Annotated in this window: 42 protein-coding genes and 3 tRNA genes (2 of these 45 cut by a window edge); 31 read left to right on the forward strand and 14 right to left on the reverse strand. The window is 68.0% G+C overall.

The features are described from left to right. The 4 genes in view from gcvT to gcvPB are tightly spaced (at most 50 nt apart) and all read left to right on the forward strand, a layout consistent with a single transcriptional unit that may run on beyond the window. On the forward strand, nt 1-983 hold the 3' portion of the coding sequence (gene gcvT / locus JN22_RS23485; RefSeq protein ID WP_085556196.1) for a glycine cleavage system aminomethyltransferase GcvT. It extends 130 nt beyond the left edge of the window; 983 of the gene's 1,113 nt are visible here — the last part of the coding sequence; the start codon falls outside the window, past its left edge; the stop codon is at nt 981-983. 50 nt (nt 984-1,033) lie between these two features. Next, nucleotides 1,034-1,411: a glycine cleavage system protein GcvH gene (gcvH, locus tag JN22_RS23490; RefSeq protein WP_211099700.1), complete on the forward strand. Its 378-nt coding sequence runs from the start codon at nt 1,034-1,036 to the stop codon at nt 1,409-1,411. Nucleotide 1,412: 1 nt separating this feature from the next. Beyond that, entirely contained in the window at nt 1,413-2,756 is a 1,344-nt protein-coding gene (gene gcvPA / locus JN22_RS23495; RefSeq protein WP_085556198.1) for an aminomethyl-transferring glycine dehydrogenase subunit GcvPA, read from the forward strand. After that, nucleotides 2,753-4,330 (forward strand): aminomethyl-transferring glycine dehydrogenase subunit GcvPB, encoded by a 1,578-nt coding sequence (gene gcvPB, locus JN22_RS23500; RefSeq protein ID WP_085556199.1) that lies wholly within the window; start codon nt 2,753-2,755, stop codon nt 4,328-4,330. The genes gcvPA and gcvPB overlap by 4 nt, the downstream gene beginning before the upstream one ends. Before the next feature lie 74 nt (nt 4,331-4,404). Here the strand turns inward: gcvPB and JN22_RS23505 are convergent, their stop codons facing one another. Then, nucleotides 4,405-5,559: an alpha/beta hydrolase gene (locus JN22_RS23505; protein ID WP_085556200.1), complete on the reverse strand. Its 1,155-nt coding sequence runs from the start codon at nt 5,557-5,559 to the stop codon at nt 4,405-4,407. 181 nt (nt 5,560-5,740) lie between these two features. On the opposite strand from JN22_RS23505, the gene JN22_RS23510 reads away from it, so the two are divergent. Continuing rightward, entirely contained in the window at nt 5,741-6,214 is a 474-nt protein-coding gene (locus JN22_RS23510; protein WP_085556201.1) for a hypothetical protein, read from the forward strand. Between the two features lie 37 nt (nt 6,215-6,251). On the opposite strand, the gene JN22_RS23515 is transcribed toward JN22_RS23510, so the two are convergent. Then, a complete protein-coding gene (locus tag JN22_RS23515) occupies nt 6,252-6,455 on the reverse strand; it encodes a hypothetical protein (protein ID WP_085556202.1) in 204 nt (67 codons plus the stop codon). Nucleotides 6,456-6,631: 176 nt separating this feature from the next. Here JN22_RS23515 and JN22_RS23520 point away from each other — a divergent pair, with 176 nt between their 5' ends. Further along, a complete protein-coding gene (locus JN22_RS23520) occupies nt 6,632-6,874 on the forward strand; it encodes a hypothetical protein (protein ID WP_085556203.1) in 243 nt (80 codons plus the stop codon). Between the two features lie 334 nt (nt 6,875-7,208). Here the strand turns inward: JN22_RS23520 and JN22_RS23525 are convergent, their stop codons facing one another. The 8 genes from JN22_RS23525 to JN22_RS23560 all read right to left on the reverse strand — a co-directional run bounded on the left by JN22_RS23525 (nt 7,209) and on the right by JN22_RS23560 (nt 24,262). Beyond that, nucleotides 7,209-13,580, reverse strand: a complete 6,372-nt coding sequence (locus JN22_RS23525; RefSeq protein WP_085556204.1) for a DUF3320 domain-containing protein — start codon at nt 13,578-13,580, stop codon at nt 7,209-7,211. Between the two features lie 111 nt (nt 13,581-13,691). Continuing rightward, nucleotides 13,692-14,768 (reverse strand): restriction endonuclease, encoded by a 1,077-nt coding sequence (locus tag JN22_RS23530; RefSeq protein WP_211099682.1) that lies wholly within the window; start codon nt 14,766-14,768, stop codon nt 13,692-13,694. Between the two features lie 15 nt (nt 14,769-14,783). Next, a complete protein-coding gene (locus tag JN22_RS23535; protein WP_085556205.1) occupies nt 14,784-16,205 on the reverse strand; it encodes a restriction endonuclease subunit S in 1,422 nt (473 codons plus the stop codon). Further along, nucleotides 16,202-17,653 carry a class I SAM-dependent DNA methyltransferase gene (locus tag JN22_RS23540; protein ID WP_085556206.1) on the reverse strand — a complete coding sequence of 484 codons (1,452 nt, stop codon included), beginning with the start codon at nt 17,651-17,653 and terminating at the stop codon, nt 16,202-16,204. The genes JN22_RS23535 and JN22_RS23540 overlap by 4 nt, the downstream gene beginning before the upstream one ends. Next, nucleotides 17,650-18,228, reverse strand: coding sequence for a hypothetical protein (locus JN22_RS23545; protein WP_143268391.1), 579 nt, complete (start codon nt 18,226-18,228; stop codon nt 17,650-17,652). The genes JN22_RS23540 and JN22_RS23545 overlap by 4 nt, the downstream gene beginning before the upstream one ends. 233 nt (nt 18,229-18,461) lie before the next feature. After that, nucleotides 18,462-21,989 carry a type I restriction-modification system endonuclease gene (gene hsdR, locus JN22_RS23550; RefSeq protein WP_085556207.1) on the reverse strand — a complete coding sequence of 1,176 codons (3,528 nt, stop codon included), beginning with the start codon at nt 21,987-21,989 and terminating at the stop codon, nt 18,462-18,464. A gap of 263 nt (nt 21,990-22,252) precedes the next feature. Continuing rightward, a complete protein-coding gene (glnA, locus tag JN22_RS23555) occupies nt 22,253-23,662 on the reverse strand; it encodes a type I glutamate--ammonia ligase (protein ID WP_085556208.1) in 1,410 nt (469 codons plus the stop codon). Between the two features lie 261 nt (nt 23,663-23,923). Continuing rightward, entirely contained in the window at nt 23,924-24,262 is a 339-nt protein-coding gene (locus JN22_RS23560) for a P-II family nitrogen regulator (protein ID WP_085556209.1), read from the reverse strand. Nucleotides 24,263-24,591: 329 nt separating this feature from the next. On the opposite strand from JN22_RS23560, the gene JN22_RS23565 reads away from it, so the two are divergent. The 20 genes from JN22_RS23565 (at nt 24,592) to JN22_RS23660 (ending at nt 44,315) form a co-directional block, all read left to right on the forward strand. Beyond that, nucleotides 24,592-24,667: transfer RNA gene (locus JN22_RS23565), tRNA-His, on the forward strand. A gap of 175 nt (nt 24,668-24,842) precedes the next feature. Continuing rightward, on the forward strand, nt 24,843-26,300 hold the full coding sequence (locus tag JN22_RS23570; protein WP_085556210.1) for an NAD(P)H-hydrate dehydratase: 1,458 nt from the start codon (nt 24,843-24,845) through the stop codon (nt 26,298-26,300). Between the two features lie 253 nt (nt 26,301-26,553). After that, nucleotides 26,554-28,095, forward strand: coding sequence for a malonyl-CoA decarboxylase (locus JN22_RS23575; RefSeq protein WP_085556211.1), 1,542 nt, complete (start codon nt 26,554-26,556; stop codon nt 28,093-28,095). A 161-nt stretch (nt 28,096-28,256) separates the two neighbouring features. Further along, nucleotides 28,257-28,341 (forward strand) — tRNA-Leu (locus tag JN22_RS23580). Nucleotides 28,342-28,433: 92 nt separating this feature from the next. Next, complete coding sequence (tig, locus tag JN22_RS23585) at nt 28,434-29,768, forward strand: trigger factor (RefSeq protein WP_085556212.1); 1,335 nt, start codon at nt 28,434-28,436, stop codon at nt 29,766-29,768. 115 nt (nt 29,769-29,883) lie between these two features. Beyond that, nucleotides 29,884-30,513, forward strand: coding sequence for an ATP-dependent Clp endopeptidase proteolytic subunit ClpP (gene clpP, locus JN22_RS23590; RefSeq protein WP_085556213.1), 630 nt, complete (start codon nt 29,884-29,886; stop codon nt 30,511-30,513). A gap of 208 nt (nt 30,514-30,721) precedes the next feature. Next, nucleotides 30,722-31,984, forward strand: coding sequence for an ATP-dependent Clp protease ATP-binding subunit ClpX (clpX, locus tag JN22_RS23595; RefSeq protein ID WP_085556214.1), 1,263 nt, complete (start codon nt 30,722-30,724; stop codon nt 31,982-31,984). Between the two features lie 322 nt (nt 31,985-32,306). Next, a complete protein-coding gene (locus JN22_RS23600) occupies nt 32,307-34,301 on the forward strand; it encodes a methyl-accepting chemotaxis protein (protein ID WP_085556215.1) in 1,995 nt (664 codons plus the stop codon). Between the two features lie 220 nt (nt 34,302-34,521). Beyond that, on the forward strand, nt 34,522-36,948 hold the full coding sequence (gene lon / locus JN22_RS23605) for an endopeptidase La (protein ID WP_085556216.1): 2,427 nt from the start codon (nt 34,522-34,524) through the stop codon (nt 36,946-36,948). A gap of 161 nt (nt 36,949-37,109) precedes the next feature. Further along, the gene (locus JN22_RS23610) at nt 37,110-37,382 is read left to right on the forward strand and encodes an HU family DNA-binding protein (protein WP_085556217.1); all 273 of its coding nucleotides are present in this window, start codon (nt 37,110-37,112) and stop codon (nt 37,380-37,382) included. Nucleotides 37,383-37,481: 99 nt separating this feature from the next. Then, nucleotides 37,482-37,556 (forward strand) — tRNA-Val (locus JN22_RS23615). Nucleotides 37,557-37,798: 242 nt separating this feature from the next. After that, entirely contained in the window at nt 37,799-38,095 is a 297-nt protein-coding gene (locus tag JN22_RS23620; RefSeq protein ID WP_085556218.1) for a RebB family R body protein, read from the forward strand. A 299-nt stretch (nt 38,096-38,394) separates the two neighbouring features. Further along, nucleotides 38,395-39,051 carry a TerC family protein gene (locus JN22_RS23625; RefSeq protein ID WP_085556219.1) on the forward strand — a complete coding sequence of 219 codons (657 nt, stop codon included), beginning with the start codon at nt 38,395-38,397 and terminating at the stop codon, nt 39,049-39,051. Nucleotides 39,052-39,151: 100 nt separating this feature from the next. Next, nucleotides 39,152-39,892: an outer membrane lipoprotein gene (locus tag JN22_RS23630; RefSeq protein ID WP_223677858.1), complete on the forward strand. Its 741-nt coding sequence runs from the start codon at nt 39,152-39,154 to the stop codon at nt 39,890-39,892. A 99-nt stretch (nt 39,893-39,991) separates the two neighbouring features. Continuing rightward, entirely contained in the window at nt 39,992-40,480 is a 489-nt protein-coding gene (locus tag JN22_RS23635; RefSeq protein WP_085556221.1) for a PaaI family thioesterase, read from the forward strand. 180 nt (nt 40,481-40,660) lie between these two features. Next, nucleotides 40,661-41,125, forward strand: coding sequence for a 50S ribosomal protein L13 (gene rplM, locus JN22_RS23640; protein ID WP_085556222.1), 465 nt, complete (start codon nt 40,661-40,663; stop codon nt 41,123-41,125). A 5-nt stretch (nt 41,126-41,130) separates the two neighbouring features. Next, the gene (rpsI, locus tag JN22_RS23645) at nt 41,131-41,619 is read left to right on the forward strand and encodes a 30S ribosomal protein S9 (RefSeq protein WP_085556223.1); all 489 of its coding nucleotides are present in this window, start codon (nt 41,131-41,133) and stop codon (nt 41,617-41,619) included. A 107-nt stretch (nt 41,620-41,726) separates the two neighbouring features. Further along, entirely contained in the window at nt 41,727-42,791 is a 1,065-nt protein-coding gene (argC, locus tag JN22_RS23650; protein WP_085556224.1) for an N-acetyl-gamma-glutamyl-phosphate reductase, read from the forward strand. Nucleotides 42,792-42,997: 206 nt separating this feature from the next. Beyond that, entirely contained in the window at nt 42,998-43,516 is a 519-nt protein-coding gene (locus JN22_RS23655; RefSeq protein ID WP_085556225.1) for a gamma carbonic anhydrase family protein, read from the forward strand. A 187-nt stretch (nt 43,517-43,703) separates the two neighbouring features. After that, nucleotides 43,704-44,315: an OmpA family protein gene (locus JN22_RS23660; protein ID WP_085556226.1), complete on the forward strand. Its 612-nt coding sequence runs from the start codon at nt 43,704-43,706 to the stop codon at nt 44,313-44,315. A 125-nt stretch (nt 44,316-44,440) separates the two neighbouring features. Here JN22_RS23660 and JN22_RS23665 read toward each other — a convergent pair whose 3' ends face one another. Beyond that, a complete protein-coding gene (locus JN22_RS23665) occupies nt 44,441-45,115 on the reverse strand; it encodes a pyridoxamine 5'-phosphate oxidase family protein (RefSeq protein ID WP_085556227.1) in 675 nt (224 codons plus the stop codon). 110 nt (nt 45,116-45,225) lie between these two features. Here JN22_RS23665 and pdxR point away from each other — a divergent pair, with 110 nt between their 5' ends. Continuing rightward, nucleotides 45,226-46,785: a MocR-like pyridoxine biosynthesis transcription factor PdxR gene (pdxR, locus tag JN22_RS23670; RefSeq protein WP_085556228.1), complete on the forward strand. Its 1,560-nt coding sequence runs from the start codon at nt 45,226-45,228 to the stop codon at nt 46,783-46,785. Here the strand turns inward: pdxR and JN22_RS23675 are convergent. After that, complete coding sequence (locus JN22_RS23675; protein WP_085556229.1) at nt 46,700-47,659, reverse strand: glycosyltransferase; 960 nt, start codon at nt 47,657-47,659, stop codon at nt 46,700-46,702. The two genes, pdxR and JN22_RS23675, sit on opposite strands and share 86 nt — an antisense overlap. 176 nt (nt 47,660-47,835) lie before the next feature. Here JN22_RS23675 and JN22_RS23680 point away from each other — a divergent pair, with 176 nt between their 5' ends. From JN22_RS23680 to glgB, 3 genes are all read left to right on the forward strand, one after another. After that, entirely contained in the window at nt 47,836-48,129 is a 294-nt protein-coding gene (locus JN22_RS23680) for a hypothetical protein (RefSeq protein WP_085556230.1), read from the forward strand. Between the two features lie 140 nt (nt 48,130-48,269). Further along, nucleotides 48,270-51,587: a maltose alpha-D-glucosyltransferase gene (treS, locus tag JN22_RS23685; protein WP_085556231.1), complete on the forward strand. Its 3,318-nt coding sequence runs from the start codon at nt 48,270-48,272 to the stop codon at nt 51,585-51,587. 222 nt (nt 51,588-51,809) lie between these two features. Further along, nucleotides 51,810-54,035 carry a 1,4-alpha-glucan branching protein GlgB gene (gene glgB / locus JN22_RS23690; protein WP_223677949.1) on the forward strand — a complete coding sequence of 742 codons (2,226 nt, stop codon included), beginning with the start codon at nt 51,810-51,812 and terminating at the stop codon, nt 54,033-54,035. A gap of 13 nt (nt 54,036-54,048) precedes the next feature. On the opposite strand, the gene JN22_RS23695 is transcribed toward glgB, so the two are convergent. Further along, nucleotides 54,049-56,430 (reverse strand): tetratricopeptide repeat protein, encoded by a 2,382-nt coding sequence (locus JN22_RS23695; RefSeq protein ID WP_085556233.1) that lies wholly within the window; start codon nt 56,428-56,430, stop codon nt 54,049-54,051. A 5-nt stretch (nt 56,431-56,435) separates the two neighbouring features. Further along, the gene (locus JN22_RS23700) at nt 56,436-57,383 is read right to left on the reverse strand and encodes a hypothetical protein (RefSeq protein WP_143268392.1); all 948 of its coding nucleotides are present in this window, start codon (nt 57,381-57,383) and stop codon (nt 56,436-56,438) included. A gap of 195 nt (nt 57,384-57,578) precedes the next feature. Between JN22_RS23700 and glgX the strand changes: the two genes are divergently transcribed. Then, nucleotides 57,579-57,671: the 5' end (the start) of a glycogen debranching protein GlgX gene (gene glgX / locus JN22_RS23705; RefSeq protein ID WP_085556235.1), read on the forward strand. Its footprint extends 2,046 nt past the window's final position; 93 of the gene's 2,139 nt are visible here — the first part of the coding sequence; its start codon is at nt 57,579-57,581; its stop codon lies off the right edge, out of view.

Genomic DNA, 57,671 nt, shown 5'->3' on the forward strand with positions numbered 1-57,671 from the left:
ACCAGCACACCCGCGAGAAGGCCGGGCTGTTCGACGTCTCCCACATGGGGCAGGTGCGGCTGACCGGCGATGACCCCGCCGCTGCGCTGGAAACGCTGGTTCCCGGCGACATCAAGGGGTTGGCGCGCGGCCGCATGCGCTACACGCTGTTCCTCAACGAACAGGGCGGCATTCTCGACGACCTGATGGTGACGAACGCCGGCGACCACCTGTTCCTGGTGGTCAACGCCGCCTGCAAGGAGCAGGACGTCGCCCATCTCCGTGACAAGCTCGCCGGCAAGGCCGAGGTGGAACTGCTCGACGATCTGGCGCTGCTCGCCCTGCAAGGGCCGGTCGCCGCCGCAGTGATGGCCCGCTTCGTGCCCGAGGCCGCCACCATGAAATTCATGAGCTACCTGCCCGCCACCTTCAAGGGTGTGCCGGTGGTGCTGACCCGCTCCGGCTACACCGGCGAGGACGGCTACGAGATTTCCTGCGCCAACGCGGATGCCGAGGCCATCGCCCGCGCCCTGCTGGCCGAGCCGGAGGTCGAGGCGATCGGGCTCGGCGCCCGCGACTCGCTGCGGCTGGAGGCGGGGCTGTGCCTCTACGGGCACGACATCGACACGACGACGACCCCGGTCGAGGGCGCCCTGGAATGGACCCTGCCGAAGCGCCGCCGCGCCGAGGGCGGATTCCCCGGCTTCGACATCATCTCCCGGCAACTGGCCGAGGGGGCGCCGCGCCGCCGCGTCGGCGTCCAGCCCGACGGCCGCCAGCCGGCCCGCGAGCACACCGAGATCCAGGATGCCGGCGGCAACCGGATCGGCGAGATCACCAGCGGCGGCTTCGGCCCGACCGCCGGGGCGCCGGTCGCCATGGGCTATGTCGACAGCGCCCACGCGGCGGTCGGCACGCCGCTGACCCTGCTGGTGCGCGGCAAGCCGGTGCCGGCCCGCGTCGCCGCGACTCCCTTCGTGCCGCAGCGTTATTACCGGGGCTGACGCTCCGGACGCCTCTTCCAAGAAACTCCATCATCATCGAACAGGGGACGATCATGACCGTCAAATACACCAAGGACCATGAGTGGGTGCGCGTCGAGGGCGAGGTCGGCACCGTCGGCGTGTCCGACTTCGCGCAGCACCAGCTCGGCGACGTGGTGTTCGTCGAGCTGCCCGACATCGGCCGGACGCTGGAGAAGGGCAAGGAAGCCGCCGTCGTCGAATCGGTCAAGGCCGCCAGCGACGTCTTCGCGCCCGTCTCCGGCGAGGTGATCGAGGTCAACCATGACCTGGAGAACGAGCCCGCCCGCGTCAACACCGGCGCCCAGACCGAGGGCTGGTTCTTCAAGCTGCGCCTGTCCGACCCGTCCGAGCTGGACGGGCTGATGGACGAGGCGGCCTACAAGGCCTTCGTCGAGGAATCGAACTGAGATGCGCTACCTGCCCCTGACCGAGGCCGACCGGCAGTCCATGCTGGCGGCCACCCGCGCGGCGTCGGTGGATGACCTCTTCCGCGACGTTCCCGAGGCGGCCCGCCTGTCCGGCCCGATCGGGGGCCTGCCCGATCACATGGGCGAGCTTGAGGTCGAGCGGCTGCTGGGCGCCATGGCGGCGAAGAGCCTTCCCGCCGGTGCCGTGCCCAGCTTCCTCGGCGCCGGCGCCTACCGCCACCACATCCCGGCGACGGTGGATCATCTGGTCCAGCGCGGCGAGTTCCTGACCGCCTACACCCCCTACCAGCCGGAGGTGAGCCAGGGCACGCTCCAGGTCCTGTTCGAATTCCAGACCCAGGTCGCCCTGCTGACCGGCATGGACGTCGCCAACGCCTCGATGTACGACGGCGCGACCTCCTGCGCGGAGGCCGTGATGATGGCCAACCGCGTCACCCGCCGGAAGAAGGCCATCCTGTCGGGCGGCCTGCACCCGCATTACCGCGACACGACGACGACCGACGCCCGCTTCATCGGTTTCGACGCCGTGGCGCTGCCGGCCGACCCGGAGGGCGTGGAGGAACTGGCGGCGCAAATCGACGACCAGACCTCCTGCGTCGTCGTGCAGAATCCCAGCGTCTTCGGGCAGGTGCGCGATTATTCCGACCTCGCCAAGGCGTGCCAGGCTCGGGGGGCGCTGCTGATCGTCGTGGTGACGGAGGCGCTGTCGCTCGGCCTGCTGCCGCCGCCGGGCGAGATGGGCGCCGACATCGTCGCGGCGGAAGGCCAGTCCTTCGGCGGCGCCCTGAACTTCGGCGGTCCCTATGTCGGGCTGTTCGCGGTGAAGGACAAGTATGTCCGCCAGATGCCGGGCCGCCTGTGCGGCGAGACGGTGGACGCCGACGGGCGGCGCGGCTTCGTGCTGACGCTCTCGACCCGCGAGCAGCACATCCGCCGCGAGAAGGCGACCTCCAACATCTGCACCAACGCCGGCCTGTGCGCGCTGGCCTTCTCGATCCATGTCAGCTTGCTCGGCGAGGAAGGGCTGACGCAGCTCGCCCGCCTCAACCACGCCAAGGCGGTGCAACTCGCCGGCAAGCTGGCGGCGGCGCCCGGCGTGTCGGTGATCAACGACGGCTTCTTCAACGAGTTCACCGTCCGGCTGCCCAAGCCGGCGGCTGAGGTGGTCGAGGCGCTGGCCGAACGCCGCATCCTCGGCGGCGTTCCGGTGTCGCGCCTCTATCCCGGCGAGCTGGACGATCTGTTGCTGGTCGCCGCCACCGAGACCAACACCGAGTCCGACATGGACGAATTCGTCACGGCTCTCGCCGAGGTTCTGTCATGAGCATGAATTCCCAGGGCCGTCCCTCGGCCATCCCGGCGGCCATCCCGGCGGGCGGCACGGACAGCGTGACCGGCACCGTCACCGGCAACCGCGGCCTCCAGATCGAGGAACCGCTGATCTTCGAACAGGACAGCGCCGGCCGCTGCGGCGTCGACCTGCCCGACGCGCCCAAGGTGGCGTCGCGCCTCGGTGGAATCGCGCCGCGCGCCCGCATCGGCCTGCCCGGTCTGGCCGAGCCGCAGGTCGTTCGCCACTACACCCGCTTGTCGCAGAAGAACTACGCCATCGACAGCGGCCTGTATCCGCTGGGTTCCTGCACGATGAAGCACAACCCGCGCCTGAACGAGAAGATGGCGCGGCTGCCGGGCTTCGCCGACGTCCACCCGCTCCAGCCGGTCAGCACCGTGCAGGGCGCCCTGGAGCTGATGGACCAGCTCGCCCACTGGCTGAAGACGCTGACCGGCATGGCCGCCGTGACGCTGGCCCCGGCGGCCGGCGCCCATGGCGAGATGTGCGGCATCATGGCGATCCGCGCCGCCCATGACGCCAGGGGGGACAAGGCCCGCACCAAGATCCTGGTGCCGGAGAGCGCCCACGGCACCAACCCGGCGACCGCCGCCGCCTGCGGCTACGCCGTGGAGTCGATCCCGGCGACGGCCGACGGCCGCGTCGACCTCGACGCGCTGAAGGCCAAGCTCGGCCCCGACGTGGCCGGGCTGATGCTGACCAACCCGAACACCTGCGGCCTGTTCGAACGCGACATCATCGCGATCGCCGAGGCGGTGCATGGGGCGGGCGCCTATTTCTACTGCGACGGCGCCAACTTCAACGCCATCGTCGGGCGGGTGCGTCCGGCCGACCTCGGCATCGACGTCATGCACATCAACCTGCACAAGACCTTCTCGACGCCGCACGGCGGCGGCGGTCCGGGCTCGGGGCCGGTGGTGTTCTCGCAGGCGCTGGCGCCCCACGTGCCGGTTCCCTACGTGACGCACGGGCCCAATGGCTTCGCTCTGGTCGAGGAGGCCGGCGACGGCCCGGCCTTCGGCCGGATGAAGGCGTTCCACGGCCAGATGGGCATGTTCACCCGCGCGCTCTCCTACATGCTGAGCCACGGAGCCGACGGGCTGCGGCAGGCGTCGGGCGACGCGGTGCTCAACGCCAACTACGTGATGGCGCGGCTGGAGGACGTGATGACGGCCTCCTTCGAGGGGCCGTGCATGCACGAGTGCCTGTTCGACGACCGTTTCCTGAAGGGGACGGGCGTCACCACGCTCGACATCGCCAAGGCGCTGATCGACGAGGGCTTCCACCCGATGACCATGTATTTCCCGCTGGTCGTCCACGGTGCCCTGCTGATCGAGCCGACCGAGACGGAGAGCAAGGCCGGGCTCGACCAGTTCATCGACGCCCTGCGGGCGCTGGCCGAGCGCGCCAAGTCCGGCGACGTCGCCTATTTCCAGGGGGCGCCGCGCCTGACCCCGCGCCGCCGCCTGGACGAGACCGCCGCCGCCCGCAAGCCGGTGCTGCGCTGGACTCCGCCGGCTGCGGCGGAGGCGCTGGCGGCGGACTGACGCCGCTCGCTACCATGAAAAAGGCCCGCCTCCCTTCGGAGGCGGGCCTTTTCTTTGGGGGGTGATGCGGTCGCTCAATTCACCTTGCGCAGCACCGTCTCCAGCCGGCCCTTGCCGGCCTTGTCGAGCCAGGTCGCGGCGATGCGGCCGTCGGGGCGCAGGCGGTAGCGCAGGATGTTGCGGCCCTTCTCGTCGAAGATCAGCTCGCCATCCTCGATGCGGCCCTTGCGGCGGACGCGCTCGAAGGGCTGGTCGGGCTCCATGCCGGCGCCCAGCACGTAGTCGGCGTGGACGGCGTCGCCCTCGGCCCTCTCGACGGCCAGCGCCACTTCGCGGCCGTTGATGTAGCTGCCGTACCACATGCCGAGATAGGGCCGCAGCGGCGCCGTGGCGTCGATGCCGCTGGCCGACCCCGACGCCGAGGTCGCGGTCGCCGCCTGCAACAGTTCGGCGCTCGGGTTGCGGCCCCAGGAATCGTCGCAGGGCGGGTCGTTGGGGGAGGGGGGCGCCTCGGCGAAGCGGACGATGCAGCCGGCGAAGCGGCGGACGAACAGGCCGGTGCCGGCGGCGCCATGGCCGGTCAGCAGCGCCGGCTGGTCGATCACCAGGTTGGGAAGCCCGCGCTGGGCGAGCGCGCTGCGCGCCGGCTCGCCGCGCCCGCCCGGATCGAAATCGTCGCCGTGGAAGAAGAACAGCATCACCCGCGACTGGCGCACGTTGCGCAGGATCGGCCAGAGCTGCGTCGCGTTCTCCCGGTAGCTGTCGTAGGCCTCGCTGAAGTTCCCGAAGGCCGCCGGGGCGGTGCCGACCACCGCGTCGATCCGCTCGCTCTGTCCGGCCGCCATCAGCGAGATGAAGGCGCCGAAGGACTGGCCGGTCAGCGTGACCCGGCGGTAGCCCTTGCTCTTCAGGCCGTCGGCGTAGCCGGCCAGCGCGCGCGAGCTGTTGGACAGCGTGTCGCTGACCCGCATGCGGTCGAGCCGGTAGACGTCCCAGCCGGCGTCGCGGAAGGCCTTCATGTAGAGCGGGGTCGGCGATTCCGAATCCTCGGATTCCACCGAGCGGCCGTGGCTCCACACCACGGCGCCGCGCGCCTTCCCGGCCCCCAGCAGCGACGCCTCGCCGTAGGCGGGTTTCAGGACGATCTGCGCGGACACCGGCTGGGCGGCTCCCATCAATCCGACCGTCGCGATCAGTCCAAGGATGGCGTGTCGAAGCGTCCGCATCATTCGTTCCGGCCCCTGTGCTGCGTGCCGGGCCAGAATCCGGCCGGGAGGGTTAACGCCACCTTTCCAGGCCCTTGGTCCCGGTTTTTGTCACAGGGGAGTTTATGCAACTAAGAATGACTCGCATCTATCAGCAAAACGCGATAGGATGCGCCCAACAGCCCAAGCGGAGGAGCGTCGCGGCATGTGCGGAACGGTGGAAGAGGGGCGCCCGTCGCCCTGGACGGTGTCGGACCTGACGGCGGCCGAACGGGCGCTGCTGACCGGCGTGCGTCAATGGTTTCGCGCCGGCACCGCGGGGGCGATGGCCTCCATGCGCATCGGGCTGAACGTGGCCGGGGTGCCGAACACGGCGCTGCTGCCGCTGTTCGCGCTGCTCGGCACCTTTGCGGTCGCCAACGCCCGCAAGCCGGAGATCCGCTGCCCGGCCTGCTCGCGCATCAGCGTCGACGAGGCGGCCCTGCTCGACGCGCTGGCGGCGATCCAGGGCGGTGAGGCCGAGGTGGCCGCCCAGCTTTTCGACCGCTGGCTGCCGCTGGTGGCGCTGTGCATGGCGACCGACGCGATGCGCGAGCTGGCCGGCATTCTCGACACCGCCCGCATCTATCTGCCGCGCCGCCGCCCGGCCCGCCTGATGATGGCGATGGCCGCCGAATGACGTGGAACCGGGCGGGTCGCCCGGTTCGCCGAAACCCTCATCCGGCTGCCTCCAGCGCGGCCTTCGCGAGTTCCAGAAGCTTCGCCTCGACCGCTTCGGCGTCATAGCCGGGATGGTCGGCGAGGCTGTCGCGCAGCCGCATGGCGACGAGTTCGCCGGTGTGGTGCTTGTCGTAGAGCCGGACGTCGCCCAGGGCCTTGGCGATGCGCTTCAACCGCTCCCGATCGGGTTCCTGATCCATCACCTTCTCCGGATTGTCCTGTTCGGAACGGGAACAGGCGTGCCCGCCGATCCTCTCCCGCGGCCGGTCGGGCCAAGCGCGGTAAGGCGGGAGGATGGGGGAACGAACCGGGTTTCCGTGCGTCCTGCTTCCGAGAGCGCGGATGTGCCGCGACCGCCGGGCAGGGAGATGAGCGCATGGATCCGGGACATGATCAACGCCGGGAGCTTCTGGCCCGCGTCCGCCTCGTCGTCGAGCATTACGAACGCAACAGCTCGGCCGGCGTCGCGATCATGCGCGGCGTGCGCTACGACCTCGCGGTGCGGGCGACCGACCTGAACGGCGACGGCTGCCTGTTTCCGGCCTGCGGCTGCGTCAAGGCGGATTGCGCCGGTCGCGCCTCCTGCACGCCGCCCGACACCGGGGCGTGGATCAAGTGACCCCCCGACGCTTCTGAAAACGGAAAAGCCGCCCCGGATCGCTCCTGGGGCGGCTTTCCTTTGGGGGCCCCCCGTTTGCCGGACAGTTCGGCGGCTGGAATAAGCTTGGTTCAACGGTCGTCTTCGGGCGCTGGTAAACCGCCTGCAAGCACGGCCATCACAAACGGCTTTCCGGCCGGATGCAGGAGGTCATTCTCGATTTCGCCCAGCGAAGCGGTCTGACGGTGACGATGCACCACAGGGCAGCGCTGGCACGGGTGTTCGCCCGTACGAAGGAAACGCCGCAGCAACGCGGATTGGGGTGCGCCCCGACCAGACTTCCTGCCGACGACGGCTATTCACCTCCCTCGGACGAGGCCATGGTCCAAGCGCGGCGGAGACGATCGCGGCTGGCCGCGCGCAGCTTCTGGAGACCGGCGTCGCGAGCCATGGTGGTGATGGCATCCTCACCCGAGATGCCCGCTTCCTTCACGACCTTCGCCAGGGCCACCAACTCCGGCAAGGCGATCTCATCGACGGGCCGGGGCTCGTCCCCGGCCGGGCGACGGAAGGACGGCCAACGGGTCTGATCCGTGCCGGCGGGCCAGAAGAAGGCCCCGACCTCCTCCTGCGCCATCGGGAAGCGGGCGCGGGCCAGGGTGACGACGCGGTCGCGGATCTTGGAGCCGGTGCGAAGCCAGCCATGGGCGCGGGCGAGCCGGCGGGCGAGCACGTCGTCGCGGACCGGCCCTTCCACGGCGATGACGTGGGCGATCATCTCCTGGAGCAGCGCGGCGTACTCCCGGTCGAAGAAGGCGTCCGGGTTGACCGTGCTCACGACCGACAGCGGATCGGCCTCGCGGAAGCGGTCGTCCGCGTTGGGTTGCGGTGCGGCGCTGGCGTTGCGGGCATAGGCCATGGATGGCTGCATCAGGTCGGACCCCTGGAACAGGTCGTCGGCGGGACGATGCCCAGTTCCATCGGGGAACTCGTCGTGTTGCCCGACATCATCCAAGGGCGGCGCAACGTCCTCCACGTTCTCCGTGGCGTCGACAGTCATCGTGTCGTCAGCCGCGGCTGCCGCGGCCAGAGCGGCCTCCTCGAGCCGCCGGACCTCTTCCACGCGCCGCGCGCGGCTCGCCTCCAGCAGGGCCGACAGCCGGGCATCGACCTTGTCCAGGGCGCCGTCGTGATCGTGCCACCAGTCGGTGGACCAGATGCGAACGATCTCCCACCCCAGGCCGCGCAGGACGAGTTCACGCAGCTTGTCGCGGTCGCGGGCGGTGGCGGACCGGTGGTAGGTCGCCCCGTCGCATTCGATCCCCGCGAGGAAGCGTCCGGGGGCGTCCGGGTCGACCACGCCCAGATCGATCCGGAAGGACGAGACGCCGATCTGAGGCTGGACCTGCCACCCACGCGCGACGAGCGCACGGGCCACGGCGTGCTCGAAGGGGCTCTCGTGTTCCCCCACGCTGCCGCGGACGGCCTCCGCCAACGCCCGCGGGCCGCGCTCGGCGAACTCGAGGAAGTGCTTGAGATCCCTGACACCGAGCGCCGCCGTGCGCGACAGGTCGAACTGCTCCGGCCGCAGGCTGGAGAAGACGCGCAGTTCATGCCGGGCGCGGGTGACGGCGACGTTCAGGCGCCGCTCGCCGCCGTCCCGGTTCATCGGGCCGAAGTTCATCGAGACCGCGCCGGTCAGGTCGGGGCCATAGGTGATGGAGAAGTACATGACGTCGCGCTCGTCGCCCTGGACGCTCTCCAGGTTCTTGACGAACACCGGCTCGACCGCGTCCTCGGCGAAGTGCGGTTCGATCTCCGGCGCCTTCCGGCGCTCCTCGTCCAGCAGGTCCTCGATCAGCCGCTGCTGTTCGCTGTTGAAGGTCACCACGCCGACGGTCAGGCCGGCGGCCCGGAAGGCGGGGTCCTTCAGTCGCTCAACCAGATGGGCGACAAGCGCCCGCGCTTCCGGCTTGTTGATGCGGGCGCCGCCCTTCTCGTAGGTGCCGTCGGTGACGAGATGCAGGCTGACGGCTCGATCGTCGGTGACCGGCGACGGGAAGGTGACCAGCCCGCCCTCGTAGTAGCGGTGGTTGGAAAAGGCGATCAGGCTCTCGTGGCGGCTGCGGTAGTGCCAGTTCAGGCTGCGGGCCGGAAGGTTGGCGCCCAGGCACTCGTCGAGGATGCTTTCCAGATCACCGTCGACATCGCCGTCATCATCCTCATCAGCCTCCGCGCGGTCGAAGAAGGCGGTGGGCGGGAGCTGCTTCGGATCCCCGACCATGACGACCTGCCGGCCCCGCGCGATGGCGCCGATCGCGTCCCACACCGGGATCTGCGAGGCTTCGTCGAACACCACGACGTCGAACGGCGCGGTCTCGGTGGACAGGAACTGGGCGATCGACAGCGGGCTCATCAGCAGGCAGGGAGCCAGCTTCGTCACCGCCGTCGGCAGCCGTGCGATCAGTTCGCGCAGGGGCATGTGGGCGCGCTTCTTCTGCATCTCGCGCCGGAGGATGCCCCATTCCGAGCTCTTGCCGACCGAGTCCTGGTCCGGCAGGCCGGCGCACAGCCCGGCACGGATGTGGGCGCGGGTCAGGTCGGTGAAGCGCTCGTCGAGGGCGCGGAAGTCGGCGATGCGCTTCTCATGCTCGGCGGAGACGAAGGACCGCAGCACCTCGTCGTCGTCGACCACCCCGTCGAGCCACCAGCGGCAGTAGTCGGTCTCGAAGGCGTCCCTCAGGTCCTCGACGGCGACGCGCCCCTGTTCCATTGCCGAGACCAGCGGAGCCAAGCCCCGGACCATCGCGTCGTCCCGCGTCCGTCGCCACGCGCACCAGCTGTGGAGCTTCGGTTCCAGCGGCGGAATGCCTCGGGACGCCGCGGCGACACGACTTGGCGTCTCCCCGACGGCCGCGTCGATCTGCGCTTCGCTGGAACCGGACAGCTCCGCGAAGGTCCGGAGAGCGGCGTCGTACCGATCCAGCGCGTCGAGGAACGCTTGTCCGGCGGTCTCGACGGGGCCGCCTGCGGCCAGCAGGGCGTTGCCGTCGCCGATCAGGCGGTCCAGCGGCCCCTTCACCGAGGCAAGCTCATCCGGCGTCGCGGCAAGCCGCGCGATGGCCGCGGAGAGCGCGGCCTGGAAGGTCAAGGCCGCTTCCACGTCCGGCGCGCGCGTCCGCAGGCCGTTCCAGAGACCGCCGGTGATCGTGCGGAGGTCGTCGAGATCCTCGACCTCCCGCTCCAGCGTACGAAGGTCGTGCAGGCGCTGGAGATCCCCGGCCGCCGCGCCGCCACAGCGCCCCTCGGCGATCGGGCCGAGGCCGCTCTCGCTCCACGGCGACGCCGACAGTGCAGCCGGCAACACCGTCTGGAAGGCGAGCAGGGACTGCACCGCCTCCACGTCGGTGTTCAGGCCCGCCCAGACCGGGCCGGCCTCGGCGATGGCGGGCGCCAGAGCCTCGACGTCGCGCGTGACGGCCCGCAGCGTGGCGAGGCGCTCCAGGTCCGCGGCGACGTCGGGTTCGCGGCTGCCGTCCGACGCCGCCATCAGAGCCTTGACGACCGCCTTCGAGCGCATGCCGCGCAGTGGCCAGATCGACTGCTGGGCCTTGGTCCACTCCGCCTTCAACCCGTCAACGTCGAGCGTCGCGAAGCCGGCACCGTAGGCGACGGACAGTTGCCCGGCGAGCTCCCGGTGCTTCGCCAGCAGGTCGAGTCCCCGGCGCAGCTCCTGGGTGACGCTCTCGGGGAGCGCGGGCGACAGCGCGTCGAGGAGCGCCCGCCGAGCCTCGAGCCGGCGCATCCCCTCCCGCAGGCGGTCGGCGAGGCGCCCGGCGTCGGGCCGCAGGACGAAGCGCCAATCGCGTCCGGCAGCCTGCGGCAGAACGCGGGCAAGCTCCCCGAGGACGGCTCGCGTCTTGCGGTCCAGGGGACGGCCCGGCAGCCCGGTGGCGCGGAGGACGGCGTCCCCGCGATCCGTCAGCGCGTCGCCGCTCTCCGCCAGCTCCCGCGCGGCGGCGATCAGGCCGTGGCGCCAGTGCGAGGAGAACTCCGCACGGGTCACGAGGCGCAACGGGCTGTCGGTGATCGAGCCGACCTCGCGCGCGTGGAGGCCCAGCCGGTCGGCGAGCTCCCGCAAGGCGTCGAGTGTGGCTTCGTCATGGGCGTCGGCGGACGGCCAGGACAGCCCGAGCGGCGGGCGCTGCCGTCCCGTGACGACGCGGCCGATGGCGGCGTGCACGGTCAGGCCGTTGCGGTGCCGGTGATGCAGCCGTGTGACGAAGCCGTTGAGCTGATCGCGCAGCCCCTTCAGCCGCTGGGCCTCCTTGCGCCACATGTCGGCGTCGGTGTCGCCCTTGGCGTCCCAGGCGCGACGAAGCTGGTCCAGAACGTCGAGCTTGCGCGACTTGCTGGAGTGCAGCTCGAGGCAGAACTCGCCGAGCCCGACCTCGCGCAGGCGCCGGTACACGACGTCGAGCGCCGCGATCTTCTCCGACACGAACAGGACCGACTTCCGCTCCGCCAGGAACTGGGCGATCAGGTTGGCGATGGTCTGGCTCTTGCCCGTGCCCGGCGGGCCGACCAGCACGAAGTTCTTGCCGCGCGCCGCCGCCATCACCGCCGACAGCTGCGAGGAGTCGGCGGGCAGGGGGCAGAAGGTGTGCTCCGGCCCGTGGGTCGCGTCCAGGTCGCGCGGGTTCGGGAAGGCCAGATCGCTGGGGAACGGGTCGCGCGGCGTCTCGATCAGGTGACGGACGACCGGGCTCTGTTTCAGCTGCTCCGTCCGGTCGATCAGATCCTTCCACATCAGGTATTTGGCGAAGGAGAAGGTGGCCAGCACCACGTCCTCCGTCACCTCCCATCCGGGGATGTCCTTCACCGCCTGGCGGACGGCCTTCCAGATGCCGGCGATGTCCAGCCCGCTGTCGTCGCGCGGCAGGTCCCCTTCCGCCACCGGGATGGTCAGGCGGAAGTCCTGGCGCAGCATCTGGAGCAGCGTCGGGTTGAAGCGCGGCTCGTCGTCGTGGAGGACAAGGGTGAAGCCCGACCGCACGCTCTTGCGCTGGAGGGTGACGGGGATGAGGATCAGCGGCGCCCGGTGGCGCTTCGCGTCCTTGGCGTCGCGCGTCCCATCGCGCATCCAGGACAGGAAGCCGAGCGCCAGGAACAGGGTGTTCGCCCCGCCCTCCTGCATCGCCGCGCGGGCGGTGCGGTACAGCTCCGTCAGGCGCGCGTCGAGCTCGTCCCCCTTCAGCCCGACCAGCACCTCGTTGCGGCCGAGCGCCTCCAGCGCGTGCTGGCGGTGCAGATCCTCCAGGGTCCGCCCTTCGTGGATCGCCTGGCTGCGCGGGTCGTTGCCGTCCATCAGCGCCGGCCGGGGGAGCAGGCGCAGCGACCGGCCTTCCGCGAGGAGGTCTTCCAGCAGGCCGGGGGCCGGAGCGTCGCAGACAAGCGCGCGCTTGCCGGTGCGGAAGTTCAGCAGGGCGTTGCGCAGCGACAGGTCCAGCAGCTTGCGCTGCCAACGTTCCAGCCGGTCCTTGGGCGAGGCCGGCCCTGTGTCCGCCGCGGCGTCGTCGAGGTCGTCGGGCAGATCGGCCGGCGGCTCGGCGAACAGCGGCTCGGATGCCTCGGTGTCGGCGTCCGCATGGTCCGTCGTGACCATGGCCTCGGTGTTGGCCAGCGGGCGGATGCGTTGCAGACGGGCGCGGCGGACGTCCACGGCCAGTTCGAACGTGTCCTCGACGCTCTCCTCGATCTGTCGGAGGGCGTGGGCGGCGGCGGCGGCGAAGGACGGGCAGGGGCGCTGGGCGGCCAACGTCGTTTCGAACAGCGCCAGTTCCTTCAGCTTCGCCCGCTTGCGCAACGCGGTCACGTCGTCGACCACCGGGGTGGTGAACTCCTCGCGCCGCAGCCAGACGCCGGCGAAGGCGTGCCCCCGCGTGAAGACGATCAACGGGTTCAGCCCACAGTGCTCCAGCGCCGCCACGAACAGAAGCGCCGAGTCCAGGCAGGTGGCGAGTCCGGAGTCGAGAATCTGCGACGGCCCGCGCACCTTCTGCCCGGCGTGCTCGAAGCTCGGCGGCGGCAGGGCGTAGTCGAGGCCCAGCGCGCCGACCGCACCCCAGACAGCCGCCGCCAGTTCCCAGGCCCGCTTCGGCCCGCCCTCGTAGCCGTTCAGCGCGCCGCTCTTGCCGTTCTGACGCAGGATGTCGGCGGCCTTCTTCAGCACGCGCTCGACGGCCGGGTCGTTGGGCTGGACGAAGGCGGCGATCATCTCAGGCATGTTGCCGACGCCGCCCCACTGGTTGCGCGCCAGCAGCTCGAGCGAACGCTCGGTCCGCGCCAACGGCTCCGGGCTTCCGGTCGCCGTGGCGGTGATGGTGACGGTCGCGCTCTCCGCCTCCGTCAGCCGCCCGAGCATGGCGCCGTCCAGCGTGACGTCGAGCTTCGGCACATGGGTGCGCTGGCCGGCGGGGATGGCGTCGATGCGCCATGTCTTCGGCGCCAGGAAGGCGGGTTCCGACGTCAGGGTCAGTTCGACCGCCTCAAGCGGAGCGTCGCCGTCGTTGACCAGCACCAGCTCCCGCAGGACCGGGACCGCGTTCTGATGGAAGGCGAGGTTGAGGCGCGGCGTCAACACGGCCTCGATGCGGACGGGTGGAGGCTCCTCTGCCGGCGCCCGATCCACCACCGCATCCAGCACTTCTTCGTTGTTGCCGCTCATGATAATCGCTGTCCCGGCTTGAAGGATCGTGTTTGATGTTTCTTTGGCGCGAAGCCAAAGCGTATCACACACGCATTCCGGGACGCGACCGATCGTTGGGCCGGCGCCGTTCTACGCAGGCCAGTAGAGACGCTTCAGCGCCAGCAGCGGCTTTGCATCCACGTCCAGGGCGTCATAATGCTCCAAAGCGAGCGCCACGAGGTCATCGAGGTCGAGCAGCGACAAAGGAATGGTGGAGCGTTCGGCTTCGTACCGCGCCTCGCGGGTGAAGCCGCCGGTCGAGACGTAAAGGCCACGATCGCCCAACCGTCTGCCGCCTAGGAAGGAGCGGACCAGCGGTGCGCCGATGGCGCCGCTGCGGTGCTTGACCTCGACGAAGATGCGGGGCTCCTGCAAGCCCAGCCCGTCCGGCGACGCGAAGATGTCGATGCCGCGGTCGGGGCCGATGGCCGACACGCGCGTCTTGTAGCCCATGGCGCGCAGCAGCCCGGCGACGAACAGTTCCATGTCGCGGGCGCTCAGCTTCGCCAGCCGGTCCTTGATGAACTCCAGAGCCTTGGCCTCCAGATCCTCGAACAGCTCCTGTTCGGCGGCGGCTTCCGCAGCGGAATCGACCAGGGTGGTGGAGGGCGCGGGTCCGACGACGAGGTCCCCGCGCACGTTACCACTCCCCTGGATCGTCGCGGCGAGTTCCACGGGCGCACGGTCTCCCGGAGCGGGAAGCAGCGCGTCGAGTTCCGCCGCGGTGTCGGCCGGCACCTGGAACACGGTGGTGACCGAGCCCAGCGAGTTCTTGGCCGCGACGCTCAGCGCGTCGCGCGGCACCGTGCCGATCCAGGCCACCGGGCGGACGTTCGGGTAGTCGGGGTCGAAGACCGGTTCGAAGGCGTAGCCGCCGCCGACCGAGCCGACATGGTAGACGCGGCCTTCCGGGTCGTAGGAGATCACCCGGTCGCCGGCCTGGATCTCCGACCGGAAGCGGTGAAGCTGGCCGGCGTTGTTCCCGACCTCGTAGGCGTTCCAGTCCGGCCACTGCGCCCGCACCAGCGCGACCATCGCCGGCCGGTCCGCGACCACGGCCAGCGAGCCGAGGTCGGACCAGCCGATCGCCACCCGGCCGGCGTTGCGGAAGCGGTCGATCAGCGCGCCGCGCTTTCCGGCGCGGACCATCCAGGTCTTGGGGGGCATGTCAGTCCTTCGGTCTCACGTTCTCGCCCGACGTCCGCGCCGGGGGGCCGCGCCGGCTGCCGCGCGCTCGGTGTGGATGCGCTCCAGCAGGACGGAGGCCGGTTCGTCGTTCGGGTCCTGCGGCACCAGTTCGCCCCGGAACGCCTTGGCGAGGATGGATTGGTCGAGGGATGGCAGTCGCTCCGACGCGGCAAACCAAGCCGCATGGAACACTTCCACTCGCCGTAAAGCCTCCTGGACGCGGGTATAGAGCTCCACCTGTTCAGCCGGTGGAATGACTGGAACCGGAAACGCCTTCAGCTTGGAAAGACTGATCGACGCGAGATTTACACTTTGTGTGCCGTTTCCGGAAAAGTAACTCTGTCCGAAGGTATTTCCAAAGTGTGAGATCAGGAAAGGGTTTAGTTCTGATGAGCGTAGCCGCGCACGGAAAACGTGGTTTTGGTGAATGCACGTTTCAATTTCACCACTCCAAACCCAGCCGCGCCCCAGTTTATCGCGATCTCCTCCCTCATTGAATAGAATGTCGCCCTCAAGAAGGCGAAGTTGCTCAATTTCATTCTGCGATGCCTCGATTTCTTTTACTTCTGAAATATCAAGGTAACCTCTTTGAACGTTGGCAACGCGGAGATAGGGGACGGGCCGAAGCGCAACGCCGTCGGTGCGCTTCTTTCCTTTTGCCAACCCACCCTTGACGTCTGCGATGTCCACAAGCCGTGCCCATCGCCAAGAGGGTGGAAGCTCTAACGGACGGTCTTCGGGATCGACTTCGGTGACGGCGATCCCGATGCGATGAAGCAAGCCATCGGCGGTCTCGCTCTCTGGATGAGCAGTCCGCCAGTCCGCCGTCAGGTTGCCGCGGAAGGCGGCGGCGAGGATGGATTGGCGGTAGCGGTCGATCAGCGCCGGCAGCGAGTCCAGCGCCTCACGCGCCCGGCGCGACCGGGCCGTCAGCGCCTCGATCTTCTCGACGATGCGGCGTTGTTCGGGGAGGGGAGGAACCGGAACTGGGAGTTTCTGTAGCGATTCCTGATTGATTTTGGGAAGCACTGTGCGCCCTTGGCTTTGTGCGGCAGCGTCGGTAAATTCCTTAGTCAGCATCCAGCGCAAAAGAAACCGAGCATTGATCCTTGATTCAATGGGATACATGTCTGCGCTGCACAGGCCATCAAAATCCGCAAATATTGCTTTGGCCAAGTATGGCCGTATTTTTGAGTAGACGATCTGCCCAGTGCGAAAACGATGCTTCGGGCTGGTGACAGCATCATTTCGAACTGTCGATTTCTCGATCAGTTCGCCAGTCCAAGAGCTGACATGATTCGGTGCGACGTGGGGGGCATCTGGTGTAAGTTGCGGATCCACAAGGTCGCTTGCAACGTTTGCAACGTCTCGGAATTCACACCAAGCCCAAGTAGAAGGCAACTCCCGCCCGCTCATTCCGCAGCCTCTGCCACGGCATCGCCGACCGTCTCATCCGTTCCCAACAGGTCGGACAGCGCCTCCATCTCCTCCAGGGCGGTGCGGAGCGCGTCCATGATCTCGGCGGCGATCACATCCGGTTCGGGCAACTCCGTCTCGGCGCTCTCGTCGCGCAGCCACGCGATGTCCAGATTGTCGTTGCGCGCGGCGATCTGCTCGCGGGTGAAGCGGCGGAAGCGGCCCTGCTCGCCCTCGTCCGTGCGCGGGGCCTTGCCCAGCGGGTCGGGGCCGTAGGCGGCCTCGAAGGCGGCGAAGTTCGCGCGGGTCAGGGGGCGGGTCTTGCCGAACTGCGGCATGTTGGAGCGCAGGTCGTGGATCCAGACCTCCCGCGTGTTGCCCCGGTCGGTCTGGCCGCGCGTGAAGAACAGGACGTTGGTCTTGACGCCCTGGCTGTAGAAGATGCCGGTCGGCAGGCGAAGGATGGTGTGCAGGTCGCACTTGTCCATCAGGTCGCGGCGGATGTCACGGCCGGCGTTGTCCTCGAACAGCACATTGTCCGGCAGTACCACCGCCGCCCGCCCGCCGGGACGCAGGCCCCGGTAGATGTGCTGGAGGAAGGCCAACTGCTTGTTGGAGGTGGGGTAGGTGAAGTCGTCGCGGCTGGGCAGGCCGCCGCCCTTCTTCGTCCCGAAGGGCGGGTTGGTCAGGACGACATGCGCCTTCGGCAGCCGCGTCCCCTGCTCCGACAGCGCGTCGCCGAGCTGGAGGTCGCCGGTGACGTCGTGCAGCATCAGGTTCATGAGGCCCAGCCGGTGGGCGTCCGGCACCAGCTCCATCCCGCAGAAGGCGGTGTGGCGCTGGAAGTACTGCTCGGCCTCCGTCAGGTCCCACAGGTCGTTGGTGTGGGCCTTGATCCAGCGGTCGGCGGCGATCACGAAGCCGCCGGTGCCTGCCGCCGGATCCTGGACGTACTCGCCGGCCTTCGGCTGCATCAGCGCGACCATGCTGTCGATCAGCGGCCGCGGCGTGAAGTACTGGCCGGCGCCCGACTTCTTCTCCGTCGCGTTGCGCTCCAGCAGGCCCTCGTACATGTTGCCGAGGCCCTCTTCCCGCGCCGAGTACCAGTCCAGCCCGTCGATCGCCTCGACCAACGCCTTGAGGATGCGCGGCTGGCGCAGGCTGGTCTGCGCGTTCTGGAAAATCGCCTGAACCTGCGACGACCCGTAGGTGCCCAGGTGGATCAGCATCTCCTTGTAGAAGGTGAGCTGCTCCAGCCCCTGGCGCCGGCTGACGTCGGTCCAGCGGTAGCCGTCCGGCAACTGCTCCTCCGCCCCCGTCTCCGCCGCCATCTTCAGGAAGATCAGGTAGGTCAGCTCCGTGACGTACTGGTGATAGGTGATGCCGTCATCCCGCAGGATGTGGCACAGGCCCCAGAGCTTGGAGACGATGTCGGTGGTCGCGGTCATGTCGTAGTCTTTGTCAAAATTGTATCCATAGCCACAACTGCACCAAGAATAGGCTCAATTTGACCGCAGATGTCGAAACCTAAATAGCTCTGAGTTCCAACTATCGGTGCCCCAAATTCCGTTTGAAGAATGTGGAATCCATTTTTATCACAATGAACAAATTGTGTTGCTCCGCCCACGGTTTTTCTCGATTCTCGCGATATTATTTCCTCCAATGCGATAATTGGTGTATTTCCTCCTGGGCTGCTCCCAGCTTCAACCAAGCTATTCCATTTATTCCTGTGGGTCTCGCTTCCATCACCCATGAATATTGGGTTCATGTCACGGCGAACGTAAGCCTTTCCGCCACCGCCTTGAGTATTTGAAATATAATAAGACTCCAGCCTTTCTGAATTTGGACAGCATCCAAATATCGATATTTCACACTTTGGGAATCCGGCTTTATTTTTCATATAATCTTTTGTATATTTTTCAAGAATATGGGAGGCAAGATTCGCAATTTTGCTTAGTGACGGATCAAATTGTCCATGTAGTCCTATGTTGCTGCAAATCCCCGATAAGGCAGCGTGTGTCATAAAACATACATCCACATTTCCGGACATAGCGAATCCGAATTCAAATTGATATTTAGTTATTGTAAAGCATCCATCACTGTCCGTCGTTTTGAACTTGACCGTTAGAGGGATCAGTTTGGAAGCGCAATCGGTATGAACAGTGCTACTCGATGATACTGAAGTTATCCTCGAGTCAGAAACGGCACAAATATACTCTCTATCTGGCGAAATAAATTTCCAAATACAAACGGATGTCATGCTGCATTTCCCCACATCATGTCTAGTATTTCTGTCAATACTTTTCCCAGACGTCCGTCAAACACCCGGTCCAGCCTTGCGAAACCGCCGCCCTGCTGGCGGAACTCGCCCTGGTCGAGAACCTCGCGGTCGACGATGACTTCCTTCTTCATCTGCCGCCCGATCCGCTCCAGCCAGTCGCGCTGCGCCTTCGTCCAGGGCTGGCTGGATAGCACCCGGCGCATCGCCCGGTCCACCCGCTCGTCGTAGGGAACCAGCGGGTCGCCCAGCGCGGCCTGCCGGATGTAGCCGATGACCGAGGCCGCAATGTCGGCGTTCGTCGCGTCGCGGAAGGCGGCGCGCAGCTCGACCTCGCCGAAGCCGTCACGCTCCAGCAGCAGGCGGACCTCGCGAAGCTGGGCGCGGGTCAACTCGCGGGGGCGGTTGGCGACGGCGTTGAGCGCCGGAACCCGGTTGAGGTTTTCCGCCAGATAGCGGCGGAAGCTGGCGAGGTAGTCCTCGGGCCGGGTGATGTTCGGGCCGTAGCCGGTCTCCTCGTGCCGGAACGCGTCGGCCCCGCCGTAGAGCGGCACATGGATGGGGTCGTCGGCGACGCGGGTGTCCAGCAGCTCCATCAGGGCGCGATGATCGAGAAGGGTGCGAGCCGCTTCCTCCGGCGGCGCATCCTTCACGCGGCGTATGAAGCTGTCCGGGTCGGTGCCGGCCAACTCCCGGAAGCGCCGCTCCCCGGCCTCCGACAGGCGGCGGCGCTTGCGGTGCAGCTTGGCGACGATCTGGCCGACCAGCCAGCGCGCCTGCCGGGCACGGCGCTCCGCGACCTCCGGTGCGGTCCCGTGATGCTCCGGGGGCGGCCCCTCGAACGGCGCCTGTTCCTCTTCGGCGAAGCCGGTCGGCGGCAGCGCCGGCGCGGGGGGCGGAAGGGGCGTGCCGGTGGCCTCGGCCAGTTCCTCCATCAGCGCCGCGAAGGTGATGTTCGGGTTGGCGACGACCGGCCGCATCTCCGTCAAATCCTGCATCGCGGCGTAGAGCCCGACCGCGTCGAAGATGCGGAAAGCGGTCTTGTGCCGGCCAGGGCCGAACAGGTCGTCGCACAGGCGGGTGCCGCGCCCGATCATCTGCTCGTAGAGAATGCGGCTGTTGACCCGGCGGATGAAGACGAGGTTGACGATCTCCGGCACGTCGATGCCGGTGGTCAGCAGGTCCACGGTGACCGCGACCTTGGGCAGGGCCTCGTTCTTGAAGCGGCGGATCTGGCGCATCGGGTCGTCCGACCGCCCGGTGATCTTGGCGACCGTGTCGTTCTCCACGGCGCCGTAGCGGGCGGCGAAGGCGGTGCGCAAGGCGCCGACCACCATGTCGGCGTGCAGGTCGGTGGCGCAGAAGACCAGAGTCTTGCCGGGCAGGCCGGGGTCGATGTGGCCGGCGAGCCATTCCGCGATGACCCGGTTGAAGTCGGGTGTCAGGACCCTGCGGTTGAAGTCCTGCACGTCGAACCGGACCTCATCGTCCAGATGGATGAGGTCGAGTTGCCCGGTCCGCGTGTCGAGAACATCCACCCGCTCCCCGGCGTCCCAGTGGATGCCTTCCTGGCTGAGCGCGGTGTGGGCGCGGATGGGGGGCTCATGGTCCACCAGCCAGCCGTCGATCACCGCCTCCTGGTAGGTGTAGCGGACGACCGGCTCGCCGAAGATCTCCACGGTGTGCAGGGCCGGCGTCGCCGTCAGCCCGACCTTCACCGCGTCGAAGCGGTCGAGCACGCGGCGGTACTTGGAGACGTAGTCGTCCTGGCTGCGGAAGCTCAGCTCCTCGTCACCCATCTCGCGGTCGAGCAGGTAGCCGCGATGGCACTCGTCCACGACGATGCAGTCGTACTGGTCGATCGCCGGCGGCTCCTCGCCGTAGAGGACGCGCTTGACCAGAGCCTGGACGGTGGCGATGTGCAGCTTCGTCTCGGGGTCGGGAAGGATGTCGCCCAGTTCCTTCACCGCGAAGATGTCGGCGAAGACCTGATGGTGCTCCATCCGCGTTTCCTTGAACGCGTTGCCGGCCTGCTCGCCCAGCGCCGTCCGGTCGACCAGAAACAGGATGCGGCGGAACCGCTGCGCCTTCAGGAGGCGATAGACCAGCGCGATGCAGGTCTTGGTCTTGCCGGTGCCGGTCGCCATGGCGACCAGGATTTCGCGCCGGCCAGCGGAGATCGCCTCCTCGACGGCGCGGATGGCGTGCCGCTGGTAGTCGCGCAGGGGGAAGTTGAAGGCGAACGGGTCGCGCGACAGCCGGGCGTCGGCGGCGCGCGGGTCGTTGCGCAGCGCCTCGAGGAGGCCGGCGGGGGTGTACCAGCCGTCCAGCGCCTTGGCGAGGTTCTGCGGGTGACGGCCGTCGCGGAACCAGATGCCCGACAGCGCCTCGAACTGGCGCAGGAAGGGACGTCCGTTCGTCGAGAACAGGAAGGGGACGCGCAGGTCGCCCCATGGCCCTTCGGCCGGCGGCTGCTCGTCGCCGCGCGGGACGTAGCCGCGGCTGTAGCGCTCCGCCCGGTTGATGAACTCCGACACGTTGGCGTTGGCGCGCTTGGCCTCGACCATGCCGACGATGGCCAGTCCGGCGAACAGCGCGTAGTCGGCGACGCCGTCGGCGGTGGGCCACTCGGCGATCGCCAGATCGCGCCCCTTCTGCGGGCGGGCGCCGGCCGCGTGGGTGAGCACCTCGCTGTCGGCCTCCCAGCCGGCGTCGCGAAGCTGGGAGTCGATCAGGCGGCGGGTCTCGCGCTCGTCGAGGTCGATGCCCTGGCCAACGGCGTAGGCCACCTCGACGCGGCCCTGGATGGCCGCGGCCGGCTCGCTTGCCGCCTGGGCTTGGGCGACGGTCAGCTCGGCCTCGAGGCGCGCGCGGTCGGCGTCGGCCTCTTGGGCGAGCCGTTCCCAGGACTGGCGCTCGGCTTCGGCGCGGGCGGCGCGCTCCTCGGCGGACAGCCGGCGATCGGCCTCGGCCTGGGCCGCCGCTTGGGCCTCCGCCGCCATGCGCTCGTGCGCCGACTGCCGCTCGGCGAGTTCCAGGCGCAACCGCTCCAGTTCCGCCTTCAAGGCGGCGCCCTCGGCACGCGGGTCCGCCGGCGGCACGAACGGGCTGGGGGTGAAGGTCCGGTCGCCGGTGACGGTGCGGTGGAACCAGACGCCCAGCGTCCGGGCGTTCTTCAGGCAGGACAGCGCCATCCGGTGATCGCCGTCGAGATCGTGCGCGGCGTCGTTCCTGGCCTTGCGGATGAAGTGGAAGAGGTCGCCGACCTCGCGGGTCAACACGCCGCGGTCGCGCAGGCGGCGCAGCAAGTCGGCCTGCTTCTCCTCCGGGGAGGTCCACATCCCGAGCTTGGCCGCCGTCAACTGCGCGAGAAGCTCGGCGAACTGCCCGGTCTTGATGATGGAGGTGTTCGCGTCCTCGGCGAAGAAACGCTCAGCCAGCGCGCCCAGCCGTTCGAGCTGGACGTCGTGCCGTGCCAGGAATCCGAAATTGGATGAACGCGCCACAAGAATTCTCCCGCCGGTAGAATGTTCTACACGCGGCTGCGGTCGCTGTCAGCAGGTCCGATCACGCTAGAGTTGGGGAGGTCACACCCTTGAGGAAAGCGAAGTGATGACCAAATTGCACCCGCAAAACGAGAAACGGGCCGGCGAGCCGACCCGTTTCCACGTTGGACATCCGAGGATGTGGTTGTCGATTTTCCTTGGGTCTTCTTGCTCCGAACTTGGAACGAAAGTCTGGAGACTCCCAAGGAAATCAACAAATTACATCAGACCGAGTAGTACATCTTGTACTCGATCGGGTGCGGCATGGTCTCGAAGGCCATCATCTCTTCCGTGCGGAGGTCGATGTAGCCGTCGATCATGTCGGCCGAGAAGACGTCGCCCTGGCGCAGGAAGGCGTTGTCCTCGCGCAGCGCGTTGAGCGCCTCGCGCAGCGAGCCGCAAACCGTCGGAACCTTGGCCAGCTCTTCCGGCGGCAGGTCGTACAGGTTCTTGTCCATCGCGTCGCCGGGGTGGATCTTGTTCTTGATGCCGTCCAGGCCGGCCATCAGCATCGCCGCGAAGGCGAGGTACGGGTTGGCCGACGGATCCGGGAAGCGGACCTCGACGCGCTTGCCCTTCGGCGAGGCGACGTACGGGATGCGGCAGGAGGCCGAGCGGTTGCGGGCCGAGTAGGCCAGCAGCACCGGGGCCTCATAGCCCGGGACCAGGCGCTTGTAGCTGTTGGTCGACGGGTTGGTGAAGGCGTTCAGCGCCTTGGCGTGCTTGATGATGCCGCCGATGTAGAACAGCGCCAGCTCCGACAGGTCGGCGTACTGGTTGCCGGCGAACAGCGGCTGGCCGTCCTTCCAGATCGACTGGTGGCAGTGCATGCCCGAGCCGTTGTCGCCGAACACCGGCTTCGGCATGAAGGTCGCCGACTTGCCGTAGGCGTGGGCGACGTTGTGCACCACGTACTTGTAGTACTGCATGTTGTCGCCGGTGCGGACCAGCGTGTCGAACTTGATGCCCAGCTCGTGCTGGGCGGCGGCCACCTCGTGGTGGTGCTTCTCGACCGGGACGCCCATCTCGGCCAGCACGCTCAGCATCTCGGCGCGCAGGTCGTTGGCGCTGTCGATCGGCGCGACCGGGAAATAGCCGCCCTTGGTGCCCGGGCGGTGGCCCAGGTTGCCGTCCTCATACTCCTTGCCCGACGAGTAGGAGCCCTCGTCCGAGGCGAACTCGTAGGACACCTTGTTCATGTCGACGGAGTACTTGACGTCGTCGAAGACGAAGAACTCGGCTTCCGGGCCGAAATAGACGGTGTCGCCGATTCCGGCCGAGGCGGTGTAGCGCTCGGCGGCCTTGGCGATGCCGCGCGGGCAGCGCTCGTAGGCCTGGCCGGTGCCCGGATCGAACACGTCGCAGAGGATGTTCAGCGTCGGCTGGGCGGCGAACGGATCCATCACGGCGGTGGTCGGATCGAGCTGAAGGATCATGTCCGACTCTTCGATGCCCTTCCAGCCGGCGATCGACGAGCCGTCGAACATGATGCCGTCCTCGAACACGTCCTCGTCGATCGTCGAGACGTGCTGGGCGGTGTGGTGCAGCTTGCCGCGCGGGTCGGTGAAGCGCAGGTCCACATACTTGACGTCGTGTTCCTTGATCAGGTCGAAGACCTTGCTGATGTCGGACATATCTCTTTTTCCACGCTTGAGAGGTTTGGATCCCGCAGCGTCAAACCAACCTTCGGATCACGAGGGCGGGAGACGGCGCTCGCGGCGGACGTTATGTCACGCCTGACCCGCCCGCACAACGCGCCAGCCGAAAAACGCGCACGTCCGGCCTAGGGCCATCGGCCGTTCGGCAGGGGGTGCGGCGTAGGTCGTCCGGGCGGGCTGGTAAGTCAGGCGCATGTTGGCAACGGCTTGGGTGACGGGGGCGGGTGGGGACGCCGGTCAGATCGCGTCCGGACCCTTTTCGCCGGTCCGGATGCGGACCACTTCTTCCACGGGCGTGACGAAGATCTTGCCGTCGCCGATGCGGCCGGTGTGGGCGGCCTGCTGGATCGCCTCGATCGCCCGTTCGACCAGGGAGTCCTCCATCACCACCTCGATCTTCACCTTGGGCAGGAAGTCGACGACGTACTCCGCGCCCCGGTACAGCTCGGTGTGGCCCTTCTGGCGGCCGAAGCCCTTGGCTTCGGTGACGGTGATCCCCTTGATCCCGACTTCGTGAAGAGCTTCCTTCACCTCGTCGAGTTTGAACGGCTTGATGATGGCTTCGATCTTCTTCATGGGTCTCTCGTGTACGAGGTGCCAACGCCGGCAGGCACCGTCCACGGCTCTGCCGACACGACGACATTAAGCATGGAGCGTGCCAGAAACGGGTACTCCGATCCGGCAGCATGAAACCACGACGAAAGGCAGCGGGCTGCCGTTGGTTGGGGCATCGCTCTGCCAACGAATGCGGCGAAGTGAACATTATTTGTGCAAAACCTGCAAGAGATCCGCGCAGGCGGCGGCAAACAGGGGGTGAAAGCGGGGGCGTCGCTTTTTTTCGACCCCTCGTGAAAAAGCCCTTGACCGGACGGCTCGGCTGGGGCAAATAAGCGCTCCCAACGGCGGCGGTGGTAGCTCAGTTGGTAGAGCCCTCGGTTGTGGTCCGAGTGGTCGTGGGTTCGAGTCCCATCCATCGCCCCATCCCCCCTTCTGGGGGTTTCCCAGACAACTCGATCTTTTTGACGTCCGCGCGGCTGGTTGGCCGCCCAGCGGGCGTTTATGCTTGCCCGGTTGAAAAATCGCGCTATCCATGGCGTCCGCGTCGGCCATGGCGTTTGCCGGATCGAGAGAGGCCGGATCGAGAAGGGAAGGGGTGATGGACGAACTGCTGTCCGTCGCGGAAATGCATCGTGCCGACGAGATGACCATCGCGGCCGGCGTGCCGGGTGCAGCGTTGATGGAGGCCGCGGGCGCCGCCGTGGTGCGCGCGGTGTGCGAGCGCTGGGCGCCGCACCCGACGGCGGTGCTCTGCGGGCCGGGCAACAACGGCGGCGACGGCTTCGTCGTCGCCCGGCTGCTGCTGGAGGCCGGCTGGCCGGTGCGTCTCGCGTTGCTCGGCACCCGTTCGGCCCTGACCGGCGACGCGGCGGTGGCGGCGGAGCGCTGGCCCGGCCCCATCGAGGCGGCCGACCCCTACATCCTCAAGGGCAACCCCCTGGTCATCGACGCGCTGTTCGGCGCCGGCCTGTCGCGGCCGCTGGAAGGGGTCGCCAAATCCATCGTCGAGGCGATGGCCGGGCGCACCGTCGTCGCCATCGACGTGCCGAGCGGCCTGCATGGCGACAGCGGGCGCGTGCTCGGCGTGGCGCCGCAGGCGGCGCTGACCGTGACCTTCTTCCGCTGCAAGCCGGGCCATGTGCTGCTGCCGGGGCGCGAGCTGTGCGGCGAGGTGGTGGTCGGCGACATCGGCATTCCCGAGCGGGTGCTCGACGGCATCGTGCCGCAGACCGCCGTCAACGGGCCGGAGCTGTGGCGTCACCTCTTTCCCTGGCCGGCGCTGGACGGGCACAAATACGCGCGCGGCCACGCCATGGTGCTGGGCGGCGGGCGGATGACCGGCGCGGCGCGGCTCGCCTCCGTCGCGGCGCTGCGGGCCGGAGCCGGGCTGGTGACCCTCGCCTGCCCGCCGGAGGTCTTCACCGTCTACGCCGCCGGCTCGCCCAGCGTGATCGTCGAGCCGGTGGCCGATGATTCCGAATTTGCCCAATTGTTGAGCGATTCGCGGCGGAACGCGGTGCTGCTCGGTCCGGGGGGCGGCAGGAGCGCCCAGACCCGCGCCCGCGTCCTGGCGGCGCTGGAGGCGCGCAAGGCCTGCGTGCTGGACGCCGACGCGCTGACCAGTTTCGCCGAGGCGCCGGAGGATCTGTTCGACCGTTTGAACAGGCGCTGCGTGCTGACCCCGCACGAGGGCGAGTTCGCACGGCTGTTCGGCGCCTCGGTCGGCATGGACAGCGACAAGCTGTCGCGGACCCGCGCGGCGGCGTCGCGCTCGGGGGCGGTCGTGCTGCTGAAGGGCGCCGACACGGTGATCGCCGCCCCCGACGGCCGGGCGGTCATCAACGTCAACGCGCCGCCCGAACTGGCGACCGCCGGGTCGGGCGACGTGCTGGCCGGCATCGTGCTGGGGCTGATGGCGCAGGGCATGGAGGCGTTCGAGGCGGCCTGCGCGGCGGTCTGGCTGCACGGCGAGGCTGGGCACGCCGTCGGGCCGGGGCTGATCTCGGAGGATCTGTCCGGGGCGCTGCCGGGCGTGTTGCGGGCGCTGAAGGGCTGAGGGCCTGTTTGGCCGACGCAGCCGGGAAAGCGGCTTGCGCTGTTGGCGGCCTCCTCCTCCTTTCGTCATGGCCGGGCATGACGCTCCTGAAAAGGGGAGCCGTGCCGTCTGTCAAACACGGACCCCAAGCCGTCGTCATTGAAATTTCATGGAGGGCCGAAAACCCCGGCGCGCGTCGCGTCGGCGGTACTCACACGGGTGACGCCCGCCGCATCCCCTTGCCGAATCCGGCGGCAAGGGCCAGACTCCAAGCATGAGCGACGCACCGAACACCGCCACTCTGGATCCGGTCCAGCCGCCTGCCGGCCCGCCGGGTCTTCTCGACCGCGCGCTGGACAACCTGCGCACCCGCTGGCGCGAGATCGCCGCCTCGGCGCGCGGCGCCGTCGGCGCCCCGCCGCGCACCCATCTGCCCAAGGAGGACGCCGAGCGTCTGAAGGAACAGATCGAGGCCTGCCTGGAGGCGCGCGGCGGCGAGGTGTCGGCGCGGGCGCGGGCGGCGCAGCTCGGCCGCACCTATCTCGCGCTCGATCCGCAGGGGCGGCGCAATTTCCTCCTGATGCTCGCGCGCGACTTCGACGTCGAGCGGGCTGCCGTGGACGAGGCGATGGCGACCTTCCAGGCCGCCGCCGACCCGGTCGCCCGCGGCCACGCCGAGCGCGCGCTGCGCCGCGCCCTGGAGCCGCCGCGCGTGCGGCTGCTGACCCAGTTCAACGCCCTGCCGGAAGGGGTGAAGTTCCTCGTCGATCTGCGCGCCGAGCTGATGGAGATGGCGCGCGGCGAGCCGCTGCTCCAGGCGCTGGAGGACGACCTCAAGAGTCTGCTGCGCTCCTGGTTCGACGTCGGCTTCTTGGAGATGCGCCGCATCACCTGGGACAGCCCGGCCTCGCTGCTGGAGAAGCTGATCAAGTACGAGGCGGTGCACGAGATCAGCGGCTGGCAGGACCTCAAGGACCGGCTCGATTCGGACCGCCGCTGCTTCGCCTTCTTCCACCCGCGCATGCCGCACGAGCCTCTGATCTTCGTCGAGGTGGCGCTGGTCCAGGGCATGTCGGACAACGTCCAGGCTTTGCTCGACCCCTCGGCGCCGGTCTGCGACCCCAAGAGCGCCGACAGCGCCATCTTCTACTCGATCTCCAACGCGCAGGTCGGGCTGGCCGGCATCAGCTTCGGCAACTTCCTGATCAAGCGGGTGGTCGACGGGCTGACCGGCGAGTTTCCCAACATCAAGTGCTTCGCCACCCTGTCGCCGATCCCCGGCTTCCGCCGCTGGTTCGACCGCACGCTCGACCGCGACGGCGACGCGCTGCTGACCAACGCCGAGGCCGAGCGCATCGCCGAACGGCTGGCCCAGCGCGACTCGGAGGCCGGCGCGATCCTCGATTCGGGCCCCGATTCGGGCGATGAGGCGCCGATTCTCGCCCGCGCGCTGGCCGTTCCCGGCTGGCACGAGGACGAGGAGCTGCAGAAGCAGCTGCGCGGGCCGCTGATGCGGCTGGCCGTGCATTACCTGACGACGGCCCAGACCTCCGAGCGGCGGGTCGAGCGGGCCGACGGCGCGCAGGCCCGCGCGCTCGATCCGGTGGCGCATTTCCACCTGACCAACGGCGCCCGGATGGAGCGGTTGAACTGGCTGGCCGACCGTTCGCGCAAGGGGTTGAAGCAGTCCTGCGGGATGATGATCAACTACCGCTACCGGCTGGGCGAGATCGACGCCAACCACGAGGCCTACAGCGGCGACGGCAAGATCATCACCTCCTCGGCGATCCGCTCGCTGGGCAAGGCGGGCGGGTAGGGCCGTCGGGTGGGGCCATCGGGCCCTCCCTCCCGCGCGATCGCGGCGAATCCCGTCCCATTTTGCCTGTTTGCATCGGGCACGCTGTGCTATAGACCGGACTTCGCCGGCGGTCCGGCGGGTGTGCGGCACCCGCTGCGGCTGCCTTTTGCCATGGAAAAGCGGGCGTGGCGGAATTGGTAGACGCGCTGGATTTAGGTTCCAGTGACTTCGGTCGTATGGGTTCAAGTCCCTTCGCCCGCACCATGGCAACACGCGCACCGCTATGGATAACACGGTTTCGGGCCGCCCCGGACGGGCGCCGCCGGGCCGGAACAACGAGATAGGCTTTCGTTCCGATGAACATCACCGAGACCAGCACCGACGGCCTCAAGCGCGAATTTCAGGTCGTCATCTCCGCCACGGACATCGAAGGGAAGGTGAACGGCAAGCTGGAAGAGCTGCGCCGCACCGTCCAGCTGCCGGGCTTCCGTCCGGGCAAGGTTCCGGTGAGCGTGATCAAGCAGCGCTACCACGGCGGCGTGCTGTCCGAGGTGCTGGAGGACGCCATCTCCGACAGCTCGCGCCAGGCGCTGAGCGAGCGCGGCCTGCGCGTCGCCCTCCAGCCCAAGATCGAGGTGGAGAAGTACGAGGAGAACGGCGACCTCACCTACAAGATGGCCGTCGAGCTGCTGCCCGACGTCGAGCCGGGCGAGTTCGGCGCCATCGAGCTGGAGAAGCCGGTCGCCGAGGTGACCGACGAGTCGGTCGAGGAGGCGCTGGGCAAGCTGGCCGGCGCGCACTCGACCCAGGCCCCGATCACCGAGGACCGCGGCGCCGAGAACGGCGACATCGCGCTCATCGACTTCGCCGGTTCGGTCGACGGCGAGGCCCTGCCGGGCATGGACGGCAAGGACTACCCGCTGGAGCTGGGCGCCGGCCGCTTCGTTCCGGGCTTCGAGGAGCAGCTGATCGGCGCCAAGGCCGGCGAGCACCGCACCATCAACGTCACCTTCCCCGAGGACTACCCGCACGAGCGCCTGAAGGGCGCCGCCACGGTGTTCGAGGTCGACGTCAAGGAACTCCGCAAGAACGTCCCGGCCGAGGTCAACGACGACCTCGCCAAGGAGTTCGGCATGGAGAGCCTGGAGAAGATGCGCGAGGCCGTCCGCGACCGCATCAAGGGCGAGTACGCCAACCTGTCGCGCCTGCGCGTGAAGCGCCAGCTGCTCGACAAGCTGGCCGAGAGCCACTCCTTCGAGGTGCCGGCCGGCATGGTCGACATCGAGTTCGAGGGCATCTGGGCCCGCCTCCAGGAGGAGCTGAAGAACGGCAACGCCGGCGAGGACGCCGACAAGCCCGAGGACGAGCTGAAGTCCGAGTACCGCGCCATCGCCGAGCGCCGCGTCCGCCTGGGCCTGCTGCTGTCCGAGGTGGGCCGCCGCAACAACATCCAGGTCACCCAGGACGAGGTGAACCGCGCCCTGATCAACGAGGCCCGCCGCTTCCCCGGCCAGGAGCGTCAGGTGTTCGAGTTCTTCAAGCAGAACCAGCAGGCGCTGGAAAACCTGCGCGCGCCCATCTTCGAGGACAAGGTCGTCGACCACATCCTGGAGCTGGCCAAGGTCACCGAGAAGACCGTCACCGTCGACGAGCTGACCAAGGACGAGGACGAGGACGCCGCCGAGGCGTAACAAACTCCCAAAAGGAGTGGGGGTGGGCTACCGCCCGCCCCCGGCGGCGCCTATATGTGATTTCGTGCCGGGAACGAACACCGGTCCAGCCAACTGCGGGGGCAGGGAAGAACACATGTACGACTTCGAGCCGAAGATGAATGCTCTGGTCCCGATGGTCATCGAACAGACCAACCGGGGCGAACGCGCGTACGACATCTATTCGCGCCTGCTGAAGGAGCGGATCATCTTCCTGATCGGCGGAGTCAACGACGCCGTCGCCAGCCTGATCTGCTCGCAGCTGCTGTTCCTCGAATCGGAAAACCCGACGAAGGACATTGCGCTCTACATCAATTCTCCGGGCGGCTACGTCTCGGCCGGCCTCGCCATCTACGACACCATGCAGTACATCCGCCCGCAGGTGTCGACGGTGTGTATGGGCCAGGCCGCCTCGATGGGCTCGCTGCTGCTGACCGCCGGCGCGCCGGGCAAGCGCTTCTCGCTGCCGAACAGCCGCATCATGATCCACCAGCCCTCGGGCGGCGCCCAGGGCCAGGCCTCGGACATCGAGATCCAGGCGCAGGAGATCCTGAAGCTGCGCTCGCGCCTGAACGACATCTACGTCAAGCACACCGGCCAGACGCTCGACACCATTGAAGCCGCGATGGAACGCGACAAGTTCATGTCGCCGGAGGAGGCCAAGGCCTTCGGGCTGATCGACGAAGTCGTCGAAAAGCGTCCCGGCGGCGACGCCCGCGCGTCCTGAGGGCCTGAGGGGTAGGCCAACAAAGGGTTGATCGGGCCGTTTCGCTGTTGTTGAATGGTCATGAAGCGGTCCGATCCCGGACTGAATCGAGATGCGACCTTGTCAGGGGCTCCGCCCGTGACAACCTCTGAATGGACCGGCGTCGGGGGGCGCCGCGAACGGGCAAGGCCCTCGAGGGCCTCGTCCCCCGCGAGATGACGGAGTACCGATGAGCAAGTCCAGCAGCGGCGATTCGAAGAATACGCTCTACTGCTCCTTCTGCGGCAAGAGCCAGCACGAGGTCCGCAAGCTGATTGCCGGTCCGACGGTGTTCATCTGCGATGAATGCGTCGAACTGTGCATGGACATCATTCGCGAGGAGAACAAGACGACCCTCGTGAAGTCCCGCGACGGGGTTCCGACTCCGCGCGACATCCATGCGGTGCTCGATGATTACGTGATCGGCCAAGTCTACGCCAAGCGCGTGCTCTCGGTCGCGGTCCACAATCATTACAAGCGGCTGGCGCACGGAACGAAGCACAACGACGTCGAACTCGCCAAGTCGAACATCCTGCTGATCGGCCCGACGGGTTGCGGCAAGACGCTGCTCGCCCAGACGCTGGCGCGGATCATCGACGTGCCCTTCACGATGGCCGACGCCACGACGCTGACCGAGGCCGGTTACGTCGGCGAGGACGTCGAGAACATCATCCTCAAGCTGCTCCAGGCCGCCGACTACAACGTCGAGCGGGCGCAGCGCGGCATCGTCTACATCGACGAGGTCGACAAGATCAGCCGCAAGTCCGACAACCCGTCGATCACCCGCGACGTCTCGGGCGAGGGCGTGCAGCAGGCCCTGCTGAAGATCATGGAGGGCACCGTCGCCTCCGTGCCGCCGCAGGGCGGGCGCAAGCATCCGCAGCAGGAGTTCCTACAGGTCGACACCAGCAACATCCTGTTCATCTGCGGCGGCGCCTTCGCCGGGCTGGACAAGATCATCGCCCAGCGCGGCAAGGGCACCTCGATCGGCTTCGGCGCCGACGTGCGCGCCCCGGACGAGCGGACGACCGGCGACATCCTGCACGAGGTCGAGCCCGAGGATCTGCTGAAGTTCGGCCTGATCCCCGAGTTCATCGGCCGCCTGCCGGTGCTGGCCACCCTGTCCGACCTGGACGAGGCGGCGCTGGTCGAGATCCTGAGCAAGCCGAAGAACGCGCTGGTCAAGCAGTACCAGCGCCTGTTCGAAATGGAGGACGTGCACCTCGAATTCTCCGAGGACGCGCTGAAGGCCATCTCGCACAAGGCGATCCAGCGCAAGACCGGCGCGCGCGGCCTGCGCTCCATCATGGAGGCGATCCTGCTCGACCCGATGTTCGACCTTCCCGGCCTGTCGGGAATCGAGAGCATCCTGGTCAACAAGGAGGTCGTCGAGGGGCGGGCCAAGCCGCTCTACGTCCACGCGGAGCGCCGCAGCGAGGCTCCGGGGGCCTGACGCTGTCCGGTCTTCCGGTTTCGTGTGTTTGGAAAGGGGCGCTTCGGCGCCCCTTTTTATTTCCGACCATTTTTCATTCCAGATGAAAACCCCTACACCTCGATGTGCGCCATTCCTGCGGATTGCTGGTGCGTGATAAGCTTGCCGATAAGAACCGATCGGAAAAATGATCGATGGATTTCGAAGGAAATCCTTCGCTTCATTGTCCGTCGGCACTGGATAACAATACATCGGCGACCAGGACATGAAAATTCGCAATTTTCTCTATGTATGTTTGGCGAGCGTTGGGATTGTTGCGGCGGTTCCTGCCTGCTGGCTGGCGATGCAGGAAACCAGCTCGGCCGGCCGGGCGTCGGACGCGCGGGCCATCGTCGACGTGCTGACCAGCGCGGCCGCGCTGAATGAGACGCTGGCGCTGGAACGCGGCGTCATCAACCTGCCGCTCGCGGCCGGCGTGGCGGCCGATGCAGCGACGCGGGAGTCGCTGACCAAGGCACGCGCCCAGGCGGACGGCGCGCGCGACCGGCTGATGGCCAGCGCCGCCGCCTTCGGCGACGCCAGGACGCTGAACGAACTGTCCGGGCTGTCGGGAAAGCTGGCGGAGGTGCGCCGCACGGTTGATGGATGGCTGCCCCAGGACCGCGCCGGCCGGCCGGCCGACGCGCCCGCCCGCTTCTTCGGGGCGATGGTCGGGGTGACCTCCGTGGTGAGCGCGACGATGAACGGGCTTGAACACCGGCTGACCGGTCTGGATGCGACGGCGGGGGACCGCGCCGACGTCGCCGGGCGGGCGGCGACCCTCCGGGAGATGGCCGGGCAGCAGTCGGTCCTCTTCCTGCGGACGCTGGGCTCCGGCAAGCCCTTCACGCCCGAGGCGGAGCGCGAAGCGCTGCAACTGGAAGGGCGCATCCAGGAACGCTGGGCGACGATCGAGGACGACATCGTTGCCGGCGACATGGGCCCCGGCCTGCGGGCCGCGCTGGAAACCGGGCGCAAGGGCTATGTCGAGGGCTTCGGCGCCTACAAGGCCCGGGTTCTCGACGCCTCGCGCAAGGGCGCGCCCTATGATCTGGACAGCGCCGAGTGGCGGCGCTCCGCCTCGCCGCTGCTCCAGGACCTGCTGGCGATCCGCGACGCCGGCTTTCAGGGCGCCCGCGAACTGGCGGAGGAGCATCAGGCGTCGGCGCTCCGTCATCTGATGCTGGCGCTCGCCGTGCTGGGTCTGGCGGTGGCCGCCCTGGCGGCGGTCGGCGTCGCCATCAACCGCCGGGCCACCCGGCCGATCGTCGAGCTGGCCGGCGTGGTCGGCGCCATCGCCGGTGGGCGGCGCGACCTCGACGTCCCGCATGGTGGACGGCAGGACGAGATCGGTGAAATGGCCGGGGCCATCGGCGTGCTCCAGGATCGAGCCCGCGCCGCCGACCTTGCGGAGGCCCAGCGTGCCGCCGAGCGCGAGCAGCGCGAGGCACGGCGGGGAGAAACCGAACGGGCGACGCGGGAGTTCGTGACCCAGCTCGAATCGGTCGTCCGCCATCTGTCGACGACGGCGGAAAGCGTGCGCGGTAGCTCCGAACGCCTGTCCGACGCCGCGGAAAGCGTGTCGTCGCGCTCCAATGCGGTGGCCTCCGCCTCGGCCGACGCCACCGGCAACATCCAGACCGTGGCCGCCGCCTCCGAGCAGCTCCAGGCGTCGAGCGGCGAGATCGGCCGGCGCATCGACGACGCGGCGCGCATCGCCCAGGACGCGGTGCGCGAGGCCGGCACCACCGCCGGCATCGTGGCGACCCTGGCCGAACGCGCGGCGGGGATCGGGTCGGTGGTGGACATGATCAACTCGATCGCCAGCCAGACCAACCTGCTGGCCTTGAACGCCACCATCGAGGCGGCGCGGGCGGGGGAGGCCGGAAAAGGGTTTGCGGTGGTTGCCAGCGAGGTGAAGAGCCTCGCCGGACAGACAGCGAAGGCGACCGAGGACATCCAGCTCCGCGTCGGCGAGATCCGCGACGTTAGCGGCAGCGCGGTGGAGGCCATCGGCGCGATCAGCCGCACCGTCGCCGCGATCAGCGAGGCCGCCGCCGCCGTGGCCGCCGCGGTGGAGGAGCAGAACGCCGCGACGCGGGAGATCGCCCGCAACATCCAGGCGGCCGCGCAGGGCACCGGCGAGGTGTCCGGCACCATCGGGCAGGTCGCCGCCACCGCCGAATCCACGCGGATCGCGTCGGGCGAGCTGCTGGCGGCGTCGCGCGGGCTCACCGAGGAGGCCGGAACGCTGCGCACGACCGTCGATGGCTACGTCCAACGGCTTTCCGCGGCCTGAAACCCCGACGTTCGGGGGATGAAAGGGGAGGGAAGGGCCGTTTTCCGCCGCGTCGCGGCAAGGAAACGGCCCGCCACCGCCGCCAGCCCCTTGAAGGCCACCAAGGCGTGTGCCACGTTAGTCAGCGTGCCGTTTCCGGTCCCCGCGCTTGATCCCTGAGGCGGGAACCGCGTCAGGCCCATTCCGGGCTGGCGGCGATCCTATCACTGAGGCTCTGCCGATGATCGAACTCTCCCGTGGTGCCCTCTACCCCGTCCTGCCGCTGCGCGACATCGTGGTGTTCCCCCACATGATCGTGCCGCTGTTCGTCGGGCGCGAGAAGTCCGTGCGCGCGCTGGAAGACGTGATGAAGGATGACAAGCAGATCCTGCTCGTCACCCAGAAGAACGCCGCGCAGGACGATCCGACTCCGGCCGACATCTACAGCGTCGGGACCGTCGGCACCGTGTTGCAGCTGCTGAAGCTGCCGGACGGGACCGTCAAGGTGCTGGTTGAGGGCGGCCAGCGCGCCGCCATCACCAAGTTCGCCGACAATGAGGAGTTCTTCCAGGCCCAGGCCGAGCTGGTCGAGGAGAAGACCGGTGAGAACCAGGAGCTCGAGGCTCTGAGCCGCGCCGTCGTGTCGCAGTTCGAGCAGTACATCAAGCTCAACAAGAAGATCCCGCCGGAGGTGCTGGTCTCGATCAACCAGATCGAGGAATCCGGCAAGCTGGCCGACACCGTCGCCTCGCATCTGGCGCTGAAGATTCCGGAGAAGCAGCAGCTGCTGGAATGCGCCACCGTGTCCGAGCGGCTGGAGCGGGTCTACGCCTTCATGGAGGGCGAGATCGGCGTGCTTCAGGTGGAGAAGCGCATCCGCAACCGCGTCAAGCGGCAGATGGAGAAGACCCAGCGCGAGTATTACCTGAACGAGCAGCTCAAGGCGATCCAGAAGGAACTCGGCGAGACCGAGGACGGCCGCGACGAGTCGGCCGAGTTGGAAGAGAAGATCAACAAGACCCGCTTCCCCAAGGAGGCCCGCGAAAAGGCGCTGGCGGAGCTGAAGAAGCTGCGCTCGATGAGCCCGATGTCCGCCGAGGCCACCGTGGTGCGCAACTACCTGGACTGGATGCTGTCCATTCCCTGGAAGAAGCGGACCAAGGTGAAGCGCGACCTGAAGCTGGCGCAGAAGGTGCTCGACGCCGACCATTACGGTCTGGAGAAGGTCAAGGAGCGCATCCTTGAGTATCTCGCCGTCCAGAACCGCATGAACAAGGTGAAGGGGCCGATCCTCTGCCTCGTCGGCCCGCCCGGCGTCGGCAAGACCTCGCTCGGCAAGTCGATCGCCAAGTCCACGGGGCGCAACTTCGTCCGCATGTCGCTGGGCGGCGTGCGCGACGAGGCCGAGGTGCGCGGCCACCGCCGGACCTACATCGGCTCGATGCCCGGCAAGGTCATCCAGGGCATGAAGAAGGCCAAGTCGTCGAACCCGCTGTTCCTTCTCGACGAGATCGACAAGCTGGGCGCCGACTGGCGCGGCGACCCGTCGTCGGCGCTGCTGGAGGTGCTGGATCCGGAACAGAACGGCACCTTCAACGACCATTACCTGGAGGTCGACTACGACCTGTCGGACGTGATGTTCGTCTGCACCGCCAACACCATGCGCATGCCGCAGCCGCTGCTGGACCGCATGGAGATCATCCGCGTCGCCGGCTACACCGAGGACGAGAAGGTCGAGATCTCCAAGCGCCACCTGATCGAGAAGCAGATCGAGGCGAACGGCCTGAAGAAGGGTGAGTTCACGATCTCCGACGACGCGATGCGCGACCTCATCCGCTACTACACGCGGGAGGCCGGCGTCCGCAGCCTGGAGCGCGAGATCGCCAATCTCTGCCGCAAGGCGGTCAAGGAAATCCTGATGAAGGCGTCGGGGGCGGGCAAGGTCGCCGTGACGCGCCGCAACCTCGACAAATACGCCGGCGTCCGCCGCTTCCATTACGGCGAGGCGGAGTTGGAGGATCTGGTCGGCGTGACCACCGGTCTGGCCTGGACCGAGGTCGGCGGCGAGCTGCTGTCGATCGAGGCGGTCGGGCTGCCCGGCAAGGGCCGCGTCACCACCACCGGCAAGCTGGGCGACGTGATGAAGGAATCGGTCCAGGCGGCCGAGAGCTACGTCAAGTCGCGCGCCGTCGCCTTCGGCATCAAGCCGACGCTGTTCGAGAAGAAGGACATCCACGTCCACGTTCCCGAAGGCGCCACGCCGAAGGACGGCCCGTCGGCCGGCGTCGCCATGGCCACCTCCATCGTCTCGGTGCTGACCGGCATTCCGGTGCGCAAGGACGTGGCGATGACCGGCGAGATCACGCTGCGCGGCCGGGTGCTGCCGATCGGCGGCCTGAAGGAGAAGCTGTTGGCGGCCCTGCGCGGCGGCATCAAGCATGTGCTGATCCCGAAGGACAACGAGAAGGATTTGGCGGACATCCCGGACAACGTGAAGCGCGGGCTGGAGATCATCCCGGTCGGCACGGTGGACGAGGTGCTGCGCAACGCTCTGACCCGTCCGGTCGAGCCGATCGAATGGAACGAGGCGGAGGTCGATGCGGCCGCCGCCAAGGCCCAGAGCGAGAAGGCGGCCGGCGACAAGGCGGGCGACAGCCTGCGGCATTGATTCGGCCCACCATTGTTCGGATGGAATGCTAAAGTGTGCATGGCCTCACCCGCTTGTCGCCAATTGACGGGCGGGTGAGGCTGTGATTATGCTTCGCCCCCGAAAAGTCGTGGGGCGGCTTTTTGGAATTGAGTATTTGCTGAATTCGGAAGGGGGATTGCGTGAACAAGAACGATCTCGTGGCGCATGTGGCCGATGCGTCGGGTTTGTCTAAAACTGACGCGACCAAGGCGGTCGATGCGGTGTTCGAGGGCATTGCCGACTCGCTGAAGAAGGGCGACGAGGTCCGCTTGGTCGGTTTCGGCACCTTCGCGGTGGCCGAGCGCGCCGCCAGCGAGGGCCGCAATCCGCGCACGGGCGAGAAGATCGACATTCCGGCGTCCAAGCAGCCGAAGTTCAAGGCCGGCAAGACGCTGAAGGACGCCCTGAACTGATTTGGTGAACCGATCTTGAACTGATCGGCGCCTTCGGGGCATAGTGCGGCCGGCCGGACCCCTGTCCGGCCGGTTTCGTTTCGGGTCGGTTTCCTTTTCGGGCGATTAGCTCAGCGGTAGAGCGCCTCGTTTACACCGAGGTGGCCGGGGGTTCGATCCCCTCATCGCCCACCAATCCTTTCCATGCTGTTGCGCGACAGAACGGCCCTGAGCGGGGCCGTTTCGCATTTCCGTGGCATGCCCGGTGTTGCGCTGCGTGTCTCTTCCTGTTGGAAATGCAACCGGAAAACGATAAAGATGAGGGTGTCGGCCACAGCGCGCGGATCGCGGACCGCTGGGGTTCGCGTCGCGCGCGAGGTCAGGCTCCTGCAATCATGCGGCGGCCCGTCGGCCGCCCCGATCCTTCCGGAGGCTCCATGGCTTTTCCCATCGCCGTCAACAGCCAGATCACCGATTCGGTTACCCAGGCGAACGTCAAGGTGCTGGGCGATTCCCCCGCCATAGCGATGGGCAACCTGCTCGCCGCCGCGTCCGGGCAGGCATTGGCCGACGCCGCCAACAACGCGGCGCAGAGCTTTGCAACCATGGTGGAGTGGCAGCGCACCCTGGCCGCCCAGGCGACGTTCGCCACCGGCATCGGCGTGGCGACCCTCTATTCGCTCGACACGGTTTCTGACGCCGTCGCCACCGCCAGAATTCTCGCTTCCAAATAACGTCGGCGGCTGTTCCGGCGCCCTCAGCCACCCGGACCTTTCTGTTCCTATGGTGGTTGGGGGCATCGGTTTGCGGGGGGCTGGGTCCACCGCTTGGGGGTTGAAGGACGCTTGGCCTTGGCGTAAAGCCACGGCAACCAGGCCGGGCCCCTCTGGCAACCCCCCTCAGGGGTTGCGATGTCGGACTGGATTTCCGATGGAGTGGCCCCGGTTCGTGCGTTTCCTCGCGCGCGTGCGGTGTTCCTGCGACGAAGCGTGCCGTCACTCCTCCCGTGCCCCTACGCGAGGACGCTTCCCGCATGAGCGAGCTTTTCACCGCGGACGCCCTGACGGCGCTTCTGCAAGTCATCATGATCGATCTGGTTCTGGCCGGCGACAACGCCATCGTCATCGGCCTCGCCGCCGCCGGGCTGCCGCGTGACCAGCGCGGCAGGGCCATTCTGGTCGGCATCCTGGCCGCCACGGTTCTGCGCATCGCCTTCGCGGCGGTCACCACCCAGCTTCTTCAGATCATCGGCCTGCTGCTGGCGGGCGGCGTGCTGCTCCTGTGGGTCTGCTGGAAGATGTGGCGCGAGCTGCGCGCCTCCCACGCGAGCGAGGACGAGGCGGTGGAGGCGCTGTCGGACAGCGACCTCGACGGGGATGGCGCCGTCGCCGGCTCGGCGCCGCGCAAGACGCTGCCCCAGGCGATCTGGCAGATCATCGTCGCCGACGTCTCCATGTCGCTCGACAACGTGCTGGCGGTGGCCGGTGCCGCGCGCGAGCACATGACGGTGCTGGTGATCGGCCTGACCTTGTCCATCGCCTTGATGGGCCTCGCCGCCAGCCTTATCGCGCGGGTTCTCCAGAAGCACCGCTGGGTCGCCTATGTCGGCCTGCTGGTCATCCTCTACGTGTCGCTCGACATGATCTATCGTGGCGCGATGGAGGTCTGGCCCCTGGTGAACGGCCACTGACGCGCTTCGCGTCCGGTCTGCGTCCCGGAAAATCCGGGGTGACGCGCGGCACGGGATCGCTTATCAACGGGCTTGGGCTTTCAAGCGGATGGTTGTTCCCGTGTCGCGATTCGCCGTGGTCTGCCTGCTCGCCGCCGTGACCGGCGGCCTTGCCGGCTGTTCTTCCGATTACTCCCCCAACACCTACGCCAGCAACGCCGTCCAGCAGGCCAACAAGGTCGAGCCGGCGATCGTCGTCGGCTTCCGTCAGGTCGCGATCAGCGCCAACGGCACGGTCGGCGCGGTCAGCGGCGGCGCGGCCGGCGGCATCCTCGGCGCGCAGGTCGGGTCCGGCGGCATGAGCGCCGCGCTGGGCACCGTCGGCGGCACCGCCATCGGCACGATCCTCGGCAACACGCTGGAGCACATCAGCGGCGACACCACCGGCTGGGAATACATCGTCCGCAAGCCGAACAACGAGCTGCTGTCCCTCACCCAGCGCGAGCCGAAGCCGCTGCCCATCGGGCAGAAGGTGCTGGTCATCACCGGCAGCCAGGCCCGCATCGTCCCCGACTACTCGACCCCGGCCGAGGCGACGCCGTCCGAACCGGGGAAGGCCGAGGCCAAGCCCGCTCCCGAGCCGGAAGCCCGGACGGACCCCAAGCCGGAAATCCGCGCCGAACCGTTGCCGCCCCCCTCCGCCCAGCCGGAAGGCGGCGCGCCGGAAGCGGCGCCGCTGGTTTCGGGGCCGTCCGCTTCGGGGCCGGTGCGCCTTGCTCCGGCAGCGGAGCCTCCGGCGGCCGTGCCTCCCCCGGTCGCTCCGCTGCCCTTGTCGGGCGACGCGGTGCGGATGGCCGAGTAGCGCGGGCGCGGTTCCGGTCCGTCCTCGCCGGGCTTGCCTGGATCGGCGGTTTCGCACACTGTTCGTGTCGCCAACCGACCGCGCAAGATCCGAGGACCCATGACCGAAGCCGCCACTCCCACCGCTCCCGCCATCGCCAAGGACGAGCTGGACACCCTGATCCGCGAGGGGGTTCCGCTGGTCGGCAGCTTCGGCGTGGCAATCGACAGCCTGGGCGCCGGGACGATCCGGCTGCGGCTGCCCTACAAGGACGATTTCGTGCGGCCGGGCGGCACGGTGACCGGGCCGGCGATGTTCGGGCTGGCCGACGTGGCGCTCTATGGCGCGGTGCTCAGTCTGATCGGGCGGGTCGAACTGGCGGTCACCACCAGCATGACCATCAATTTCCTGCGCCGCCCGCCGCCGGTCGCCATCGTCGCCGAGGCCCGCATCCTCAAGATGGGCAAGCGGCTGGCCTATGGCGAGATCCTGATCTTCTCCGAGGGCGACCCGGAGCCCGTCGCCCACGCCACCGGCACCTATTCGATTCCGCCCCATGATCCGGTGAAGCTTGCGGTATCTGGATACCAGGGATCGGCGTCCGACTGAAAAGTCTTTTAAAATCAATACCGTTCGATAAGAGGTATTGGGATACCGCGAATGCAATTCATTGATTTCGCAGAGAAATTTTTCCATTGACAGCTCGATCCATGAACCGTCATAAACCGTCCGCTTCGGCGCCCCGGATTCGGCGGCCCGCCGATCTGTGGCAGAATTAAGAGTGTGGCGATGAAGACCTTCAATCTGAAGCCGACCGACATCGAGAAGAAGTGGTACGTCGTCGATGCCGACGGCCTCGTTCTCGGACGGCTTGCCAGCATCCTGGCGAACATCCTGCGCGGCAAGAACAAGCCGACCTACACCCCCCACATGGATTGCGGCGATCACATCGTCGTCATCAACGCGGAGAAGGTGAAGCTGACCGGCAACAAGCGCGACGCCGACATCTTCTACTGGCACACCGGCTATCCGGGCGGCATCAAGGGCCGTTCGAAGGGCCAGATCCTGGACGGCAAGTACCCGGAGCGTGTCATCGAGAAGGCCGTGGAGCGCATGGTTCCGCGCGGTCCGCTCGGCCGCAAGCAGATGACCCACCTCAAGGTCTACAAGGGCGCCGCCCACCCGCATGAGGCCCAGCAGCCCGTCGCCATCGACGTCGCCGCCCTGAACCCGAAGAACAAGCGGAGCGCGTAATCCAAATGGCTCAGGTTACCACCACCCTTTCCGGCCTGAAGGATCTGACGGGCGCCGCCACCACCGCGACCGTCACCGAAGAGCTGGCTGCTCCGAAGCTCGATGCCCAGGGCCGCGCCTACGCCACCGGCAAGCGCAAGGACGCCGTCGCCCGCGTGTGGATCAAGCCGGGCTCCGGCAAGGTCACCGTCAACGGCCGCGACCAGAGCGTCTATTTCGCCCGCCCGGTGCTGCGCATGATGATCGCCCAGCCCTTCGGCCTGACCGAGCGCGTCGAGCAGTTCGACGTGGTCGCCACGGTCGCCGGCGGCGGTCTGTCGGGTCAGGCCGGTGCGGTCCGTCACGGCATCTCGAAGGCCCTGACCTACTTCGAGCCGGCCCTGCGCCCGCCGTTGAAGGCCGCCGGCTTCCTGACCCGCGACGCCCGTACGGTCGAGCGTAAGAAGTACGGCCGCGCCAAGGCCCGCCGCAGCTTCCAGTTCTCGAAGCGCTAAGGCCCTACCCGGACCCGCGTCGCTACGGTACAAGCGAGGGGCGTCCCGAAAGGGACGCCCCTTTCTTTTTGTCTCTTCCATGACTTTGAGCGAAGGACACCGGTTTCATGGCCCTGATCAGCACATCCAGCGGCACGAAGATCCGCGTCGGCATCCTGGGCGCGTCCGGTTACACCGGCGCCGAACTGGTGCGCATGCTGCTGCGTCACCCGAACGTCGAGATCGCGGCGCTGACCGCCGAGCGACAGGCAGGAAAGCCGTTGGCCGAGGTGTTCCCGCATCTGGGCGGCTTCGGTCTGCCCGATCTGGTGAAGATCGATCAGGTCAGGTGGGACGGACTGGACTTCGTTTTCTGCGCCCTGCCGCACGGCACCACGCAGGAGGTCATCGCCGGCCTGCCGAGCGGGCTGAAGGTGGTCGACCTGTCCGCCGATTTCCGCCTGACCGACCCGGCCGAATACGCGACCTGGTACGGTCATGAGCACCGCGCCACCGATCTCCAGAAGGAGGTCGCCTACGGTCTGACCGAGTTCAACCGCCAGGGCGTGCGCAAGGCGCGGGTGGTGGCGAATCCGGGCTGCTACCCGACCTGCTCGCTGCTGCCGCTGCTGCCGCTGCTGATGGAGACCCTGATCGAGCCGGGCGGGATCATCATCGACGCCAAGTCCGGCGTGTCGGGCGCCGGCCGCGACGCCAAGCAGGCCAACCTGTTCTGCGAGGTGTCGGAGGGCTTCAACGCCTACGGCGTCGGCCATCACCGCCACATGCCGGAGATCGAGCAGGAGCTGCGGCTGGCCGCCGGCCGGCCGGTGACCGTCTCCTTCACGCCGCATCTGGTGCCGATGAACCGCGGCATGCTGGCGACGATCTATGTCCGCATGGCCGAGGGCGTCACCGCCGACGACCTGCGGGCGACTCTCGCCGCGCGCTACGCCGACGAGCCCTTCGTCGGGGTGACCCCCGCCGGGGTCGTGCCGGCCACCCGCCATGTCCGCGCGTCGAATCACGCGCTGATGGGCGTGGTCGCCGACCGCACCCCGCGCGGCGCCATCATCGTCTCGGTCATCGACAATCTGGTGAAGGGCGCCTCGGGGCAGGCGATCCAGAACATGAACGTCATGCTCGGCCTGGGGGAGACCACCGGCATCGATCAGGCGCCGCTGTTCCCGTGACCTTGTTCCGGAGCGGTCCCGCAAGATCACGACACAAATGAGGGTTGGGACCGGCGTCCGGCGCATGGCAGTGTGACGCCGGACGCCCAGTGTTGCAAAGACGCAGCAATACCGACCCGCTTTGACCGTGCACCACGAATTCGGGTGGTGCCCTTGGGCGCGGGGTGTTTCAATCCCGCGCGTCACGCATGGTTCAGGTAGACGTCATGTCCGGTCTCGTCCGCGCCTTCAACGGCATCCTTCCCACCATCGACCCGACCGCCTTCATCGCGGAAACGGCGGTGGTGATCGGCGATGTCGTCATCGGGCCGGACAGCGGCATCTGGTATGGCTGCACCGTGCGCGGAGACGTGAACGAAATCCGGATCGGTGCCCGCACCAACATCCAGGACGGCACCGTGATCCACGTGGCCTCCGAGGGGCAGGGCACCTACATCGGCGACGACATCACGGTCGGCCACATGGCGCTGCTGCACGCCTGCACGCTTGAGGACGGCTGCTTCATCGGCATGAAGGCCTGCGTCATGGACGGGGCGCATGTCGAGTCGGGGGCGATGGTCGCCGCCGGTGCCCTCGTGACGCCCGGCAAGCGGGTGACACGGGGATTCTTGTGGGCCGGAAGTCCCGCAAGGCCGGTTCGAGAGCTTTCCGAGCGTGATCTCGGCTTTTTTCCGGTGTCCGCCCGCCGCTATGCGGATTTGGCGGAAACCTACCGGAAAAGCTGATATGGAAGAGGAGCATAGGTCCAAGTAACGGGGCAAACAGGCCGTTCGGCAGAGGTTTCGGAACAACGCCGGACACCACATGTTGGACCGCTGGCTGCCGCGCTTGCACGTGGGCGGATGCTTCGATTGAAAGGTTCATCCCCCGCAGGCACTCTGATGGGGAAGGGTTCTGGAAGGGAGTGAAGACATGAAGACTCTTGTTCGCGCTGGTCTGGCGGTCGTGCCGGCCGCTATCGTTGCCATCGGTCTGGCTGGCGCCGCCAACGCCCAGGACGCGAGCCTGGTCGGCATCGGCACCAAGTGGTGCAACCCGGTGATCGGCTGGACCGGTCAGGTTCCGGGCGGTGTCGATGCCCGCACCGCCAATGGCGGTTATGTGATCCACCAGGGCAGCTACCCGTGCCCGCCGGAAGCCGCTGCTCCGGCCGTCGCTCCGGTGGCTCAGGTTCAGAACGAATACCTGGTGTTCTTCGACTGGGACAAGTCGGTCGTCACCCCGGCCGCCGACCGTGTGATCGGCGACGCCGTGGCCGCGATCAGCAAGTCGGGCGGCGCGCGCATCCACGTTGTCGGCCACACCGACAGCTCGGGTTCGCCGGCCTACAACCAGCGCCTGTCGATCCGTCGCGCCGACGCGGTGAAGAAGGCTCTGGTCGCCAAGGGCATCCCGGCCGCCAACGTCACCACCGAAGGCAAGGGCGAGGGCCAGCTGCTGGTCCAGACCGGCCCGAACGTCCGCGAGCCGTCGAACCGTCGCGCGCAGATCCTGCCGCGCGGTGTCAACGCCCCGTCGTCCTAATCGGGCGAACGGGCCGGGGCCGCTCCGGGGGTATCGGGGCGGCTTCGGCTTGCGTGAAGAGAAAAAAGGCCGCGACCGGGTCCTCCGGTCGCGGCCTTTTTTGTTCGGAAATTGTGGCGGGCGCCTCACTCCCCGTCGCGGACCGGCGTGCCGGCGACCAGCGACAACGGCACGAGGCCGGCCCAGACCGGACGATCCATGTCCTCCGGATCGTCACCCGGCGGACCGGAACGGACCTTCGCCGAGGCTTCGGCGATGGGGAAGGCCAGCACCGCGGTGGCCTTCAGTTCCTGCGCGTTGGGCGCGCGGACCTTGGAGGCGCGGCCCGGTTCGATCTTCTCGACCAGCGCGTCGAGCACGGCGCGCTTTTCCGCTTCCTCCTTGACCAGCCGCGGGCGGCCGAACAGCACCACCGAGCGGTAGTTGACGGAGTGGTTGAAGGCCGAGCGGGCCAGGACCCAGGCGTCGATCAGCGAGACGGTGACGCAGGCCTCGTCGCCGGATTGGAGGCGGCGGATCATCCGGCTGGCCGAGGAGCCGTGGATCATCAGCTCGCCGCCGACCCGCCAGGGCACGGTCGGGATGACCACCGGGACGGGCCTGGAGCCCGGAGACGCGCCGCCGTCGATGAAGCCGACATGGCAGACCGGCGCCTCATCGATGATGGCGCGGATGGTGGCGACGTCGTGGGAGCCGCGATCGCCCCGCCGCACCGCGCGGGTGCGCGGGGTCTGGGGCAGGGGCGGGGGCGGATTCTGAGGCTGGGGCTGGGCGGTGTCGGCGGAATGGGCGCTGCTCATGGCCTGGCGGATCCGGCTGGGTTGCGATGCCGGAGCTTTGCGGCGAAAATGGACCGGCTGAAAGGTCCGGTTGGCTCTTTCCGCTGGGTCCAATTTGAAAGGCCGCGCTCATGGGACGCCGCGCCCGTCCGGTTCTCGCCAGCCTGGGGCCGCTGACGCTCGACCGCGCCGGGCCGGAGCCGCTGCACCGCCAGCTTTACCGCGCCCTGCGGCAGGCGGTGGTCGACGGGCGCCTGCGGCCGGGGGAGCGGCTGCCGCCGAGCCGCGCGCTGGCGACCGACCGGGGGCTGTCGCGCAACACGGTGGTGACCGCCTACGACACGCTGCTGGCGGAGGGGTACGTTACCGGCAGGGTTGGGGCCGGCACCTTCGTGGCCACCGCCCTGCCGGACGTTCCGCCGGAGGGAGCGCCGCGCCGTCTCGACACGCGGCGCGGCGTCGGGCTGTCGCGGCGTGGTGCGGCGTTGGCCGAGGCGCCGTCGGTGGCGCGCGATCCGCTCGATCGGCCCTTCTCGCTGGGCACGCCCGATCTGAACGCGTTCCCCTTCGCGCTGTGGGGGCAATTGCTGGGGCGGAGCTGGCGGGTCGGCGGACGCGGCCTGGCGGCCGATCCCGATCCGCTCGGTCACCCGCCGCTGCGCGAGGCGATCGCCGGCTATCTGCGTGCGGTCCGTGCGGTTCGCTGCGACGCCGAACAGGTGGTCATCGTGTCGGGGGCGCAGCAGGGGCTGGCGCTGGTGGCGCAACTGCTGCTCGACCCTGGCGACGTCGCCTGGGTGGAGAATCCCGGCTGGCCGGGGAACCGGGCGGCGCTGTTGGGAGCGGGGGCGCGGCTGGTTCCGGTACCGGTCGACGCGGAAGGCATCGACGTGGCCGAGGGGGTGCGGCGCGGCGCCGGGGCGCGGCTGGCGCTGGTGACGCCGTCGCACCAGTTCCCGCTCGGCGTCACCATGAGCCTGGGGCGCCGGCTGCAACTGCTGGACTGGGCGGCGGCGCACGACGCCTGGATCGTCGAGGACGATTACGACAGCGAGTTCCGCTACGCCGGACCGCCGTTGGCCGCCTTGCAGGGCTTGGACGAGGCCGGGCGGGTGGTCTATGTCGGCAGCTTCAGCAAGGTGATGTTCCCGGCGCTGCGGCTCGGCTATGTCGTGGTGCCGCAGGATCTGGTGGAGTCGGTGCGGGCGGCGCGACGTCATTTCGACGGCGGCACCAGCGTGGTGCCGCAGGCGGCGCTGCACCGTTTCGTGGCCGACGGGCATCTGGCGTCGCATCTGCGGGCGATGCGGGCGCTCTACGCGGGGAAGCGGGCGGCGCTGCTCGACGCGCTCGGCCGGGAATTCGCCGGCCTCGGCAAGCCCGAGGCGGGGGATGCGGGGATGCACGTCCTGCTGCGGCTGCCGGACGGCTGTTCCGACCGCGCGCTGGCGGAGCGGGCGGCGCGCGTCGGGCTGACGGCGCCGCCGCTGTCCGGCTATGGCGTGGACGGTGTGGGAGGCAACGCGCTGGTGCTGGGCTTCGCCGCCCATGGCGTGGAGGCGCTGGAGCGGGCGGCGCGGGAGCTGGCGGGAGTGGCGGAGGGGCTCACAGAGCGGGCGCCCTGGCTGTCGCGTCCGTCACCGCCCCATCCTGCGCCCCATCCTTCGCCCAGGCCGGCTGGCGCAGGCTGAGCTGGTGCTCGCGGTCCTGCATGTCGAGCACGGCGCGGCGCACCGACGGGTCGGCGCGCATCGCGTCCTCGCCGGCCATGTGGACGATGCCGAGCCGGCGGTTGGGCAGGTAGTATTCGACCAGCTCACGCCTGTCCGCGTCGAAGCGCCAGGGGCCGATGTAGTTGCACCATTCCGGCAGCAGCTCGACCGGCAGCCCGTCGAGGTAGACGGCGCCGGCCATGGCGAGCTGGTCGGAGGTGAACAGCCGGCCCTTGACCAGCACCCGCTTCTGCCAGCGCTGGAACGCCTCCCAGTGCGGGGCGTCGGCCTTCAGCGCGTAGGCTCCGGCGTTCAGGGTCGGCCGGGTCGCGAGCGCTCGGCTCTCGGCGGAGGTCAGCCCGGCGCGCAGCGCGTTCTTCAGCAGGATCGAGCGCACCCGCGCGAAGCGGCCGAACAGCCAGTCGAGCCGCAGCTCCGTCTCCGAGAAGCGGCCGAACTGGGCGACGATGGCGAAGCGGTTCAGCGCCGCGCCGCGCCGCAGCATCTCCACCGCCTCCCAATCCTGCACCCAGGCATCGGCGTCGATCCAGATGACCGTGTCGTAGCCGGGGAAATAGGTCGGCAGATGCAGCTTGGCGAGGTTGGCCTTCAGGTGGATGCGGTTGCGCAGCCGGTGCGCCGGGATCTCCACCGGCCAGGGCGGCGTCACCACCGTCAGCCCGTCGGCCTTCATCGCCGCGCGCTGCTCGTCGGTCAGCCCGGCGTCGACGATGCCGATCGGGCAATCCGCCGCCGGCTTCAGCGCGCGCAGCGAGGCGACCAGTTCGAGGATCAGTGGGCAGTAGCGGGAATCGCCGCCGGTGACGATGATGAAGGAACCGAGGGGGGCCATGATCCGCGCTGTCGCCGTCCATTCTTTCGGATAGGCGGGCAGCCTGATGGGGGGGGCGGCGCAAGTCAAGCCGCGCGCGCCCGCGCCGCCGGAAGGTCTGGCCTTTGTCCCAGGCGAAGGATAAGAAAAGCAAGGCTTTGAGGGGCAGGGACAGGTTGGGGGAGCGTCCGCGGGACATGACCTATCGGCTCGACGACGAGGCGGCGCTCTGCTCCATCGAAATCCTGTCCGAGGCGGTGGAGCGCACCTGCGTTCCCGGCGTCCTGGAGCTGCGCATGCTGCGCAACGCGCTGCGCGCGGCGGTGGCGAGCCGGACGACGGAGGCGGTGAAGACCGCCTTCGCCATGTTCGGCCGGGTCGACCCCGACTACCGTCGCCTCATCGCGCACGAGGCCCTTTCCCTGGCCGCCCGCCAGAAGGGGCGCTATGCCCCGCGCGAACGGGTGGTGCGGGGAGCGCGTCTGGGCTAGCGATGGACTCGACCTTCGGGCCGGTTCCTGTCACGATTCTTCCGGCCGGCCGGGTGAAACCTTCACCCGTCTGGCTTGTTTGCCTACGGTGTTCCCGCAACACGTGTCTCCGCAACACGATTCGCGAAAGTGCTGGACCCATGATCGACCGCCAGGACCGGCTTTGGTACAAGGACGCCGTCATCTATCAGCTGCACGTCAAGGCGTTCTTCGACGCCGACAACGACGGCATCGGCGATTTCGCCGGTTTGACCCAGAAGCTCGACTACATCCAGGACCTCGGGGTCACGGCGGTCTGGCTCCTGCCCTTCTACCCCTCGCCGCTGCGCGACGACGGGTACGACATCGCCGACTACACGTCGGTCAACCCGACCTACGGCAACCTCGACGACTTCAAGCGCTTCCTGGACGAGTGCCACGAGCGCGGCCTGCGCGTGATCACCGAGCTGGTCATCAACCACACCTCCGACCAGCATCCGTGGTTCCAGCGCGCCCGCCAGGCGCCTCCCGGTTCGAACCACCGCGACTATTACGTCTGGTCCGACAGCGACCAGAAGTACCAGGGCACCCGCATCATCTTCTGCGACACGGAGAAGTCCAACTGGACCTGGGATCCGGTCGCCAACGCTTATTACTGGCACCGCTTCTACTCGCACCAGCCCGACCTGAACTTCGACAACCCCGAGGTTCTGGCCGAGGTGCTGACGGTGATGCGCTTCTGGCTCGACATGGGGGTCGACGGGCTGCGGCTCGACGCCATCCCCTACCTGAAGGAGCGCGAGGGCACCAACAACGAGAATCTGCCGGAGACCCACGACGTCCTCAAGGCGATCCGCGCCGAGCTGGACAAGCATTACGACGACCGCATGCTGCTGGCCGAGGCCAACCAGTGGCCGGAGGACGTGCTGCCCTATTTCGGCGACCTGGAGAAGGGCGGCGACGAGTGCCACATGTCCTTCCACTTCCCGCTGATGCCGCGCATCTACATGGCGGTGGCGATGGAGGACCGGCACCCGATCGCCGACATCATGCGCCAGACCCCGGACATCCCGGAGGAATGCCAATGGGCCATCTTCCTGCGCAACCATGACGAGCTGACGCTGGAGATGGTGACCGACACCGAGCGGGACTATCTCTGGAACTTCTACGCGTCCGACCGCCGGATGCGCATCAACCTCGGCATCCGGCGCCGGCTGGCCGCGCTGCTGGAGAACGACCGCCGCAAGATCGAGCTGCTGAACAGCCTGCTGCTGTCGATGCCGGGCACGCCGGTGCTCTATTACGGCGACGAGATCGGCATGGGCGACAACATCTATCTCGGCGATCGCGACGGCGTGCGCACGCCGATGCAATGGTCGATCGACCGCAACGGCGGCTTCTCGCGCGCCGACCCGGCGCGGCTCTACCTGCCCGCCGTGCTCGATCCGATCTACGGCTTCATGGCGGTCAACGTCGAGGCGCAGACCCGCAACCCCTCCTCGCTGCTGCACTGGATGAAGCGGCTGGTCGCGGTGCGCAAGCAGCGTCCGGGCTTCGGGCGCGGCAGCTTCAGCCTGCTCTACCCCGGCAACCGCAAGGTGCTCGCCTATCTGCGCTGTTTGGAGACGGAGAACGGCAGCGAGATCGTGCTGTGCGTCGCCAACCTGTCGCGCTCGGCCCAGGCGGTCGAGCTGGACCTGAAGGCGTTCAAGGGCCGCATCCCGGTCGAACTGCTCGGCCGCACCGTCTTCCCGCCGGTCGGCGACCTGCCCTATCTGCTGACGCTGCCAGCCTACGGCTTCTACTGGTTCACGCTGGCCGCCGAAGCCGAGCTGCCGAGCTGGCACGAGACGTTGCCGGAGCCGGTGCCCGACCTGCTGACCGTGGTGATGCGCGAAGGGTGGAAGAGCCTGACCACCGGCAAGGCCGGCGAGGATCTCGCCCGCGACATCCTCCAGGCCTACCTGCCCAAGCAGCGCTGGTTCGCCGCCAAGGACCAGCGCATCGTCGCCTCCCACGTCACGCTGGCCGCCGAGCTGAAGGACACGCTGGGCAGGAGCGGCGACGGCTTCATGCTGCTGAAGGTCCAGGTCGAGCTGGACGGCGGCATCCCGCCGCAGACCTATTTCCTGCCGCTGGCGATGAGCTGGGACGGCGCCGCCGGCAACGCCGGCTGGCCGTTGCTGCCCTTCACGCTGGCCAAGGCGCGGCGGGGCCCGAAGACCGGCGCGCTCTACGACGCGGTGCAGACCGACGGTTTCGTCCTGTCGCTGCTCGACGCGCTCCGCCAGGGCAGGGCGCTTCCCGCCAACGGCAGCGCCGGAACCATCCGCTTCACGCCGACCCGCCAGCTCGAGGCGATCGAACTGGCGGCCGAGCCGGAGGTGCGTCGCCTCGGCGTCGAGCAGAGCAACAACTCGGTGCTGGTCGACAGCCAGATCGTCGTCAAGGTGCTGCGCCGCCTCGTCGCCGGCCAGCATCCGGAGATCGAGATGGGCCGCTTCCTGACCGAGGTGGCCGGCTTCGCCAACACCCCGGCGACGCTGGGCGCCGTCGAGCACATCGCCCCCGACGGCACCCCGACCGCGCTGGCGGTGGTGCAGAGCTTCGTCCGCAACCAGGGCGACGGCTGGGCCAGCACGGTGGAGACGCTGGAGCGCGAGCTGGAGGACATCCGGCTCGGCGTCGCCACCACCACGCCCGACGCGGCGGAGTCCGGCGAGCCCTTCGACATGCATCTGACGATGATGGCCACGCTGGGCCAGCGCACCGCCGAGCTGCACCGCGCGCTGGCGCAGACCACCGGCGACCGGGGCTTCGATCCGGAGCCGGTGACGGCCGAGGACATGCGGGGATGGGCCGACGCCGCCCGCCGGCAGGCCGACGCCGCCTTCGCGGCGCTGCCGGGGGCGCTCGACCGCGTGCCGAACGCGGTGCGCGAGGACGTCGAGCGGCTGCTTGCCCGTCGGGACGAGGTGGGACGGCGCCTGTCGGCGCTGGCCGAACAGCCGGTCCGCAGCCTCAAGACCCGCATCCACGGCGATTATCACCTGGGGCAGGTGGTGCGCGCCCAGAACGACTGGTACATCCTTGATTTCGAGGGCGAGCCGGTGAAGACGCTGGAGGAGCGCCGGGCCAAGCACAGCCCGCTGCGCGACGTGGCCGGCATGATGCGGTCCTTCAACTACGCCGCCTGGGCGGCGCTGTTCCGGCTCGACGGGGGCGCCGAAACCGCAGCCCCGGTGCTCGACGCCGCGCGCGACTGGGAGCGGCGCAGCACCGACTCCTTCCTCACCGGCTACCGCACGGCGATCGAGGGCTGCCCGAGTTGGCCGGCGGAGGATTCGGAGGCGCGCGGCCTGCTGACGCTGTTCCTGCTGGAGAAGGCCTTCTACGAGATCGCCTACGAGGCCGCCCACCGCCCGGGCTGGATCGGCATCCCGGTGAAGGGCGTGCTGGGGCTGCTCGACGCGGAGTGAGGCGGCGGCCGCATGTGACTATGGCGCCAACATGGGCCCTTCTCCCGCAAGGGGAGAGGGGCTCTTGTTGAAGGGCGCGGGTTATCGAACGCGTCCCCCCCTGGCCGATTGGCCGATGCGCCGGGCATGGTGTGACGAAGCCGGCCTCTGTATGTTCACCACGGATCACGAAGACGGTCAGGAGTTCTCCCGATGGCGAGCGATATCAGCACGGACACGCGCATGACCCGCGCCACCGTTTCTCCCGATCCGGCCCTGCTGGCGGCGGCCGACGCCATCGCGCGGGCCGACCATGGCGATCCCTTCGCGGTGCTGGGCATGCAGCAGCCGGCGCCCGGCCGGCCGGTCGAGGTCCGCGCCTTCGTCCCCGGCGCCGACCGCCTGTGGGTGATCGACAGCGCCACCGGCCAGCCGGTGGGCGAGGCGGAGCGCGTTCACAACGACGGCTTCTTCGTCGCGGTGCTGGCCGACCGGACCCAGCGCTTCCGCTACCGGCTGCGCGCCCAATACCCGCTGGCGACCCAGGAGTTCGAGGACGCCTACCGCTTCGGCAACGTGCTGGGCGAGCTGGACGTCCATCTGCTGGCCGAGGGCACCCACCTGCGCGCCTTCGAGCGGCTGGGCGCCCACCCGCGCACGCTCGACGGGGTGGAGGGCGTCGCCTTCGCGGTCTGGGCGCCGAGCGCCAGGAGCGTCAGCGTCGTCGGCGACTTCAACAACTGGGACGGCCGCCGGCTGCTGATGCGCCGCCGCGTCGAGGCCGGGGTGTGGGAGATCTTCGTTCCGCACGCCAGCGCCGGCCAGCGCTACAAGTTCGAGGTGCGCGGGCCGGACGGCAACCTGCTGCCGCAGAAGGCCGACCCCTACGCCTTCCGTGCCGAGATGCGGCCGGCAACGGCGTCGGTCGTGCACGGCCTGCCGGCCTACGAGTGGCGGGATTCCGAGTGGCAGGGCCGCCGCGCCGCCGCCGCCGACCGCGACGCGCCGGTGTCGATCTACGAGGTGCATCTCGGATCCTGGGCGCGGGTGCCGGAGGAGGGGGACCGCTTCCTGACCTACCAGGAGTTGGCGGAGCGGCTGATCCCCTACGTCAAGAACCTCGGCTTCACCCACATCGAGCTGCTGCCGATCACCGAGCACCCCTTCGACGGCTCCTGGGGTTACCAGCCGATCGGTCTGTACGCCCCGACCAGCCGCCACGGCTCGCCGGAGGACTTCAAGGCCTTCGTCGACGCCTGCCATCGGGCGGGGCTGGGCGTGCTGCTCGACTGGGTGCCCGGCCATTTCCCGACCGACCCGCACGGGCTGGGGCTGTTCGACGGCACGCATCTCTACGAGCACGCCGACCCGCGCCAGGGCTTCCATCAGGACTGGAACACCCTGATCTACAATTTCGGCCGGACCGAGGTGCAGAACTTCCTGCTCGGCAACGCGCTGTTCTGGCTCGACCAGTACCGGCTGGACGGGCTGCGGGTCGACGCGGTGGCCTCGATGCTCTACCTCGACTACAGCCGCAAGGAGGGGGAGTGGATCCCCAACCAGTTCGGTGGGCGCGAGAATCTGGAATCCATCGCCTTCCTCAAGCGGATGAACGAGCTGGTCTATGGCCACCACGCCGGCGCCATGACGGTGGCGGAGGAGTCGACCTCCTGGCCGATGGTGTCGAAGCCGACCTATCTGGGCGGTCTTGGATTCGGGTACAAATGGAACATGGGCTGGATGCACGACACCCTGTCCTACATGCAGAACGACCCGATCCACCGGCGCTACCATCACCACAAGATGACCTTCGGGCTGATCTATCAGTTCTCGGAGAATTTCGTCCTGCCGCTCAGCCATGACGAGGTGGTGCACGGCAAGGGCTCGCTGATCAACAAGATGCCCGGCGACACCTGGCAGAAATTCGCCAACCTGCGCGCCTATTACGGCTTCATGTTCGCCCATCCCGGCAAGAAGCTGCTGTTCATGGGCGGCGAGTTCGCCCAGTGGCGGGAGTGGAGCGAGGCGCGCAGCCTCGACTGGCACCTGCTGGAGGAGCCGCAGCATCGCGGCGTCCGCGACCTGATCCGCGACCTGAACGGCCTGTACCGGGAGCTGGAGCCGCTGCACAGGACCGACTGCGACGCGTCCGGCTTCGAGTGGATCGAGTCGAACGACAACGACAACTCGGTCTTCACCTTCCTGCGCAAGGCCGGCGATCCGGGCCATCTGGTGATCGCGGTGAGCAACTTCACGCCGGTCCCGCGCGAGGGCTACCGCGTCGGCGTGCCGCTGCCCGGCCGCTACGTGGAGCGGCTGAACACCGACGCCCCGGAATATGGCGGCAGCGGCGTCGGCAACGGCGGGGCGCTGGAGGCGGAGGAGGTGCCGTGGCACGGCCGCACCCACTCCCTGAACCTGACCATCCCGCCCCTGGCGACGCTGATCCTGGAGCGGCGGGGCGACTGACGCCCCACCGCTTTCAGGCAGCGAGCGGCAGATCGGCCAGCATCGGGATTTCGGCGAGGGCAAGACCGAGCAGGGCGATGTCGATCAGGGCGCGGATCTGCGCCCGGCGCTGCCTATCGCCGTGCAGGCTGTCCCAGCTTTCCAGGAAGCCGTTGCGGTCGGCGTTGCGCGACCAGAAAGGCAACCGCTCGCGCAACTCGTCATGGATGTGGACCAGAGCGGGCAGGGCGGTCTTCGGAGCATCGTCGGCCAGCCAGTAACGCAGATGTTCGGCGGCTTCCTCAGCACCATGGGCTTGCGAGTCGGAGTTCAGCCAGAGCCAGCCGCAAGCAGCGACCGCCTTCTGACCGGGATCGTGGAAATCCTCGAACAGATAGCCCAACGCCTCTTCGTCCTCGTCGCGCAGGGCCAGTTCCAGCCGCAGCCCGAAATCCCCCCCGGCAACCCGCCGCGCCGTGTCGGCGTCGATGGTCCTGGCGATCACATCGGGATAGCGGGCGGCGATCAACCGCACCACGGGGTTGTTCGGCGCCCGCGTGATCGCCTCGCGCAGCATCGTCTTGGCGGTTTCCCGCAGATCAGCGCGCTTCTCCGCCGTTACGAGAAGAAGCTTTGGATCGTTCAGCGCAGGAGACAGCAGGAATTCCGCATGCAGCGCATCGCCCGAGGCGATGAACGCGGACCAGTTGGGATCGGGTTCCGCCATGGAGGATGGCTGCGAAACGAATTGTCTGTGCTTGGGTTGGTCGCTCCGTTGTCTGGGAACGCGCTGGCCGCGTCGTTCCTCGTCCATGTGCCGACGCAGGGTGTCGGCTTGGGATGCGCGCATCCGAAGCAGATCCTCCAGGAGAGGTTGGGCCTCCTCTACCGGGCGTTTTAGATCGAGCAGCAACAGGCCGAGATCGAGTCGACAAACGGGATTGTCTGGAAAGCGCTTGATGGCGTCGCGGTAAAGGGCTTCGGCCTCCTTGGCGCGTCCGTTGTCGGCGAGCAGCTTGGCGAGGGCGTTTAGGGCTACCTCGCTTGTTGGGAAGCGCTTGATGGTGTCGCGGTAGAGGGCTTCGGCCTCCTTGGTGCGTCCGTTGTCGGCGAGCAGCTTGGCGAGGGCGGTCGGGGCTACCTCGTCTGTCGGGAAGCGCTTGATGGTGTCGCGGTAGAGGGCTTCGGCTTCCGCGACTCTCCCTTCATTTTCCATGCTCTCAGCCAGAACGTTGCGGAAGTGAGCATTGTCTGGCATGAACCGGCAGGCGCGCCACAGCACCGCTTCAGCGGCCTTTGTCCGGCCCATCCGCCGCAATGCCTTCGACCACAGCACCCAACTCGGTGCGTCGTTGGCGTCATGTTCCAGCACCTTCATCGCCAACCGCTCGGCCAGTGGTGGTGTCTCTGGACGGTCCTCCATCCCGAGCAGGGCGTTGCCCAGGACATTGAAGGCACGGGATAGGGTGTAGGCCGAGCCGCTGGATTGGGCGTAACGCTCCTGCTTCGCGATAAATTGGTCGATTTTCGCCTTTGCCTTGCCCCAGGGAAGCTTACGGATCTCGTCGATGACCGCAAAGGTGTCGTTCCGTGCCGGTTCCCGTGCCGGTCCGACCTTGGTGGGCGTATGGATGTCCAACTCCTCCCGCAGCCATGCGGCGAAGGGGCGGGTGGCATGGTCGGCGAGGTTGTTTTCCAGCATTGCCGCCCAATCGCTGGACCCGCGGGGGAAAACCTCCGCGAACACGCGCCAGCGGCGCAGGAACCGAGTGTGCGCCTCCTGGGTGTTGGGCAGACGTGCCGCCCAGCGAATTATGCCTTCCGCCTCCTCCACGACCGTGGCGCTGCCATCGGGGGAGGGCAGCAGCCGCAGGCCGAGCAAGCCGATGGTCAGGCGGAAATCAGCCTCCGCCGGCGTTGGCTGGTCAGCCCCGGCGTCACGGCACAGCTGGAGCCATAAAGACAGGAAGCTGCGCGTCTCCCCCTGATTGTGCGCCAGTGCGAGGAGATAGTGGGTGCGGATGTTGCTCGGCCCCTCCTCCGACAGCCCCCGCGTCCAATCCTTGAACTCCATGTGGCGGTCACGCAACAGAGAGCCGGTCATGGGCAGGGACACGGAGGAGGCCAAGCCGAACGCTTCCACCAGGGCGGCGACGTAGCTGTTCCAGCCAACCTCGTCCACTGTCTCCGGTGGTTCGGCCAAGCGGTCGGTCAACCACCCTGCCAATTCACGATCGATCAGCCGGCGATCATCATCGCTTCCCGATTCCGACAGGGCGATCCGGATGGTGTCGAAGACCTCGCCCCGCTGGTATGGGCTGATGCCGTCCCACTGCCGCAGCATCCGGTTCAGCCGGTTGGCGGGGTCGGCGCGCAGCGCCTCGATCCAGGCGGCGCAGGTTGCGTAGGTTGCCATGAGACTCAATCCGCCGCGAAGGCGGCGCAGCCGCTCAAGCAGCGCAGCGGCTCGAGGTGATCCCTGCGGACCGAGGCGAGCGGCGGTGCGATGGGGGTCGTCAGCACCGCCACATCCTGCACGTCGCCAAGCTCGTAGGTGATGCTGCGATGGATGATCTCGCACATCATGGTGCCCTGGCTCCGCAGGTGGACGGCTCGTCCATAATGTATCGGATTTTCCGGACTCGGCAACGGTGACGGAAGAAACCAGCCGTTCGGACGATGGTCGAGCACGGTCGGCGCGGCGAAGCGGTGTTCCTTCGCCACGCGGCCCGGCGCATCGAGCACACGCTTGACCGGATAGCTCATCAAAGCGACCAGACGTGGGTTCTCCGGGGTCGCCGTCAGATGCGCCAATCCCAGCAGGTCGGGCAGGACGGTTGCCCAATCCTCACGCCAGCTGGGGCGCTTGTCCAATTCCTCCTTCAGCGCGGCGAACATCGGGCGGCGCTCGATGAGGCTGGAGAGGTAATTCCTGAAAAACAGATCGAAAGCGCTGGTTCCCGCATCGAAGGACGCCTTCAATGACGCGATTTCCTTGGGCCAACGTTCGGCACGCTTGTCGTTGGGAAGGGCGAGAAGCTTGGACGCGCACCACGTCAAATCCTCGACGCGCACGAGGATTCCAGTTTCGTCGAGCGGTGGAAGCAGGGCGTTGACGTTGGATGCGGTGAAGGAGGCCGGCTCGTCGCGCTTGGAAAAGACGTTCACGGCGTTGGTCAGATAGCTGCCGTGATGCCTGTCCAGATCCTCCGGAGACTCGACGCCGTCGCTTCCCTTTTGGAAGGAGATCAAACGCTCGGTGGATACCCGCTCTTCCCAACGGTAATTTTCGCCCTTGGCAACCGTCTCGTCATCCCCCCGGCGCATCGTGTCCACAACGTTGTCCATGCCGGCGCGCGCGAATCTCATCAACCAACCCCAGCCACCATTTCGCGCACGCAGATGACCACGGAGGAGGGGAAGATTTCAAGAGGCGATCAACCGGTGCGGGCGTTCGTCGGCCGATCGTCGGCGGCCGATCTTTCTTGACGTCTCCGTCCGAGGCTTTCTAATGGGGATCAAGGGATTGCCACCCGTTCCCAGCCGCCGCCCCGGACCCCGCCGATGCCCCCATCCCCCATCCGCTCCACCGTCTGGCCCGGCAAGCCGAACCCGCTGGGGGCCACCTGGGACGGCTTCGGCGTCAACTTCGCGCTC

It is taken from the genome of Azospirillum agricola (assembly GCF_020005195.1).
Classification (GTDB): domain Bacteria; phylum Pseudomonadota; class Alphaproteobacteria; order Azospirillales; family Azospirillaceae; genus Azospirillum; species Azospirillum agricola.

What these genes read in the sequence shown, in the direction of transcription:
- gcvPA (WP_085556198.1), top strand. Translation starts at nt 1,413, where the DNA reads ATGCGCTACCTGCCCCTGACCGAGGCCGACCGGCAGTCCATGCTGGCG.
- gcvPB (WP_085556199.1), top strand. Translation starts at nt 2,753, where the DNA reads ATGAGCATGAATTCCCAGGGCCGTCCCTCGGCCATCCCGGCGGCCATC.
- JN22_RS23505 (WP_085556200.1), bottom strand. Translation starts at nt 5,559, where the DNA reads ATGATGCGGACGCTTCGACACGCCATCCTTGGACTGATCGCGACGGTC.
- JN22_RS23510 (WP_085556201.1), top strand. Translation starts at nt 5,741, where the DNA reads ATGTGCGGAACGGTGGAAGAGGGGCGCCCGTCGCCCTGGACGGTGTCG.
- JN22_RS23515 (WP_085556202.1), bottom strand. Translation starts at nt 6,455, where the DNA reads ATGGATCAGGAACCCGATCGGGAGCGGTTGAAGCGCATCGCCAAGGCC.
- JN22_RS23520 (WP_085556203.1), top strand. Translation starts at nt 6,632, where the DNA reads ATGGATCCGGGACATGATCAACGCCGGGAGCTTCTGGCCCGCGTCCGC.
- JN22_RS23525 (WP_085556204.1), bottom strand. Translation starts at nt 13,580, where the DNA reads ATGAGCGGCAACAACGAAGAAGTGCTGGATGCGGTGGTGGATCGGGCG.
- JN22_RS23530 (WP_211099682.1), bottom strand. Translation starts at nt 14,768, where the DNA reads ATGCCCCCCAAGACCTGGATGGTCCGCGCCGGAAAGCGCGGCGCGCTG.
- JN22_RS23535 (WP_085556205.1), bottom strand. Translation starts at nt 16,205, where the DNA reads ATGAGCGGGCGGGAGTTGCCTTCTACTTGGGCTTGGTGTGAATTCCGA.
- JN22_RS23540 (WP_085556206.1), bottom strand. Translation starts at nt 17,653, where the DNA reads ATGACCGCGACCACCGACATCGTCTCCAAGCTCTGGGGCCTGTGCCAC.
- JN22_RS23545 (WP_143268391.1), bottom strand. Translation starts at nt 18,228, where the DNA reads ATGACACACGCTGCCTTATCGGGGATTTGCAGCAACATAGGACTACAT.
- glnA (WP_085556208.1), bottom strand. Translation starts at nt 23,662, where the DNA reads ATGTCCGACATCAGCAAGGTCTTCGACCTGATCAAGGAACACGACGTC.
- JN22_RS23560 (WP_085556209.1), bottom strand. Translation starts at nt 24,262, where the DNA reads ATGAAGAAGATCGAAGCCATCATCAAGCCGTTCAAACTCGACGAGGTG.
- JN22_RS23570 (WP_085556210.1), top strand. Translation starts at nt 24,843, where the DNA reads ATGGACGAACTGCTGTCCGTCGCGGAAATGCATCGTGCCGACGAGATG.
- JN22_RS23575 (WP_085556211.1), top strand. Translation starts at nt 26,554, where the DNA reads ATGAGCGACGCACCGAACACCGCCACTCTGGATCCGGTCCAGCCGCCT.
- tig (WP_085556212.1), top strand. Translation starts at nt 28,434, where the DNA reads ATGAACATCACCGAGACCAGCACCGACGGCCTCAAGCGCGAATTTCAG.
- clpP (WP_085556213.1), top strand. Translation starts at nt 29,884, where the DNA reads ATGTACGACTTCGAGCCGAAGATGAATGCTCTGGTCCCGATGGTCATC.
- clpX (WP_085556214.1), top strand. Translation starts at nt 30,722, where the DNA reads ATGAGCAAGTCCAGCAGCGGCGATTCGAAGAATACGCTCTACTGCTCC.
- JN22_RS23600 (WP_085556215.1), top strand. Translation starts at nt 32,307, where the DNA reads ATGCAGGAAACCAGCTCGGCCGGCCGGGCGTCGGACGCGCGGGCCATC.
- lon (WP_085556216.1), top strand. Translation starts at nt 34,522, where the DNA reads ATGATCGAACTCTCCCGTGGTGCCCTCTACCCCGTCCTGCCGCTGCGC.
- JN22_RS23620 (WP_085556218.1), top strand. Translation starts at nt 37,799, where the DNA reads ATGGCTTTTCCCATCGCCGTCAACAGCCAGATCACCGATTCGGTTACC.
- JN22_RS23625 (WP_085556219.1), top strand. Translation starts at nt 38,395, where the DNA reads ATGAGCGAGCTTTTCACCGCGGACGCCCTGACGGCGCTTCTGCAAGTC.
- JN22_RS23635 (WP_085556221.1), top strand. Translation starts at nt 39,992, where the DNA reads ATGACCGAAGCCGCCACTCCCACCGCTCCCGCCATCGCCAAGGACGAG.
- rplM (WP_085556222.1), top strand. Translation starts at nt 40,661, where the DNA reads ATGAAGACCTTCAATCTGAAGCCGACCGACATCGAGAAGAAGTGGTAC.
- rpsI (WP_085556223.1), top strand. Translation starts at nt 41,131, where the DNA reads ATGGCTCAGGTTACCACCACCCTTTCCGGCCTGAAGGATCTGACGGGC.
- argC (WP_085556224.1), top strand. Translation starts at nt 41,727, where the DNA reads ATGGCCCTGATCAGCACATCCAGCGGCACGAAGATCCGCGTCGGCATC.
- JN22_RS23655 (WP_085556225.1), top strand. Translation starts at nt 42,998, where the DNA reads ATGTCCGGTCTCGTCCGCGCCTTCAACGGCATCCTTCCCACCATCGAC.
- JN22_RS23660 (WP_085556226.1), top strand. Translation starts at nt 43,704, where the DNA reads ATGAAGACTCTTGTTCGCGCTGGTCTGGCGGTCGTGCCGGCCGCTATC.
- JN22_RS23665 (WP_085556227.1), bottom strand. Translation starts at nt 45,115, where the DNA reads ATGAGCAGCGCCCATTCCGCCGACACCGCCCAGCCCCAGCCTCAGAAT.
- pdxR (WP_085556228.1), top strand. Translation starts at nt 45,226, where the DNA reads ATGGGACGCCGCGCCCGTCCGGTTCTCGCCAGCCTGGGGCCGCTGACG.
- JN22_RS23675 (WP_085556229.1), bottom strand. Translation starts at nt 47,659, where the DNA reads ATGGCCCCCCTCGGTTCCTTCATCATCGTCACCGGCGGCGATTCCCGC.
- JN22_RS23680 (WP_085556230.1), top strand. Translation starts at nt 47,836, where the DNA reads ATGACCTATCGGCTCGACGACGAGGCGGCGCTCTGCTCCATCGAAATC.
- treS (WP_085556231.1), top strand. Translation starts at nt 48,270, where the DNA reads ATGATCGACCGCCAGGACCGGCTTTGGTACAAGGACGCCGTCATCTAT.
- glgB (WP_223677949.1), top strand. Translation starts at nt 51,810, where the DNA reads ATGACCCGCGCCACCGTTTCTCCCGATCCGGCCCTGCTGGCGGCGGCC.
- JN22_RS23695 (WP_085556233.1), bottom strand. Translation starts at nt 56,430, where the DNA reads ATGGCAACCTACGCAACCTGCGCCGCCTGGATCGAGGCGCTGCGCGCC.
- JN22_RS23700 (WP_143268392.1), bottom strand. Translation starts at nt 57,383, where the DNA reads ATGAGATTCGCGCGCGCCGGCATGGACAACGTTGTGGACACGATGCGC.